We start from the raw sequence: 51,260 nt of genomic DNA, 5'->3' as shown, positions 1-51,260 counted from the left end.
TGAAATCACGGATACAAGCGAGATTTTTTCAGTTGATATTGAGACCATTGAAGACATAGGCCAAATAAGTTTCTTGCCCTTACAAACTGCTTTAAGCTACCCTGTATTCTACGAGGAACGCGAAGATTCTTACCATTTTAGAGGCGGTATCGTATTTAATCAGGAAGGACTTTTCTTTGTAAGNTTAAACACCCAGCCGCTCCTATACGAAAGCTACGAACATCCCGCTATGTATCAATGCGAGAATAAACGGAGAAGGTCGGTAAGGGTCTGTTACGCTAATGCCAGTACGAATGTAGAGAATTATGAAAATATTTTTCTACAGACCAATGTTGATTATTTGCTTGAACTAATGAATTATGAGCGGTATGCGAGTATTGGCTCTTTTGCCTTGCGTGTAGAGCCGTAATGCTACTCCTGATTAACAATTTATTCAAAGCAGGTATTATTTTAATGAACCTGGGCGTTACTACATTAGCTTTGATACAGCGCCGGAACACTATAGGTTTTACGAACACCCCAGTGTCTATTTATGTAAAGACACCAAGAGAAATGACATGGGTGTAGGTTATCGGAATACCAGTACCAAGCTAGAAGCGTATGAAGCAACTGCACTAATGGAGACGCACACGCATGTTCTAGCCCTCTCCTTCCGCAACCAACTCTGGCGTATGCAATAGCGGTAGCTCTACACTGAACCATCCGTCTTCCGTGCTTACTTCCACCTGAGCCGTGGTGTAAAAAGCGTAGCGGCGGCGAATATTATCCAGGCCCACTTTCGTGGAAACCTGAACCTGCTGTTTGGGCTGAAGCTGGTTGCGGATCAATAGTGTACCACTAGAAGTACCAACAACAACCTCTATAGTCAGTGGCTGTTGGGTGCTGACGATATTGTGTTTGATGGCGTTTTCTAGCAGCATTTGCATAGATAACGGAATCATATGCAGCTGCTTGACAGCAGGGTCTACTTGTAGCTGCAACTGTAGGTTTTCACCAAAACGTTCTTTGAGTAAAAACTGATAGGCATCCAGAAAATCGAGTTCCTCGGCTACTGTGATTAAAGACCGGTCACGAATTTCCAAAATGTAGCGATACACCTTGGAAAGCTGCTGTACAAAACGCACGGCCCGGTCCTCGTCTTCAGGGATCAGGTAAGTGAGGGTATTCAAACTATTGAATAAAAAATGCGGATTGACCTGGCTTTTTAGTGCATCTAACTGGGAGCTGATATTTTCCTGTCGTAAACGTTCTGTTTCGATGAGGCTCAGTCGCCAGCGATGATAGAAATAAATGCCTTCATAAAGAGAAATGATAAAAAAGACTACCATAAAGGTACTCTTGGCGTAATCAAACTTACTCATATCCCTGTGGTAGCCTTCAGGCAGAAGTACATCATGGATATCGTAGCAAAAGTTATTCAGCAACAAGACCATCGCTATAGTCGTGAGCACCATAAAGGATAACCGCTTTATGGTATCCTTATACTCCGGCCAACGAGAGCGAAAGAAAAGCACTGCCTGGCGCATTACCATCCAGTAAAAAATGGTAAAAAAGAGCGAAACCTTCCACTTTGGCCAAAAGGCCCAAAAGCCGTTTTCCAGCGTACCGTTAAAAAACAACAAGGGCATCACAAAAGCCACCAGCGGCACTCCCACCAAGGCAATGGGAAGGTCATTGAAGCCTAAGAGGGCCCGGTTTCGTGCTAGTCTTTGCATAGTTTTCGTCATCTCTCCAAAGCTATCTATTTTTCTCTTAACTCGCTACACTTAGTCATCAGATGGCCTAACAACGAACCTGAATAGCCATATTCAGGCATTGAATTACCTGGCTACAACATTTTAGTGCGGCCACCATCCACTGTAATATTCGTGCCTGTAATGTAAGCCGCAGCCGGGCTAGCGAGAAAAGCAATGACGCCACCAATCTCCCGTGGCTGGCCAAAGCGCCCCAGGGGAATGCTCTGCTTCATTTGGTCGGCCATAGCATCGGTGCTGATGTTTTTCTGGGTTGACCAGGTATCCAACAGGCCGTGCAGGCGCTCTGTTTCTGTTGCTCCGGGAAGGAGATTATTGACCGTTATACCGTCTGGGCCCACTTCATTAGCCAGTGTTTTGGCCCAATTAGCAACAGCAGCACGGGTCGTATTAGAGACCCCAAGGTTATTGATCGGTGACTTCACCGAGGTAGAGATCACGTTGATAATACGGCCGTAATCAGCTTTTTTCATCCCCGGTACTACCGCCTGTGCCAGTACATGGTTGCACAACAAATGATTGTTGAGCGCCTGCGTAAAGGCCGACAAATCAGCAGCTAAGATCGGGCCTCCTGGAGGGCCTCCGGTATTATTAACAAGAATATGGATCGTCTTTTTCTCCGTCAGTGCTGTTGCCTTGGCTTGTAAATCAGTAACGTCTGTATAATCAACAGTGATAAAATCGTGCTGTTGCCCCTTTGAAGTGTCAAGGTCTTTTATTACTTCTTGCAGCAATGCGGCCGATCGAGCCATCAGGGTAACGTTGGCTCCTAGTTCTGCCAGTTCCTGCGCCGTGGCTTTACCTATTCCTTTGCTGCTGCCGCCAACGAGGGCATTTTTATTACGTAAATCGAGGTTCATTATTTCTTGGTTAGGTCAGAACAAAGATAGGAAAATGGATCTGTATGATGGAAGAGAAGCTCATACGAGCTAAGTCAAATGCATCAAAGAGTTGTTAACGCTTAATTGTCTTTCGGGTGCTTTAGAATTGTTTTTCATGCTTGGGGTTTGTTCATTTTTGTCATTCGCAACAAAAACGAACCCAAAAATGCTCGTCCCGCTAAACTCCTTCCAGTCAAACAGTAGCGGGACATCCCTCCCAACCGTAGATCGCACTGGTACGATCAGCCCATTTTACCAATATCATACTTGTTTCGTAATTTCGCACTACTAATTGCGCAAAAACAAATTGAGCCTTCTTTTGGGTAAAACATATTTTGCTTCGGATTTTCACCTTGGTGTCGACGGTCGGCTGAGCAGCGCTGAACGTGAACGGCAGCTCGTTCGTTGGTTGGAGACCATCCGCCATGATGCTGAGACCATCTACTTGGTAGGAGATATTTTTGACTTCTGGTTTGAGTACAAAACGGCTGTCCCTCGTGGATATGTGCGCCTGCTCGGCAAACTCGCTGAACTACGGGATGCTGGTATCAAGCTTCACCTCTTCACTGGCAACCACGACATGTGGATGTTCGACTACCTGGAAAAAGAACTTGATACTCCTATTTACCGCGAACCTGTCATTCACGAAATTAACGGAAAGACGTTTTTCATTGGTCACGGTGATGGTCTCGGGCCAGGAGACCACGGATACAAATTGCTAAAAAAGGTATTTGCTAATCGCGTTTGCCAGTGGTTATTTGCTCGCCTGCACCCCAACTTTGGCATAGGGCTGGCCAACTTTTTTTCTGGTAAAAGTCGGGAAGCTAACCACAATGAAGATGTCTTTCTTGGGCCTGACAACGAGTGGCTGCTGCAGTACAGCACGCGTAAATCGGAACAGTTGCCCGAAGTTGACTACTTTGTTTTTGGACATCGTCACCTTCCTATTGACTACTTACTCGCCAATAATCACACCCGTTACATCAATCTTGGTGAGTGGGTTTATTTCAACTCTTACGCCGTTTTTGATGGCCAAGACCTAACACTGGCGTTTTTTGAACATCCGGAAGGGAAAGCGGTGAAGAGCCCAAATTAGAATTTGCCCACCTACACCATTCTCCATTTCCAAACGTTCACTTATTGTGAATAATCATCAGCTTCATAATAACCGCCCGCTCTTTCTTCTTGCACTCCTGTTACTGGGGTGCCTGCCTATCAAGGTGGGCGCTCAGGTAGCAACCGATAGCTTACGCCAAATCATCTTCCAAAAAGACAGCATTGTCAATTTTGCTATTGATCCTCTTCAGCAACTTCTAACGGTCGATTACAAAGGCGTACTGACCCAATATTCGCCGCAAGGCAAAGCCCTTTTTCAATATTACAATACGACACTTGGAGAAGACTTCACCATCGACGCTACCGACCCTTTCAATATTCTGCTTTTCTATCAAGAGCAGCAAACCATTGTTTTACTCGACCGCACGCTGAGCGAACGTGCCACCCTGGATTTGCGAGACACCCCCATTCAGTACGCTACTGCTGTTGCTCGCAGCCATGACAACAACCTCTGGGTTTATGATGAACTGGCCGGGCGACTATACCGCCTAAATGCTCGTGGCGAAGTGCTATTCACCTCTAATGACTTTCGGTTAAGTGAAAATTTGACAGAAGGGCCAACCCAAATTTTACGCTGGGGAGATCGGCTAGCCCTCAATTTTTCACAGAGAGGAATTGCTTTATTCTCCATCCTGGGCCAGTTAGAGGAGTGGTGGAAGATTACGGAAGTGGAAGATTGCTTCTTCCAAAAACAAGTCTTTTATTTTCGCATGAACGGCAATTATTACCGCTACTTCCCACAGCAGCAATTGCAACAAACACTGGAATGGCCTGACGCTGTCAACAAGCCCGTTTTGTTCCGAGCACAGATTGATCGTCGCTACCTACTTTTTGCGGAAGGAAAACTTGTTGTCGAAGGATATTAGTTAGACTTTGCCATAGGACGCTAAGTGCAGAACAGGGCTATGCTTTACCCACCTCCGTTCTTTGGACACCTCCGCCCAAGCGGAGGACAGGAGATTCCTTTGGTTGAGCGCGTAAGGCGTAGCCTGAAGCTCGGCGGACGGAGGAGCAGGACAAGAGACAGCAGTGGTACCAAAGGTAAGAACGGATGGCACGGTGCCGATCCCGTCCCGACTAGAAAAGTCGGGACGGGAGAAGGCATGGCCCATGAAACAAACACCTGGAAGCAATATAAAACGTGTGAGGAATACTGGTGATCAAATTCACCGCCCTTAATTCGTACACTTCCCTCAAGCAGTTTAACTTTGTGCGCAAACCAGCGCCGTAGATGTAACCTACGACGAACAATAGCACAAAAACAACTTGTGCAAGACAGGGACTCAACCTTCCGGTCAATTTCCTGTTAATCTTTTTGAAAAATTAATGCCTACGCATGAGTGATACTAAGTTTTACCCGCTAACAATAAGTAAGGTAAAAACCGAGACCCAAGATACTGTTAGTCTTTATTTTCAGGTTCCTGCTGAACTGGCGGATACTTTCGCCTACAAGCAGGGACAATACCTGACACTTCGCTTTACTGTTAACGGCAGTGAAGAAAGACGGGCTTACTCTATGAGTTCTTCTCCACTTGAGTCAGAACTGGCCGTCTCTGTAAAAAGAGTGGATGGTGGAAAGGTGTCCAACTATATTCATGACTCCGTAAAAGCGGGCGACACTGTTGATGTAATGCCTCCTCAAGGGCGTTTCTATACTGCCTTAGATCCCGATCAGCGGAAGAGCTACTACCTTTTTGGTGCGGGTTCAGGAATCACACCATTGATGTCGATTCTAAAAACTACGCTTGAAGAAGAGCCACAAAGTAGTGTCTACCTCCTATACGGTAGCCGCGAGGATGACCAAATTATTTTCTACGATGAGCTACAGGAGCTTAGCAAGCGCTATGCTGGGCAACTAAAGGTAGAATATATCGTCAGCCAACCTAAGAAGGAAAAGGGAGGCTGGTTTAAAAAATCGACGACCAACTGGGAAGGCCTTACGGGACGGATCAGTCCTTTGGTTATCGATACTTTCCTGAGAGAGTGTCCGGTGCAAGGTAAAGGTGCCGAGTATTTCATTTGTGGCCCTGGTGCTATGATTGATGCCGTAGAAACCTGCTTGATGGAACAAGGCATCGACAAGAAGAGTATCCATTCTGAACGCTTTGTCAATGCCGCAGAAGTAGCCGCCGGCAAGGTGATGACTGCCGGAGGAGCTGGCACGGTGAAAGTGCAGCTACGTGGCGAAAGCATTACCATTAAAGTCCCAGAAAAAAAGACCATCCTCGAAGCTTTGCTAGACGCCAAGCACGATGCGCCTTATTCTTGTATGGCCGGAGCTTGCTCTACCTGCATGGCTAAAGTCAAAAGTGGTTCTGTGAAGATGGATGTTTGCTATGCTCTCGATGATGATGAGGTAGCTGATGGCTACGTGCTGGCATGCCAGGCGCATCCTGATGGCAAGGATGTGGAGATCAGTTTTGATGTGTAGCAGGTCAGGCTTGATTGGGAAGGAATAGCTAGTGGATTAATTGAAAAACTTGTGCCTTCTGCGCTAGGTAAAAGGCAAGCAGCTTTGCGTAGACGCAGGTTTCGCGGGCTTCAGTCCGCACTGTATCCTCTCCTCTTTGTGCGGACTAAAGCCCGCGAAACCTAATCGGAAGTAACTTTTTCAACACCCCTTACCCCGCATCTATCTCCCATTTCAGGCAGGACTATAACAAGAAAAGCCCAATTCGCATCGCTGCGAATTGGGCTTTTTCTTTACCGGGAAGTTGTGAGATTTACTCAGAAACTACTTCGAATTTCACTTCCGGCTGTACCTCTTTGTGCAAGTTCAGTACCAAAGTGTAGGTACCCAAATCTTTCACATTATCAGGCAATTGTACTTTACGGCGTTCAATATCAAGATCGAATTGCTCTTTAAGAGCATTGATGATCTGAATATTGGTAACGCTACCAAAGATCTTACCACTCGTACCAGCTTTAGCACCAATACGTAGTACCTGGCCATCCAACTTCTTGGCAATATCCTGGTATTCGCCCAGGCGTTTGGCTTCAGTAGCATCTTCACGACGCTGTAATTCTTTTAGACGAGCCCGGTTAGCGCTGTTAGCGATCAACGCAAGTCCCTGAGGAATCAGGTAGTTGCGACCGTAACCATTCTTAACGGTCACCAGCTCGTGCTTATATCCGACGTGTTCAACGTCTTGCAACAGAATGATATCCATGTCAAATCGTTTTTAAAATTAGTAATTTAAAATACCAGACTCCGCTATTTCAGCAAGTCAGTTACGTAAGGCAGCAACGACAGGTGACGAGCACGCTTGATCGCAGCAGAAACTTTACGCTGGTACTTTAGAGAATTACCGGTAATACGGCGTGGTAAAATTTTACCCTGCTCGTTAACGAAAGACAGCAGGAAATCGGCATCCTTGTAGTCGATATACTTGATACCGTACTTGCGAAAACGACAGTACTTCTGACGCTTGCCACCAATCTTAGGATTGCTTAAAAACTTAATATCATCGCGATTAGCCATAGCTTATCAAGATTTAATAGTGGAAAATAGGGATTACTCTTCCTCCTGCTTAGCAGCTGGAGCGGGTGCTGGAGCAGCCTTAGCAGCTGGCTCAGCTTTAGGTGCTGGCTTAGCTTCAGCTTTAGCTGGCTTAGCAGCAGCCTCCGATTTAGGAGCTGGTTTCGAACCACGACGATCGCGGTCATTGCGATCACGGCCTTCCTTCTTCTCTTTAGACTTAGGACGCTTGGCTTTCCCGATCAAGCCATTACGCTTGTCTTCGTTATACTTGATGCCAAACTTGTCTAGTTTGTAAGTAAGGAAACGCATGATGCGCTCATCTCGGCGTAAAGCCAGTTCCAAATCGTCGATGAGATCGACCGTTTCCATTTGGAATTCAATACAGTAGTAAACCCCGCTATTGCGTTTGTTGATCGGGTAAGCCAAGGTGCGCAGTCCCATCTCGTCGATGTGCACAATATTGGCTTTAGCCGTTTTCAACATATCGCTATAGGTCTGAGCCGTCGTTTTAATTTCTTCCCCCGACAGCACTGGGTCTACGATGAATGTTACTTCGTAATTTCGCATAGATCAGACTCTAATTCGTGAATAAATTCTTTAAAAGCGGGTGCAAAGATAGGATTTTAGTTTTAAAAAAAGTAAAAACTTTAAAGTAATTCTCTGATTCATCCGTCTCCATAGAAAAACACTTATTTTGTTAACCGCTAATATGGCAGCATCCAGAGACAATAGCATTACAGTAACCATCCGCAACTACGGTGATCGCTTGTTCCGTTTTATTCGCGGACGGGTAACTTCGGATGCCGATGCAGAGGATGTTTTGCAAGATGTTTGGTACCAGCTCAGCCGAATTGTCGACCTGGGCAGCATCGAAAATATCAACGCTTGGTTGCATCGCGTAGCCCGTAATCGCCTGACTGATCGCTACCGCAAGAAGGAACCCTCAGCTCTGGAAGACCTTCGCAATGGTGAAGACAGTGATTTTTTTCTGGAAGATTGGCTTCCCGCCTCAGACGATGGTCCTGAAGAAGCTTATTTTCGCCAGCTGGTTTGGGAAACACTCTACGATGCGTTGGACGAATTGCCAGCCAATCAAAGAGATGTTTTTGTGTGGAACGAATTAGAAGATGAAACCTTTCAATCTATCGCCGACCGAACCGGCATCAACATAAAAACACTCATTTCCCGCAAGGGATACGCCGTCAAACACCTGCGCCAAAGACTGGCCGACCTTTACGACGAACTCCTTAATTACTAACATTGCAAGAATATGCACCGTCAACATAAATATCGCAAACGCTGGTCACCTTTTATATTCGTTCCTTTGATCCTGGCCGTGGTCGCCCTCCTCGCTGGTGTGGTGATGCTGCTTTGGAATGCTACGATCAGTCCCCTTTTCGACTTGCCGGAAATCAAATTTTGGCAAGCACTGGCCCTTTTCGCATTATGTCGTTTGCTCTTCGGTCGTTTGGGCCCACCGCCTGCCTATCGCCAAACCCCCAAAAGGCGAGCTGCCTGGAAAGAAAAATGGGGCAACATGAGTGAAGAGGAGCGGGCCTCTTTTAAAGCACGCTGGAAAGAACGGTGTAAAAAAAGGGAGGATTCTTGAGGTATCCGTAAATTTAAAAACACACCTCCTGCTTAGAGGACTACATCTATTCTGGGCAGCTGGCCGCGCCTGAGGGCTGGCCATCGCGCTATTCGCTCTTTCCGCACCCCGCTTGAGCGGGGAATGCGGAACCGCTGCTATCACTGCTGCTGCTCCTCCGTCCGCCGGGCTTCGCTATTCGCTACGCACCTTTGTGCACCAACTAAAACAAACCTTGATGAGCATCAAGGTCTACCATTTTAATGCCCTCTCCATTTTTTTTTAAAAAAACTTACATTTCCTTAAAGTAATTCTGCTACTCATCCGTCTACCTATATGAAAGCGCTACGGTAATACCCTGTGGCCTAACCTTCTTAACCCCAACGAACGACCACTTACAACTGGTCTTCTAAAATTAAATCATCATGCGTATCCTATTCGGAGCCTTGTCGTTCGCGGCAGGGGTGGTCTTGTTTTTTCTTTTTGCAAAGCTTTTGATCGCTGGTCTTCTTTTTGCCCTCGGTCTGGCAGCCTTTGCTTTTTTCGTACACAAGTTGCGACTAGCGCGCTACGGTTACGCTAAGTCAGACCATTTCGGTGGCTTTTCTGACCACCGCCAAGCCTACCGCTACCCCGCTGTGCACACTCAAGCCGGATGGCAGGATAACGGGTCATTCCGTTTCCAGACCATCACGGTTCAGTAATATTCGGTACGGGGTACTGGGTACTGGGATGGGGGTTTTAGCTAAAGCAAGCTCACTCACTTTACTCAAACTCACTCGTACAGGCGGCAGGGTTGATTTAATTGTCAATCGTTTGCCGTTACATTCAATCAAAATCAAACAACAATAATTATGTGTAAAGGAATGAAATATCACCATGGCCAACGTGGCCGTCATCATCACGGTCGCGGACGCGGCCCTATGCACCGCCAAGGTGCGCCGGTCAACATTCAGGAAATGGACGACCGCTACGAAATCTATTTAATTGCGGCTGGCCGCAAGCGGGAAGACTTCCGGACGGAGGTCGCCGACGACTTACTCACTGTCCATGTAACTGCTCCCGCTAATGAAACCGAAGGGCAATGGCAACGGCGTGAATTCCGCTTCCGCGCGTTTGAGCGCAGCTTCCAACTGAGTGATAAGATCAACCAGGAGGATATCCGCGCAGCTTATGAAGGCGGCGTGCTCACCATCACGCTCCCCAAGCATCCTGATCGGGTGACGCAGCGGCGTGAGGTGGAGGTAGAATAAGTAGGAAGGTTGTCTAGGGTGAATTCAAAAATTTAACCCGTGTAAAGGTTTTTAACCACCAAAGGCACCAAAGTTTTTTTTGAACCATATAAGGAATATGAGGTCATTTAAGTGTTTTTTTAAAGCGCTTATATGCTCTTATAATCACTTATATGGTTTATTTTTCATATAAGAGTCCTTCCTTTCTCGCATCAGAGATGCCAGAAAACAAAATCAGTCTTTTGTCAACTAGAGCAGCGCCACTGTTGTTGAAGCTCTATAAATTACAATATACCAAATGACCAATAAGCAACTTATTCTACGCGAACGCCCAGTGGGCATGCCTACCGAAGATACTTGGAGCCTGGACGAAACGGCCATCCCCGAACCTGCCGAAGGCCAACTGGTTGTGCGCCATCATTACATCTCATTGGACCCAGCGATGCGCGGCTGGATGAACGACACTCGCTCTTACATTCCACCAGTACAACTGGGCGAAGTAATGCGAGCGGGTTCTATTGGCGAAGTGGTAGCTAGCAAGCACGAAAAATTTGCAGTAGGAGACATCATCACAGGCTGGGGCGGCGTACAAGAATATTGCCTGACCAATGGTGACAACTGGTATAAGGTAGACACCCGCCTAGCGCCAATGCCCGTATACATTGGCACACTGGGAATGCCTGGTATGACGGCTTACTTTGGTATCCTGGAAGTGGGTAAGATCAAAGAAGGAGACATTGTTCTTGTTTCTGGCGCTGCTGGTGCCGTGGGCAGTATAGTGGGGCAGATCGCCAAAATTAAAGGCTGCACAGTGGTAGGTATTGCCGGTGGCCCCGAAAAATGTAAATACCTGACCGAGACCCTCGGTTTTGATGCAGCACTCGACTATAAGGCCGAAGGTTTTCCACGGGCACTGAAGGAAGCCTGCCCTAAAGGAATTGATGTTTATTTTGATAATGTGGGTGGAGAAATTCTAGATCTCGCGCTTGCTCGCTTGCGCCGTAATGCCCGGATTGTAATTTGTGGTGCTATTTCACAATACAATAACAAAGAAGCTGTAAAAGGACCTAGCAACTACCTTTCGTTACTCGTCAACCGAGCTACCATGCAGGGAATGGTGGTAATGGATTACGCCCAAGACTACGGCAAAGCCGCTCAGGAGATGGGGCAATGGATGGCTGCAGGAAAGCTTCGCTCTCGCGAAGATATTTACGAAGGAATTGAGAATTTCTTCCCTACTTTCCAACGCTTATTTACCGGAGAGAAAATGGGCAAGTTGGTACTAAAGGTGATTTAGGGGTCAAGTTCGCACGGAAACGTATTAAAGTCGATTGATTTTGCATGCGAACCTGACGGTACGAGGTACTTAGTACAAGGTAGAAACACCAAATAGTAGGTCGAGTTTCTATCTACAACTGTTTACGCGTTAGCTTGCGCTGCTACGTATTCAGCCAATACGTCACCTTTGCCACAATAGACCGGTTTTTTACAAGCCAATCCAGTGAGTTATAATTATCGGTATATACCAGGAAGAAATCGGATACGGGTGCAAAGCGCCACTGCAAGCGCGCATTAACGTTGAAGTTATCAATCTGACTATTATACTGAAAGAAAGTCGTCAGGAAAATACTCTTACTAAACGTAAGATCAATTCTTGGTCCGATAAGGAATAAGCTGGCACTGGCGTAAGGGTCGGGAAGATCAATGTAGCTATAATTCGTGGTAAGCGAAATCTGCCCCAAGGGCTGATAACGCCAGGTAATATTGGTTCGTAAACCATAGCGATAACCATTAAAAAACTGCCCAACTATTGGTTCCACTCGGTAGGAAAAAGTCTTGCGACGATCAGAGTTATACTCTATAGAAAAGCGGGTATAGGTATAACCGGTAGCACTAGGCAAAGGCGTAGCATCTGTTCGAGTGGGGTCAAACTCGTCTAGTAAATAAACATATTCATTCGATACATTGAATTGGAGTTGGCTGGTATTCAGGAAGCTGATATCCCATGCAAAAAACATTAACCGATCAGTACTTCCTTCTTCTGGCGTCCACAAAAAGCGCGAACGAAAACGCGGGCCATGCCTATTGATGCTTCCCTTTTTGGGATAGAAAAAAAGGTCCGCACGAGGATTGATCTGCCAATAATTTTTCCGTGGTACAAATCCTACTTCAGCATCATATTCTTCTCCGACGTAACGTTGTTCCATTCCGAAAGCAAAACGTCGTTCGCGATAATTGATACGGGCACCATGTGTAAAAGGGTTCTTTCCTTGAGTTGGTGAGAAAGAGTGATGAAGATAAAACTTACCGTTCCATTTGTTATCAGCCGATGCCAAATTGTAGTCTAGTCCAGCTACTCGGTTATAAGCATTATTGAGGGTATCACCAGCGAGGTCCGCAAAGGTTTGTTTATTCACAAATAAGAACCCGAGGTTAGACCTGGAAAACATTTTTCGTTGCAATGCCGTAACCGTATAATTGTAGCTAGGCAAACCATTTTCATCATCGCTCGCGGTTTGCATATTCATAAGCCCTACCCTCCAATTATTGTCCAGCTTCCCGCTCAGACGAGCACCATAATAAATCGGATTAGAAATAGCTGCCCCCGTACTCGTGTCTTGGGAAACACCAATTCGGCGAGAGAAGAAAGGATTCACTTGATCATCCCCGAAGGTGCCAAAAAGGTCAGAATTTTCCAGAAAGAACTGCCGCCGTTCCGGAAAGAAAACCTCAAACCTACTCAGGTTAATGACTTGTCGATCAACTTCTACCTGACTAAAATCTGGGTTTGCTGTTAAATCGAGGTTGAGGCCAGAAGTAACTGCAATTTTGGCGTCTCCTCCTACCCCAAAGGTATTCTCTGTTGGCAAGCCTTCTTCATAATCGGTTTGGACTGCTCCACTGAGGTAGGGGATCAGTGAAATGCTTTTCTTACCTGCTTTTGGTGCTTCCTCCCAGTGCATATTGCCCATATACGCCAAACTCATGATCATTTGGTTCTGTGGGATTGGTTGCCAAGTAGAGCGGGTATTACTCTGTGTATCAAAACGGTAACTATTGAAATACCAATCTGTCTGTCCTTCCGGGAATCGGATGGTACTAAAAGGGATCGCAATTTCGCACGACCAATAGTCATCAAAAACAGCCGATTCTCCGCGCCATTTATTATCCCATTCGCCCAGCCAGTCACCGCCATTGTTTCCTCCATTGGAGATGAGTGCCTCCCGCATTACACCGAAAGGGTTCATCCCGAAAACGAAAGCATTGGTACGATCGCGAAAGGGATCAAGTAGAAATGTAATATTATCACTACCTCCAGCCCGGTAATCCCTGCGCAAGCTGGGCACCACATAGTCTTTACCCGGCGCATAACACTTGGCGCCGATGTAAAGGTTGTCTTCATCAAAGGTCATGTAAATTTCCGTTTTCCAATTGCAGCGAGAGGAGTCGGAAGGGAAGTTCTCCCAAAAATCGGCCGCTGGGCGACCGGTAAACCAAGCAGTTTCATCGAGCTGGCCGTCGATCGTTATTTTGTCCTCCGATTTACGAAGATAAAGCCCTTCTTCTTCAGATAGTTTCTCTGAAAAGGCCATTTGAGAGAAACCAGGGGTGAGGATACCGACAAGCAGTAGTATTAACAATAGTTGCTTTAACATGATATAAGCGTTTTCATACTAGCGTACTGCCCTTCACAACGATCAGCGTAGCCAAGGGTTCATTCAAAGGTACATTAGTACGAAGTACTTAGTAAAGATCACGCCCAAAAGCAGTGAAAGGCCTATTTACTGCGGTCAAAATCAATTATCGCTCCTTTCCACTACCTTCATAATTGAGCGAAAAGCAACGTATTTTTCCTGATAACGTTCATGGTGCTTCCGTTGCATCTCTGCTGCATGCTCTTCCTGATATTCCTGATAAGCTGTAAAATCGTGAGCCAAGTACTGTATACTATAGGTAAATCCTTCTGTTTCATCAGTACCCAATAAGCGTGATATCGTGTATTCCGCAAATTTACCGGTTTGCATCATTTCTGGTAGATGAACGACTTTCATCCATGCCAACCACTCCTTGTGACTAGCATGGTCGATTTGTATAGTAACATTATATAAAATCATAACTACTTTTGTATTGCGCAAAATACAGTTGAGCTGCTTTTGTGCTATTCCTTATTCCTCTAATCGGGTAATTTTAGCTCCCAACGCCGCGAGGCGCTCATCAATACGTTCGTAACCACGGTCAATCTGATGGATATTTCGAATCGTACTTTTCCCTTTTGCTGACAAAGCTGCAATAAGCAGTGCAACACCAGCCCGAATATCAGGGGATGTCATCTCTATACCTTTTAACTGAAACCGGCGATTGAGGCCAATTACCGTGGCGCGATGAGGGTCGCAAAGGATGATTTGCGCGCCCATATCAATGAGTTTATCTACAAAAAACAGGCGGCTTTCAAACATTTTTTGATGTACTAAAACACTACCATTGGCTTGGGTTGCCATCACTAGAATGACGCTCATCAAGTCGGGTGTAAACCCAGGCCAAGGAGCATCATATACGGTAAGGATAGAGCCATCAATAAAACTCTGTATTTCATATTCCTCCTGAGCAGGAATATGCAAGTCGTCTCCAATAACATCAATTTGCACCCCTAATCGTCGAAAAACATGAGGAATAATCCCTAGTTGATCAACCCTACAATCTTTAATGGTAATCTCCGACTTCGTCATGGCCGCCAAACCAATAAAGCTACCTATTTCAATCATATCAGGCAACAAACGATGCTCGGTACCCTTCAACTGATCTACCCCTTCAATATGCAGGCGATTAGATCCAACACCTTGAATTTTAGCGCCCATTGCCTGCAGCATTCGGCACAATTGCTGAACATAAGGCTCACATGCTGCATTATAGATCGTTGTTTCTCCTTCAGCCAATACAGCGGCCATCACAACATTGGCTGTACCTGTCACAGAGATTTCCTCCATGTGCAAATAGCATCCTTTCAGACGACCTTCTGATTTGAAAGCATAGAGGCTTCGTTCATTATCAAAAGAAAAATGTCCACCTAACTGCTCCAACCCTAGCAAGTGGGTATCCAGACGGCGGCGGCCAATCTTGTCACCTCCTGGCTTGGGCAACGAAGCTTGTCCATAACGCGCCAAAAGTGGCCCTATCAACATTACCGAACCACGAATACGACTGGCATCCCGAATAAAATCCTGCGTCAAGACATAGTCAAGATTTACTTCGGAGGCAACAAAACGATAGGTATGATCATCAAGCTGAGTGACTTCTACCCCCAGGCCTTTGAGTAATTCGATCGACTTTCCAACATCTCTAATTGCTGGCAAATTGCTGATAACGACAGGCTCACTGGTGAGTAAAACGGCACAAAGCACTTGTAGTGCTTCATTTTTAGCTCCCTGTGGAATAATCTCCCCTTGTAAAACGTGACCACCTTCTACCACAAAGGTTCCGGATGCGTGCATAAATCGATAACTTATTGATGATCAAATAAAACCTCAAACATGAGTCATCCCGAATTTTGATTGCCATCAAAACCCGTGCTGACCAACCGAAAACCTATAACTAGAGACGAAACCCCATAATTTCTATTCGTGAAATCATGGGGTTTCGTACAAATAGTCAGATAAACCACTCTTTTCAAATGCTTAGTAAAGTAAAGTACCTTTTATTTCCGGTACCCGCGACGGCCTCCTCCACTGTTCTTACGGCGGCCTCCTCCACTGTTTCTGTTACTATAACCAGAAGAGCGCTTACCTCCTTTACCTCCACTATTATTTGAAGGTCGGCGGCGTTGAGTTGTTTTGTTAACCAGGTTATCTAGCGACTGCTCTTCAGGAATCTCTAATAAGCCTTTTGACAAGGATTTGAGATCAGCCTTGATAACTTCATCACTAACGTAGTGCTCGCGATTCCATGTTTTATAGGCCAGTTTCATATAGGCAGCAATGGCTGCTACATATCCATCTTTTTTAGGCCCTTCCTCCATACCTATGGCCTTCTTAATCATTGTCTGGACATTGTGCCCATAATGACGGTACTGTGCTTCTGACTCAGGGTAGGGTACCATATCAGGAGACAACCGACCACTAACATCTTCAGGCATTTCCACGCCTTCTGGCGGGCTCACGCGCAAGTCATTCTCTGCAATACGGAATAAATGGCGCCATAATTTGCCTTTATAATCTTCAATATTGCGGTTCTGAGGAACCATTTGCATCATCAACTTGATGATCCGCTCGGCGAATCGTTGACGTAATGCATCATCTTCGAGCGTCCGAGCATGGTCTACCAATAGCTGTACGTGTCTTCCGTATTCCGGAATCGTCAGGTTATCTTTGGCAGAATTATAAGTCATATTCCAATCTATCATACTTCTTTTTTTACTCTACAGTTACTGATTTCGCCAGATTACGTGGCTGATCTACATTACAGCCGCGCATGAGGGCTATATGGTAAGACAATAATTGTAGTGGGATAACCGACAATAAAGGGGTAAATGGTTCCTCTGTATTGGGGATTTCAATAACGTGATCGGCCATTTTGCTAATGACCGTATCTCCTTCGTTTACAATTGCAATAACGAGGCCTTTGCGTGCTTTGACTTCCTGAATATTGCTCACAATTTTATCATAAGCACTTCGGTTTGTTGTAGTAACAATCACCGGCATATTCTCGTCTATCAAAGCAATCGGCCCGTGTTTCATCTCAGCTGCCGGATACCCTTCAGCGTGGATGTAGGAAATTTCTTTTAATTTCAATGCACCTTCCAGTGCAACGGGAAAATTATAACCCCGCCCTAGATAAAGAGCGTTAGAGTGGTCTTTGATTTCACCCGCAATATAGCGTATTTGCTCGTCCTTTTCCAGCACCTGCCGAATCTTATCCGGAATATTTGCCAATTCACTTACCAGTTGGCGAAAATAGGAGTTAGAGATCGTTCCACGTTTGTGCGCCAAACTCAAAGCCATCATCGTCAATAAGCTTACCTGCCCCGTAAAGGCTTTCGTAGAAGCAACGCCAATTTCCGGGCCAGCGTGAATATAAGACCCTGCATCCGTAATCCGAGCAATAGAAGAACCTACAGCATTCACAATACCAAAAAGCATTGCGCCTTTTTGTTTCGCCATTTCCAGCGCCGCCAAGGTATCCGCCGTTTCCCCTGACTGAGAGATCGCAATAACCAAGTCCTTCTCCCGGATGATAGGGTTACGATACCGTAATTCTGAGGCATATTCTACTTCTACAGGAATCCGGGCCAAGTCTTCAAACAGGTATTCAGCAATTAATCCAGCATGCCAGGAAGTACCACAGGCAGCAATAATAAACCGATCAGCTTGTAACACCCTGTTTGCAAACTCTTCGAGCCCACCTAGGCGAATCCACCCTTCTTCGGCATTCAAGCGCCCACGCATACAGTCTGCTACTGTTTGTGGCTGTTCGTGTATTTCTTTAAGCATGAAATGATCATAGCCTCCTTTTTCAAGTGCTTCGATTTTCATGTCAAGCTCATGTACAAAAGGGGTTTGTTCTTCATTCCCAATCGAACGCAGTTGTAGGCCATCCTCTAGGCTAACTACTGCAATTTGTTCGTCATCGAGGTACACCACTCGATTTGTATACTCAATGATAGGGGTTGCATCAGAAGCCAGAAAGAATTCGTTCTTCCCCAGACCAACGACCAAAGGGCTTGCTTTACGTGCTGCAACAATTTTGCCTGGATCGTCTTTATCAAGAACCACAATCGCATACGCACCAATTACTCTGGTAAGTGCTACCCGTACAGCCTCTTCTAAAGGCAGGTTGTCCCGCTCCTGAATGGCTTCAATCAAATGGGTAAGTACTTCTGTATCGGTTTCGCTTTTAAAAACATGGCCATCTTTTTCTAAAGCCGTCTTTAGCAGTGCATAGTTTTCGATAATCCCATTATGGACCAAAGCTATACGCCCATTCCCTGATTGATGTGGATGCGCATTGATATGATCTGGCACCCCGTGAGTTGCCCAGCGCGTATGGCCAATACCTATTGAGCCAGAAAGGTCTTTATCAACAGCAAAATCTAGTAAATCCTGAACTTTACCTTTTCTTTTATAAATGTGGAGATCTCCATTCAGTAATGCAACTCCCGAACTATCGTATCCTCGATATTCCAGCCGTTGAAGGCCTTTAATGAGTACAGGGTACGCTTGGCGAGGGCCTAAGTAGGCTACAATTCCACACATGTCGTTTGTTTTTGGTCCAGGATAAAAGCACTGTCAATAGCTGCGCTGGCACAAGAGGTAAGCCCCAAATGTATCAACGCGAAAAGAATGTCCTGATTAGATCAGGACATTCTCTAAGCTAATGTCGCAATGCTGTTATTTGTTCTATAAATCCGTAAAAGACACCTTAAGAACAGGAGGGTTAACTACTGCTCCCGGGCCTTTAAATATCACTTGACTAGCATTTCCTGCTTTAGGAAATACTGCTAAATATATTGTTTGTGGCTCAGAACCATCAATAACATACTGGGTATGTATTGACATATTCAATTTGTATAACACCTCTCCACCAGATTGTTCCTCTGGCTGCCCGCCAAAGTAAACACCTAGATCGTTGGGGAGCACGGAAACGTCGCTGATCACAATAAGTTCGCCTTCGTCCGTCTTCTTCAATGCAACAATCTGCTCTGATACTGGATTAAAAATAAGGTCATAATCGGCGGGCATCGCTACCGTCAATTCCAACTCCGCTTTATTGATTACTTTTTGATCGAAGTTTTCAAGCCCCGGAATCTCAAAAGCAACTTCCAGCCCCTGCATACCTTGCAGAAACATCAAGCTATCCTGCGTATCAGGATTTTCGATAAAATCTCCTGCTACATAGCCCTCATAATCATGCGTATAAGTACTGATCCGACGCCCAATGCTTCCGGCTTCCAAGCTATATGTAAGCGTATCAGTGCCAGCACGGTAGTAAAAATAAACACCAGACCAACTCCGATTGACATTAAAGTTGAGTAAGCCAGGAGAAACACCGGTAGGCTTCACGTACAAACCCTTGAAAAATTCAAGCAAGGTACTATCGTTAGCAAATACAGTGGTATCTTGCTGAAAGAAGGTCTGTCCGAAAGCCTCATCCAGGCGAACCCGTACATGTGGCGCTTTCAAATCAACCGTATCCAGGGTAGAAAAACTAATGTCTTTTTTCACGAATATACTGTCGTCATAATTAGGACGAAACATCGCCGATGCCAACGGCATAGGGTCTACATCGTAAAAGATATTGCTAAAGAAAGAGACATTGCCGTCATCATCAAACGCTACCGGATCAAGTGCTTCGTTTACTCTATATACCTCCAAGCCGAACTGCCCGTTCACATCACCATAAATGCCTGAGGAATCCAGGGGAAGTACCAGTACAACTGAATCCAAGATCACCGTATTCGGATTAAACGTAGAGAGGAAATCAATAGGATTACCACCTAGATCACGGGAAAGTAATGGTTCAATGTAGAAGCCTGCTTCGGTAATTCCAAAGTAGGGGTTTTCGGTTCGCCCGAAAAGAAAAGTAGAAATCGCACCAACACCCGGGGAGAAAGCGCTCACCGAGTCAGCAATTTCCGTTCTTACTTTTAGTTTAAGGGTATCTGTAAACCCAACCTTGGCACGGTCCTCATCAAGTAAATTTGCTCCTACTTCAAGGGGGTCAGTACAGTTGGTAAGTACAAGGGAAAGTGCGCAACAAACGACCAGAAGTTTGGTCCAGAAACTATTCTTCATAAAAGTATTGATACTTTTCGTCCATCACTCCCTTCAACGTTAAATAACGAGACAGAAAGAGTGATGGACGATACAAAGAGGTACAACGAGAGGTTTTCAACAGTAGAATTTTACAAGGTCAAAAACCTGCTACTGGAAAACCTAACTTTCAACCTCCTCTGTCAAAAGTGATTGATAAAATTCAATAAGATTGGCTCGGTAATTCTCTTCATCATAAGCCAGTACAGGTTTATCCGTATTAGCTAATGCTTCTGTAGCTTCTTCAGTAAGCTCCTCTGAACCGCGAACGATAGCGTCAGCGTAGTGAATAGCTCCTGATTCTAACTGCACCTGATCACCATTTTGGTAATTGTGCAAGTCTTCTTCTGACAGATTATTGATCGACGCTTTAGTAGCGAAGTTTTCATTAAAATGTGCAGAAAAATTATCAGATGCATAAGAAGAGTAAACAATTTTAGCCGGCTCGAAAAGTGGCTCATTCTTATAAGCTGTTTTTAGATACAGCGGGATAAGACTGGTCATCCAACCATGACAGTGGATGATATCAGGAGCCCAACCAAACTTCTTTACCGTTTCCAAAACCCCTTTACAGAAAAAGACCGTACGGTCTGCATTATCTTCAAAAGGCTGGTCTTTCTCATCCTTGAAGATTTGCTTACGCTTGAAGAAATCTTCATTGTCGAGGAAGTAAACCTGCATACGGGCTTCTGGTAAAGAAGCCACTTTGATAATCAAAGGATAATCATCGTCATCGACGATGATGTTCATGCCCGAAAGCCGTACTACCTCATGTAGACGGTGCCGACGTTCGTTAATGGTGCCAAACCTAGGCATCAGTACCCGGATCTCCATGTTGTTCTCTTGCACATATGGAGCCAGTTGACGAACCATCTCGGAAACTTGCGAGAGGGAAGTATAAGGCTCCATTTCCTGGGTAACTATCAATACCTTCTTTTTGCTCATACGCCTGCTATCTCAATTTTCTAAAAAGAATCAAAGATCGTTTATATATGAATTGTATGGTCTAAGAGGACAAATATCCTTTCCTGCCTTCAATTCAAGCTGCAAAGATAGTAAAAATCAAGCATTTGTCTCTGAAACAGGTTGCTTAAAAAGGTCTCTTTCTGAAAAACGGCTATATTTGCTCCCCGCTTTCGGGAAGAAAATTCATTATTCCATGCAATTGTTTAAACGCGTTGATCAGCTACAGTCTTTTCTGAATGCTGAACGGGTCAATAATCGCTCCGTTGGTTTCATCCCAACGATGGGTGCTTTGCATGCCGGGCACCTGTCACTGGTAAAACGGTCGTTGTCCGAAAATCAAATTACCGTTGCCAGTATTTTTGTCAACCCTACCCAGTTCAATGAAACCAGTGATCTGGATCGGTATCCCCGAACACCTGGTAAAGACCTACAAAAGTTAGCAAAGGTTGGCTGCAATGTCGCTTTTTTACCTGAGGTAGAAGATATGTACCCTCCGGGCCACAATACGGAGTTGAAAATCGACTTATCAGGATTGGATGCCCGCATGGAGGGCGCACAACGCCCTGGGCATTTTGATGGCGTTGCACAAGTCGTTAAGCGCTTTCTGGATATCGTCCAGCCAGAAAACCTCTATATGGGGCAAAAAGATTACCAGCAGCAATTGATTGTTAAACAAATGATTCGTGTACTCGACCTGCCCTATCGAGTTGTCACTGTCCAAACAGCGCGAGAAGAGGACGGCCTCGCTATGAGCTCCAGAAACGTCTTATTAGATACAGAGGCTCGTCAGAAAGCTGCTATTCTTTACCAAACACTTCAAGAAGCAAAAAAACGCCTCATCAAAGGTGAACTTCCTAAAGACATTGAAACCTGGGCAATGAAAGCAATGACCCAGCCAGGGTTTCGTCCCGAATATTTTTCTATTGTGGATGGCTACAGCTTACAGCCTCTTCCTGACCAAGAAGAACTGGCAGAACTTGTTGTTGCTTGTACCGCTGTCTGGGCGGGAGAGGTTCGCTTGATCGACAATCTCCCCCTGAGAGGAAATATGTAACTTTCTTCTTGCTTCTACGTCAAAAAAACAAAGAATAAAATAAACCTAACCTAATTTTGTTTTGTTTACGACTAACAAACGAACTTTTCTTAAAAGGAAGGAGAGTTGTATCCAATGTTTAGCAAATTTTATACTTTTGCGATCCTTAGTCATTTAGTAGCCTGACAGAAATAGAATTGAGCGTTTTTTCTTAATAACTTTTCTGTCTCTTAGCGAAAACAAGCTTATGCTAATTCAACGCTTTAAATCTAAAATTCACCGTGCCGTAGTCACCGAGGCCAACCTCAACTACGTCGGTAGTATCACCATTGACGAAGATTTACTGGATGCCGCTAATCTCCAGGAAGGAGAACGCGTGCAAATAGTAAACAACAACAATGGGGAACGCTTTGAGACCTACACCATCAAAGGTGAACGAGGCTCAGGAATGATCTGTCTGAACGGTGCCGCAGCGCGTCGGGTACAAGTCGGAGATATTGTAATCATCATCGCTTACGGATGGATGACGCCCGAAGAAGCGAAAACCTATCAACCGGATGTGGTATTTCCTGGAGAAGGAAACAAGCTGATCTAAGAAGCCTACAAATTGGCCTTCTTGATCCGGTCCAAATCCCGTTTCAGGTCTTTCTGCTTGATGGAATCACGTTTGTCGTAGGTCTTTTTACCTTGGGCCAGCGCAATCTCTACTTTGGCAAATCCCCGCTCATTGATATAGAGTTTGTGGGGAACTATTGTAAAACCTTTTTCTTTTACCTTTTTCTCCAGCTTTTTGAGCTCTGCTCGCTTGAGTAGTAATTTGCGAACGCGGCGTTCTTCGTGATTGAACTGATTACCGTGAGAATAAGGTGCTATAAACATGCTATAGATCAGCAGTTCTCCGTTTTTGAACAAGCAGTAAGCGTCACGGAGGTTGACATTTCCGGCCCTCACTGACTTAATTTCCGTTCCTAGTAGTAAGATCCCCGCTTCGACAACGTCGATAAACTGGAATTCAAAGGTCGCACGCCGATTGACGATCTCGACGGATGGTTTTTTCTTTTTCGTAGCCATTTTTGCTTGTTCTGTTCTGGGGGTGCTGCACAAAGTNACAATACCAAAAGTCAAAAGTTCCCTTGTCTTTAGCTGGACTTTCCGCATTTTGCCGAAAGTCCAGCTAAGATTTCACCTTCTCTAACATTTTTTTGTGGTCAAGCTAAAGCAAAAATATTAAGCGACTGACAAGAAGCGTAATTTTTGTTTTCGATTGACTTCAAACACAAGAAATGTCAGAGAATCAGATTTCATTGAATTCAAACTAGTTTCGGCTATTCTTTTGTACCGGCTCAGCACGCAATAACCCCGTAGGACGATCAGCTCCTGCGCGTGGGCGTACTTTCAATTTTTCATTTAAGAACTTGGTCATCTTGGTATAAAGGTGCAAGCGAGTGGGGCCACCATAAATACCATGATTCCTATTGGGGTAGAAATAGGTATCAAACTGCTTATTGGCCATAATCAGCGCGTTTGCCATCTCTGCGGTATGCTGGAAATGAACATTATCATCTCCCATACCGTGCACCAACAGGTATTCACCTTTGAGTTGATCAGCAAAATAAACGGGTGAGTTTTGCTGATAGCCTTCTTCGTTTTCTTCTACTGTCCTCATGTAGCGTTCTGTATAGATGCTGTCGTACCATTTCCAGTTGGTAACTGGTGCAACGGCAATAGCGGCTCTAAAGACATCATTACTTTTCAAGATACACGAGCTCGCCATATAACCGCCGTAGCTCCAACCAAAGATACCTATCCGTTTTGCGTCAATGTAAGGGAGCCCCCCAAGATAGCGAGCGGCTTCCGTCTGGTCGATGGTTTCGTAGTAACCTAAACGCTGGTAGGTCATTTTCTTAAACTGTTCGCCACGTGCGCCAGTACCGCGATTGTCGACACTTACCACAATGTAGCCTTGTGATGCCAGCATCTGAAACCACCAGTAGTTTTGTCCACCCCAGCTATCGGTTGCCGTTTGGCTACCAGGGCCACCGTAAACGTACATCAAGACAGGGTACAATCGCTTTTCACTGAAATTAGGCGGCTTGATCATATAGCCGTTGAGGCTCACATCATCCGCCGTATTAAACTGAAAAAACTCAACATCCGTAACACCGTAAGTCTGCTGTAAGCCCTGGAGACGTGCATTATCTTCGATAACCCTTACCTGCTTACCCGCACGATTCATCACCGTATAAGAAGCGGGCATATTTTGGGAAGAGTAAGTAAGTACAAAGTAATCAAACGTACTACTGAATTGTGCGCTATTAGTGCCAGCTACCCCAGCTAACAAAGTTGTATTTCCCTTGCCTTTGATGAGTTGTCCATACACCTCACGCTGCATTGGGTTGCGCTTCGCTGCTTGATAGTAAATCATTCCATTGGCCTCATCAAGGCCGTAGAACCGGGTAACCTCCCAGCTTCCCATCGTAAGTTGCTGTGCAAGGGTTCCGTCCATATTATACAGATAGACATGATTCCAACCATCTTTCTCACTCGTCCAGACAAACTGGTCGCTATCCTTAAGAAAAGCAAGGTTATCGTGGATATCAATGTAATAATCGCTTCTCTCTTTCAATAAAGTCTTACTGTTTCCAGCGAAATCCAACAGGCGTAGTTCCAGGTTGCTCTGGTGACGATTCATAAAGAACACACACAACTCACCGGCTTTGCGCGTCCATTTGATTCGAGGAAAGTATTCCCATTCGGCACCTGTTTTCGCAACTTCTTTGGTATTTCCTGATTTCAGGTCGTAGATATGGATACTTACATCACTGTTTTTTGCCCCTACTTTAGGATATTTAAACGTGACATACTCTGGATAGAGTCCGTCTTCGTAGTTGGTAAGGGTAAATTCTTGTACAGCTGATTCATCAAAACGATAGAAGCCAATTTGCTGACCATCAGGTGACCAGAAGAAACCGTTATCATCTCCAAATTCTTCCTCATAAACCCAATCGGTAGCACCATTGATGATTTTGTTAATCGCTCCATCGGTAGTGACTTGGGTTACGTTTTTACTGACCACGTCTTGTACATAAAGGTTGTTTTCGTATACAAAGGCAACCTTATCTCCCTGTGGATTCAGTGCTGCTAAACGCACTTGTTTGCCTTCTTCAAAAACCCGCTCTATACTTTTCGCAGACCGATTGTAGATATAGAAATCAGCCGCATAAGAATGACGATAAATCGACTTATGATTATTACTGAGAATAATCCGAGCCTCATCTTCCGTAAACTGATAGCTGCTAATATTATCAACCTGAGCAAGGTCTCCTACATTCAGTAAGGTTGCTACCTGTTTGCCAGTACGCAAATCATACTGCTCAATCTTATTGTTTTCCAGGCGCGTGTAATGCTGCCCGTCGTTCATAAAAGTAAAGCCAGGTACACGCTTAGGTGTAAAAAGATAATCGTCCCAAATTCTTTCTAGGGAGATTTTTTGCTGGCTGAATCCTACGACCTGTAGGCCTAGGCTCAAGGCTAAAAGGAGAATAAGTCTATTCATAATGTCATATTGCGCAGAAAAACAAGTGCGATTTATTTTCGTGCTGTTCCTTAATTTCATTTACAGTCGACAAAAATACAGAAAAGCGCCTAAATGTTATTTTTGATAATATAATGCAACTCTTCCCTGAGCACGGAACTAAAAATAGCGCCTCGGTGCCCTTTTCCATCTAAGCTTATCAATTGTGCTGTTTGCGGTAGCAATTTTTGTAAAAAGAGCGAGTGTTCGAAAGGAATCAACTCATCCTGCGTTCCGTGAAAAAGGGTGACAGGAACTTTTACATTGCCCAAGCGTAAATCATTACGCAGTGGGTATTTAACCAAGAAGGAGGGAACAACTGGGAGAATAAGGTTTTTCATCTCTACCATAGAACGGTAAGGCGCTACCAGACACAAATGCTGAGGATGATTGGTTGTTCCTAAATACGTAGCGACACCGCTGCCCAACGAGTAACCCAATACTACGATTTGATCCTCACGGTAATGTTGCTTAAGCCAATCGTATACCGTTTGGGCATCTGCAAACAGCTGTTTTTCTGAGGAAATATGCCCATCGCTCTTTCCGTAGCCTCGGTAATCAGGCATAAATACATCATATCCTAAACCAGCGAGATTTTCTGCTTGGCGCAAACAACGGCGATTAGAACCTCGGTTGCCGTGCCAGTAGAGTACTACACCGCGCGTACTTGGCTGTTTTAGCCACAAAGCATGCAGGTCAATATCCTCCTCTACTGGCACGTAAACCTCTTCTCCTTCCCAAAACTGGAAGGAGTCCTCCAGGACTGTTGGATTAAAGATTATTCTCTCTTGTTGAAAATAAAGCACTACGCACACCAGTGCGTAAAGAATGCCAAAAAAATAAGCTAATCGTTTAATCCACTTCATAAGTCAATACTATTCCAGCCAAAGAATTTTGCCAGTATAAGCTTTGGCTTGGGATGTTTGTAGCTGATACCAGTACATTCCTGCCGGCCATACCCCGCGTTCCACAAGGAAACGGGTACCACTAACGGATTGTTGCCAAACTTGTCTCCCCGTAGCGTCAAAAAGCACGAAGGTACCATCCTGTATATAATCCGGGCTTTGTACTTGCACCCAATCACTGGCAGGAGAAGGGCTAACCTTGAGAACATCATGCGCTGTTATAATCTCTTCTGTAGGAACTACCTGCACGCCCGTTGAATCTTCGGTATACATCGCAACCATCACCATCATTTCGTCGTCGCTGGTGGGGCCAAAATTCACGGAAGTAGGGCCGTCATTTACCCACTTTGCTTCATGTATCAAGCCATTGGCAAAATTCATAGTTACAGGCTCCAATGGTTCAAAATAACGGAAAGGAATATGACGATAATCGAAATAAGGCGACACACACCCCGGCTCACCCCGTGGGCAGGCCGCATCGTAGAGCATCTCGGTAGCTTGCAAGCCTTCCCGGCGCCAAGCTTTGTAACTGGTTCCATACTTGTGAGTATGCCCCATAAGCCCCCACAGGTAGACTTCTCCCCAGTTGGGGTTTACCACCTGGGTGTGGGTGGTTGTACTTTCGTTATTAGGAATTGGAATATTACCTTTTACGAGCAGCTCTGTAAACATTTCTTGAGCAGCTGTGCCCGTCGTTTGGGTATATACATTGACGTATACTTCGGCTTGATACACCAATGTCGCCGAGTAATTGATATAATGAGAATTGAGGTCTGCGATCAACCCCTCATCCCAACGGAAAGCGGTATTTTCGGGTAGGTTAAGATCAGTCGGTTCCTGGATCGCTGCAACTAATTTAACGTTATTATGAAAAGGGTTGGTCCGAAAGCCTTCAGCAATACCGGCATCGCCACCGGGGCCAAAATTATACATGATAAAATGGTGAGAATAGGTGCCAATTTTCATATCCAGTCGATTGACTTCTATTTCTTCGGGTAGCTCCAGTTCGTATTTCTGAAAATACTCCAGTTCATCCCCTGGTGCGAGGTAGAATGGGCCCATTTTTATCTGAAAACCCTCTTCTGGTGCTGGAGCAGGAGGTGGTCCATCAGGAAAAGAAGCTTGCGCCATGCCACTGTAATAACTTTCTAAAATAGCTCGATCTACTACCGTTCCGGCAGCTGGTGCTCCGTAAAGAATCCATTGCCGAATCAGTTCTTTCTCTACATTGGTGAGTACTGGTTCCCCGTAAGGAGGCATACTTTGCCCTTCATCACCGCTAGCTTCCAGGTGAACGGTAGGTTCAAGACCGCTATTCATTTTCCGAAAGAGAAAACTACGATCTGCACGGCCTGGATAAATATAAGCATCCCCTTTGGCCGCAGCAGTAGCATTGGCAGGAGTTTGATTATAAAGGGTGGTATAAACATCTTGCATACGAGCGTTCAGTGTCGCTCCCGAGCCTTGCAGGTCCAGTCCTGCCGGTGCGTCAACACCACTATGGCAAGTTGCACATTTTGCTTGGAGAATATTATAAACCTCAAGGCTTGTCGCTTCTTGGGCATAAAGGCCCGTCAGTAGTAGACAAAAAGAGAACAATAGGGTAAAATGGCGCATAGATTGTTTTTTTTGATAACAGATACTATAGTGATGCGAGGTGTAAACAGTACCCCCTAACAGGGTGCCCTCGTAAGTCTACGAAATGAACGCAACCACTAATAATCAAGTGATTAAAGATCGTTAAAGATAGGCGAAAGTTGCCTACATCACACACCTTTACATCTTTAGGTAAAACTATTTATCTATTTGAATACCCTCTACCACTGAGTTGTCTACTACTTTTTCCCATTGCAGTGCAGGGTCCAATAAAAACTGAGGAAACTGAAATTCTAAAAATTGGCGATACAATTCGGCTGCTGGAGAATTACCATCTTTTGCCGAATGAAAAAACGCGAGATTTTCCTCCAAGGTAGACAGGTGGACTTTTTCGAGGGAAGATTGAAAATAAGTCCGCAAGCTATCAATCAAATCTGCCTTAATCTTACTGGGGATAATTGTAGGCAAAGGCTCGATAATGGCTTCGATAAGCACACCCAATGCGCCGATTTTATACAGCTCATCCTGGTTAAACTTATCAATTTCGGAAAACCAGCCCTTGAAAAGCATGATGAGTTCGTCTTTATTTAGATTGACAAACTCTTCGGTAGCAACGACTACATCGGTGATAAGATTGGGGTAATCTCCGGTATGTGCGATAACCTGTGTACCGGGCACTTCTACCAGACAGGACTCCACATAGGGACTCCAAAGCACAACGGCATCAATGGTTTCATCGTGAGTAAAATTAGTACTGATCACATCCAAGTCAACATCCTTTTGAGGTTGATGGACGATATCGAAAGTATCCATTCCTGCCTCCTGCAAAACGTACTTCAAAAAAGTAAACGCCGGAGAATCGTAGGGGTAAATTACTTTTTTCCCTTTTAAGTCTTCCAATGTTTTGATACCATTACGGGCGATGATAGCGTCTGCACCGTTTGACCAACTCACCTGTGCTATCACTCTAGGATTTTTATCCTTCAGTTTAAACAACACGGAAGGCAGGCGATCCAAGGTTGCCCAGATCAGGTCTGCTTCTCCTGCCTTCATCAGACGGCAGGTTTCTTCTACATTATCACTCAGTTCGTACCGAACACTTCGTTTAAACGACTTGTACAAAGGCGTTTGCCGCGAACGCACAAAACCATTGTTGTACATGATCCCTCCCATAAAACCTACCCAAGTAGGAATTACAAAATTGATACTACGGACATTAATTTCTTTGATGTACTGATTGAGCGTTTCGGTGATTTCCCGATAGATAGCTTCTCTGTTTTCAGGGTTCTCGATAATTCGGTCGAAAAACTTCAGCTTTTCGATATCAAAAGCATCATCGTATTGATCACGCCACATGAAATCTTGCACAATAACAGGCATGACATAACGCCCTTTCCCGGCATGTGCTGCATAGTTCGACAACAGAATACGTGTTTCTTCATCGAAGATATTCTCAATGGCAAAATCTGCGCTCAATAACAACAGTGTAATATCAGCCTGGCTAAGCTCCCGGCGAATCTCTTGCTTAACCTCGGACCCTAAATCAATGTCCTTTACTGTCCAAATTCTAACATTGCTGTGCATCTTGGCTAGCAAGCCCAGGTGGCGCTCCATCTCATCCCAATACTTTAAGTCAGCATCAGCATACAAGGCCGCGATCGTAATATTTTTTGCCCCTTTTGTCTTGTTGGATTTCATCTTGGGTCGTTGGGTTTATCCTGCAATATAATTGAAGTTAGCGACCTGGAACCATACGTGTTGCGCAAAAAATAAGTTGGGCCGTTCCTAACTATATTGAACTGTTTCTGTCTTTTATACGGAGATCATTAGAATTGTTACGCTGAGTTAACGAGAAAAGAAATAATTTTAGTGCAGCTTTTAAACCACGAGCTTTTATGAACTTCAGCAACAGTAAACTCCCTATAGGCACCCTCATCAACATGGGAACCGTGACTATCGGTAGTTTGATCGGTCTTTATCTACAGGGGATTTTCCCCGAAAACATCCAGTCGATTATCTTCCAGGCGATTGGGCTAGGTACACTGGTACTAGGCGTCATGATGAGCCTCAAGGTTCCTGAAGGTTATCTGCTCAACTTTATTTTCAGCTTGATTTTAGGAGGTGTCGTAGGCGAACTCCTGGGCGTACAGGCTGGGCTACAAGGGTTGGGAGACACAATAAAAGAAGTATTAGGCATTACCGAAGGTGCATTTACAGAAGGGCTCATTACTGCCTTCCTTTTGTTTTGTATCGGCAGTATGACCTTCGTTGGTGCCATTGAAGAAGGCCTCGAAGGCAAGCGTGACCTGCTAATGGTCAAGTCTACCCTCGATGGTATCTCCTCTATCGCTTTTGCTTCTACTTATGGTATTGGCGTATTGTTTTCTATCGTTCCTATGCTGATTTTTCAAGGTGGTATTACATTGATGGCACGCCAGCTACAGCAATTTTTCACGCCTACGATGATCGCCCAACTCAGTGCCGTAGGTGGCGCATTGATCATCGGAATTGGCATTAACATCCTTGATTTAGGAGCTATCAATGTAGAAAACCTACTGCCCGCTCTTTTGGTCACGCTTCCTTTGACGTGGCTTCAGCAGCGGGTGCAAGCCACCAAGTAGGCAAGTACAAAATATCCTCTTCCATCACATCGGGGTTTCGCTTGAGGATACTGCAACCGATGGCGCAATCCAGGCAACGCTTTTCATTACAGTAGCTATTTTTCAACTGTAGTAAGGCCTGACTTTGGCTCGCTTGCTTAATATTTACACCTAATGCTTTCCACTCTGCCAGGATATGATTGCGTTCTGCGGGTACAGCTTCCATCAATCGGAGGGCACGTTCCTGGTAAATATCGGCTCCCCGTTTTTTTCCATACAGAAAGATAAAAGGCGCAATGATGTTGATGACTAACAGGTGAATCCGGGCTTTCCCCAGCGTTTTCGTGCTTTTTTTACTGGCTTTATCAAAGCGAAAATGTGTTTGCCAATAATTAGACAATTCTACAACGAAAGCATTCTCCATTTCACGTAGGTTTTGTGCTACCAGCATTTTGCTAAACAGCTGGCCGGTACGAAAAAGCAACGTCGCCCACTGGGCGATGCGCACCGAAGGGAAATTTGCCGGGCGCATGCGCATAAACTTCCAGTGATTGGCGGACATGGGCTGTAGCTGGTATTTTTGTTTTAAGAATCGGTACTCCTGCTGTAGCTGACGTGGGTAATTATCCGTAAAGTCTTCTTCCAGGAGGCCTGCTTGGCCAAAAAGTAGCGCCTCGATCTGGGGCAAGCTATTCTTGTGTCGCAGTAATGTCTTTATCGACAACGATTCGGCCAACATCAGGAAAGGGTCAGCATTGACTTTAAGGCCAAAACCCCAGGCGAGACTTTGGTAGAAAGTCTCCTCCCAGTCGCCACCGTTACGATCTAGGCGTTCTGCAAGTGCTTCGGTTCTTTCTTCCAGTCGCTCGACCAGCAGGCGATCCAACCAGAGATTGAACGTTATTTCGGGCACGGTATACAACTGTTGCTGACAAGGAATCCACTGCTCACTATTCAGCAGGCGGAGGTACTGCTTGGCCAAGCCTACGGGCAGGTAGTTGCGCAAATCCAGGCAGGGAATACGCTCTCCGTCAGCATGGCGAATGATGACGTCTTCTTCCAACACAACGTGCAAAATGACATTATTATAATTTGGATCATCCTGGTGTTTATGGGCATGCCATTCCGAGCTACGCAGGTGCATCTCTATATTTCCGGCCCAGAGTGTACCATCGATACGGATACGCGCATCTAAAAAGTCAGGCCCTGCATGATGGTTGTGCTGACCAGGGTGAACAATCTCGATTACTTGCCCCGTAGTCGTTTTTAATTCCGTTAACCGAAAGCGACGGAGGCGCCAGACAAAGTGTAGAAAATCTTCTCGCATGATAAAGGTCTTTATATATAGGAGTCGAAAGCGAGAAAAATTCCACGATGGGGAGGGGATTGTTTTTAAATAACGCACCTAAACACCTGGTAATCAACAAGAAAAAAACGTGCGCGTTTACAGTATACAACGACGTAAATACAATCTACAACGAACTAGGATAACCGGCCTAGCGATGTGCAGTAGCTGCCCCGGCAGGGGCAGGCCCGTGAGGGCCGAGCGAATAGCGAGCTACGCAACGTAGCGCCCGAAGGGAGGCCCCGCAAGAAAAGACAGTGCATGATTAATTGTACTATCTTTTGATCGCCTAGTTGTTTATAACCCTGCCGACAAGGAGAATAAACACCCCTATCGGTAACGGGTGATATATCCACCAAGCTGTTTGATGAATAGCCATTTACATTGCTTCTTTATCGCTATTCCAGGTTGTTGTTTCGAGTGTGGCTCTTAATCCCTATTTTTAAGATTAATTACTGAATCTAAGTTAGTTAAAATGTTCACACCCTTAATGGCAAGCCAGAGGGGGAGAGCATTATGGAAATATTACTTGCAAAAACAGTGACCGATCAGCTAGAATTTGGTCTTAATGCACAAGAGGCCCATGATTAAGGCACGAGAAAATTTGTATTTCAAACCCATAAAACAGTTATTACATGAGTGAATTTCAACAAGTTGTCAAGGAAGGAGCAGAAACAGTAGGGCGCAAAATAAAGCGCTTTTTTCTGATCTTGATAGGAGTAGCTTTAATCGTAGGATTGCTATTTGTGTGGGTAGCAGGCTGGACTTTTAGCGACGGCACCCGGGCCGGAGAACTTATTAAAGTTTCAAAAAAAGGCGTGGTTTTCAAAACCTATGAAGGTCAAATCAATCTTGGTGGTTTTCAGGGAGATAGCGGTTCTGGAATAACAGGAAATATCTGGGAGTTTAGTACTACAGATAAAGAAGTGTATCAGAAACTCCAAGAGATGGAAGGCAAAAAAGTAAAATTACACTACCAACAGCGCTATAAGACGATGCCTTGGCAAGGGAAAACGGAATATTTTGTAGACGAGGTGAATGTTATTGAGTAATTATACCAACTGCAGAGCTTCTAGTGTTCCTTCAGCTGCTCTTCGACCACTACGCATAGCTGCATCAAGTGAGCCAAAGAGTAGTTGATCGCCTGCTAAGAAAATATTTTCCGTCAACCGGGATTCGGTAGCAGTAAAGTCATAACTCAGGTGGTCCAAACTGGGGAGCGCCTGAGGGATATCATACTGCTTTAGCGGTTTCAGATTCCAATTGGGTTGGGCACAGATTTTGCGAATTTCATCGGCAACAGCTTCTTCAGCATTAGCCATGGTCGGAATGTCTTTAAGCGTTACGGATAGCAGTTGCTGTCCTTGTGGTGCATAGTTCGCTGTTACCTGATTTACCAAGCAAAAATTATTAATTATTGATGCTTTATCAGCAACCAAGCCAATCAGACGGCTGGGTAACTGTACTCCTGTACTGGCGTAATAAAGTGTACTAGTAGCATGATAAGGAGCAGGTGGGCCGGCAAGGCGCGGTAGCAGTTGTTTAGGGTCGGTAGCGATGATTAACCTGTCGTAGGGGATTTCTTCATTGGTAGTGGTAGTGATTTTATTTTCCTTGATCTCTAACACGGTGCTATTGAACCGAAAAGTAGTATTAGTGAGTTGCGCTTTTAGTTGCCTGGGAATCGCTTCCATCCCTGTTGCCGGTAAAGCGGCATGACCACTGGCAAACATTTTAAACACAAAGCGGAGCATGGGCGCCGGCGTTTTTAAGTCGTTTTCAAGAAAAATACCTCCAAAGAAAGGAATGAAGAAAGCTTCAATAAAAGCCCCAGAGAAGCCGTAGTTCTGTAAAAACACAAGACTACTTAGCTGATTTTTAGCTTGGAAGAGTACCTCGGGAGAAGTCGTTCTGAGTTCGCGTTGCAGCTTCCAAACGAGTAGTTTGTCCTTGATACTTCCTACGGAAGAAAACGCTGCCCGAAAAATTTCTGAAGGTTCGCGAAAGGGATCAACGACAGGTGCCGCCGTATTGTTGCGGTAGACAACAGCGCCAGGTCTGAAATTGGCGAGTTGTAATGCCTTATAATCCAAATAGTGTTTAGCTTCGCGGTATTCCGTCAATAAAACCTGAAAACCATGATCAAGTAGGAAGCCATTGACTTCGTCTGTTTTTACGCGTCCACCTACCCGATCTGTAGATTCAATAACGAATGGGCGGATACCCGCTTTTTCCAAATGGCAGGCTGCTACCAAACCAGCTACGCCTGCTCCAATAATCACTACACGTGGTGCTTCCATTTTGAGAGTTGTCATTTAGCATTGGCAACAAAGGAGGCTGATGAATGTTCAAGGACAAAATACTTGGTTAGGAAGGCGCTGCTGCTTAACTTTGCGCAAAATTACCGCCATGAGTACAACAAGTAGCGACAACGAAAGCAACCGGATGGATTGGATCCTGTTCCTAGTATCTACCGCAATCATGATCTTTATGTTGATTTTTGTCAACGAATGGTTTTGGTTAGCACTTCCCTTCTCCCTCACTTATTTGGTGAAGGCTTTACGGGTAATGTAATCTTAAAGTACGAGGTACAAAGATTTGATTCCCACAACGGGGACGAGAATTATATTAGCGAAAGCACTTTGGCTACGGCATCCTTAATGGGCGTAATCAAAGTGCTTTCGTAGGTATACCTATCAACTAATACATCGCCGCTTCATCAAGAAACCAGTGTAATTCTCCTGTAATAGGCTGGACGTGCGCGGCAGGATAGACATGATAGCCTTCCTGCTGCTGAAGAATAGCGCTTACTTTTTCCTCCTTATTCGCTCCGGTAACCAAAAACGCGACGCGTTGCGCGTGGTTGATAACGGGTCCGGTGATACTTACTCTTTTTTGCCCACTGGTCGGATGCGTAGCTACTGCGCAAAAACGTTCTTCTTTCAACAACTCCATTTCGTGAGGGAAGATAGAGGCCGTATGACCATCATCCCCCATTCCCAGGATCACTAGGTCAAAAGACGGAAAGCCATTGAATTGCTCGGTATTGTCTGCAATTTCAGCAGCATAACGGCGAGCTTCTTCCTCTGGTTCGTCTTCACCACGCACCCGATGAATGTTTTCAGCAGGTAAGTTTATTTTGTCAAACAAAAGGGCTTTCGTCATCCCGAAATTGCTTTCGTCATCATCGGGTTGTACGCAGCGCTCGTCACCCCAAAAAAAATGGATAGCAGACCAGTCAATCGCGTCCTGATACTCGGTAGCCCACAAGCGAAATAGGAGTTTTGGTGTACTACCACCGGAAAGCGCAATCGTAAAATGTTTTTTACCCTGTAACTGCTCTAGCAGATAGCGAGTAAAATCCCTGGCAACGCCATTCGGATCAGCACTAAGGTGGATTTGAGTAGGCATAGAAGCTCTTTATCTATTCTTCGGTAGCCGGTGCAGCAGCATCAGCCTCTGTAGGTACTTCGCTATCCATCTGACCATCCATAGGGATAGTGTTCAGGCGTTTAGCAACTTCAGGCGTTATATCATTCTTGTCACTAACCATCAAAACACCGGTACCATTGCCATAGCTGAGGATGTAATCATAGTTAAATTCGCCTTGAATCTCTTCAAGCACTTTCATTAAGTTTTCTTCAAATTCGGCGCTGAGTTTCATCTGCTCCATCTGTAGTTCCTGGCGGAGCCGTTCGGCTTCCTGCATCAATGCTTGCTCGCGTCCTGCCAAGCGCTCTTGCTCATTACCCATGTCTTTAGGAGACATCTGGCCACTGTTGGCGCGGCGCTGGTAGTTTTGAACATCGCGCTGAAAAGCAGTTACGCGTTCATTCTGGCCTTTATCAGCTTCGATAGCACGCGCTTCCAGTGCTTTCGTTTTCTCGCTAAGAGAAGCATACTGATTAGTCAGGCTGTCCAAACGAATGAATACGATGTTGCCGACACTGCTGCTAGCGGTAGTAGTTCCTTCTTCGGTAGTAGCCGCTTGAGGCTGACAGCTTAAAAGCGTTCCTAGTGCAACGATACACGTAAGGTATCCAAAAAGACGAATATTCATGATTGTTAAATTTTGCCCGCAAAGTTAGAGAAATTTCGCCAACTTAAAGCTTCCGGGTAGCGTTCGTTTCAGAGGCTTCTTCTACCTTTGCACACTCAAAGTTTTATGCTTCGTCTAATTACGAATAAATGTCTGAACGCTGGTTGATTATTGCAGCTTTTGCCGCAGTATATATTATCTGGGGATCTACCTATTTGTTCAACTATTGGGCAATAGCAACCATCCCTCCTTTCTTAATGTCGGGCACGCGATTCCTCGCGGCAGGCGCTATCCTGTATTTATGGGGTAGTTGGCGCCGCGAGCCACTTCCTACAGCACGACAATGGAGGAATACTTCTATTATTGGGGTACTTTTTCTAACCATCGGCACTGGCGCTGTAGTATGGGCACTGCAATGGATTGATACAGGTATGGCTGCTTTGATTGTGGCCATTGACCCCTTGTTGATTATGCTACTATTATGGTGGATTTTTGGCCAACGGTTGCGCTGGCAAGCAATCGTGGGAGCATTTATTGGTATTGCCGGAATGATCATTCTGATAGGTCAGCCACAGTTTGCAAATACACCAGAAAGCAGATGGGGACTTGCAGCAATAGGGTTGGCCCTGGTTTCTTGGGCGTTTGCAAGTATCTATGTGTCACGTATAGACATGCCAGACTCTCGCTTGCGGCGTTCTGCGATGCAGATGCTCGCTGGTGGGGCAGGATTAATGCTGTTTAGCCTTGTGGTCGGTGAAGCAACGTCTTTTCGCTGGGAAATGATCAGTTTAAGCTCTGGCTTGTCGTGGCTCTATCTTGTAGTCCTGGGGTCGATTGTCGCCTTTTCCAGCTTCAATTATTTGCTGGCAAAAGTGTCTCCCGAAAAGGTGGCTACCTCTACTTATGTCAATCCTGTAGTAGCCTTGCTTTTGGGCTGGGCACTAAATGGGGAATCGCTGACAGGACAGTCAATACTGGCCGGACTGGTGATGCTTACCGGCGTCTTTTTTATTAATAGTGATAAAGGACAGAAAAAAGCAGTGCCCGAAAAAAGACAAAGGAGATAGTGAATGATTCACTACCTCCTTTGCATCTGGAAAATCGACATTGATTTTCTACGCAATTAAAGGTCTTTCAGCTTCCGCTTCGTCGCTTCAATCAATTCTTGTTGTGCTTTGATTTCGGCTTCTTTGTCACTTTGGCTTTGGTCATTCGTTTTTATTTCTTCTTCTGCGCGTGCAATAGCTTCTTGTGCTTTTACTATATCACGCTCAAGACGCTCCTTATCGTTCCCTAGCTTCTTCAGGTCATCTTCCAAGTCATCAAGGGCTTTTTCTTGAGCTTTGATTTGCATGCGTACATTTTCCTTCGCGACTTCGAGGCCAAAGCGAATCAGCATCTTTTCTGCTTCCAGGTAGCGATCTGCGTGGGTGTTGGCCGCAAGGTAGGCACCGCCCAAGTCAATCCACATGGAAAGTTCCGATCCCTGGTCTTTGCCTTTATCCTCAATACTGGTATAGATATCAATGGTGTTACCTTTTCCAATGGCAGCAATTTCGGCATCATCGCTAAAGTATTCCTTGTTTCTACGATCATACTTGGCACGTGTCCCGTAAAAATCTTTGGAGAAATCCTCCCACAAATCACCAACTGTTTTTGCGTCAAGGTCAGGGATTTCCAGAACAATAGATTCGTAAACGCCTTGGCTCATGGTTTTACGTTCGTTCCGGGTTTGGGCCTGTAAGCTGATGGAAAGAAGAAGTAATAAGGTAGAAAAGTAAATGGATATGGTTTTCATGCTTTTGCGTTTTTGTAATTATAATTGTTTAACACCTCAAAAGGTTGAGCCGCTAAAACATTTATTAGACGTAAGCTAAGTCATAAGTCACGACTAATGATTGCAACTGCTGTTAATTTACTAAAAAGACAGGAAAAGAGAGACAGACAACCTTGTAACTACTTCTACTGTTCTTGTGGGAGCTTGTTTCAATATCATAGAAAAAACCATTAGATGGATGTAAGGAGGTTGGTTTTCCCGGGTATAGTTTTATTGTATTTGATAACGCTCTGGTTCTTGAATCAGCAAAATCTTTATGAAGCATTCCCCAAAGGGATATCAAGGGATATTGCTTATGTTTTTTACCAAATAAGCTTGTATTACATTCCGGGGGTAATCGTTTATCTCTTGTTTTTTCGTCGTAAGGTCACGCCTTTCTCTAATCTAATCGTAGGCATGATGGTGGTGGTGTTTGCCACGCAATTATTGCTAGGGTTGTATTTTTTACTGGTTCATCTGGGGTGGAATATCCAGCAAGCGTTTTTCTTCCTTCAAAATCAACAGCCACCACGCTGGTCGGCAGAGCGATTGATATTAATAAAACAGATCGGTCTCGCACTTACCACTATTCCCTTTTGCTATTTTATTTATGGCATAACCAAGGGAAAATACAATTACCAAGTCAATCATATCCCGCTGGTTTTTCCTGATCTGCCTGAAATATTTCACGGTTTTCGGCTACTACAAATTTCGGATATCCACTCGGGGAGCTTTGATAGTATGAAAGGTGTGAAGAAGGGAATTCGCAAAATTGCTGAGCAAGAGGCCGATCTGGTCGTTTTTACCGGCGATCTTGTAAATGGCCGAGCAGATGAAATTTTACCTTTTGCCCCCCATTTTGCATCCCTGAGTGCGCCTTTTGGCAAATATGCGGTCACAGGAAACCACGACTATAGTTATGGAGGAGCCTTCGGCGATAAGGAAGCATGGCAGGCGAACATCCGGGCCGTACAAGATAACTATGGAAAATGCGGCTTTGAGTTGCTTAACAACCGTACAGTCGCACTCACCAAAGGAGACGAAACCATCTACCTCACTGGGGTGGAGAACTGGGGCAAGCCGCCGTTTCCACAATATGGTGATTTGAATTTAGCACTCCGTGATGTGCCTGATGATGGATTTAAGGTACTCCTTTCTCATGACCCCTCTCACTGGGATGAGAAAGTACTGCCGCACCAAAGCAAGGTTCACCTAACGCTTTCTGGGCATACCCACGGTATGCAGTTCGGCCTCAATTTCAAGTACCTCAAATGGAGCCCTATTCAATTTGTCTATCCCCGCTGGGCAGGTTTGTACGAAGAGGCTCGGCAATTTCTTTATGTCAATCGGGGCTTTGGCTGGTTGGCTTTCCCTGGCCGCATTGGCATGTACCCGGAAATCAGCGTTTTTGAATTGCGCACAGGAGGAAAATAGCAGTCTTAATCCTTGATCCCGTTCCAAATGTCGAGATAGATTTTCCAGTCGCCGTCAACTCTTTTCCAAATGATAACGTACTTACCTCGCCAGGAAATTTCTTTCCCATCTGCGAGTAGGGTCTTACCTTCATAGTAGCCGTAGTCGTAGGCTTCTTTGCCAATGATTTTTATTTCACTGGGAATGATTTTATGGTAGCTAACACTAGCTTCACCTGACGGTTTCCAGTAATTGGTAATCTTCGCTCGCCCGGCAATAATGTCTGTATTGTTGGGGAATATTTTTGCATCATCGGTATAAGCTGCACCAATATTTTCGCTGTCTCCCGCCATGACGTATTCGGAAAATTGGGCGATGTTCTCCAGGATACGGTCAATATGTTTTTGCTTGCCCTCGTAGGTTTGGCTAAAGCCAGTATTGAGTAAGAGAAAAGCAAAACAGGTGGCTAATAGGTATTTCATAAGCGCAATTTACTTTAGTGAAAGTTAATGTGTGTCAGAAGAATTTTTGCAGTCTTCTCATTGACAAGGTCGTGATTCCCAGGGGTATCAACGATTTTGATATTATTGTTTTTTGAAAAATACGCTGTAATGGCTTTGTTAGGTACAAAGCGGTCTTGTTCCGCCAGAACCAAAAGCGTAGGAATGGTAGTTCCCTCCCAAAATAATCTCCGGTCAGAACGAGAGGTGCGCAAATACCGAAGAGAGTTATAGGTGCGAAACAGGAGATTCCGCTTATCAGAAGGATACAATTGGACCTCTGCGTAGCGCCGATGAAAATTACTTACAAGGTTCAGTCTAGCCCCTAGGTTAACAAAAAAGCGTAACCAAGCAGGCCAATTCAGCGCCTTTTCGGCAATTTGTTGCATCCAAAGTGGTGGCACCCGATCAAAGCTTCCGATTCCCGCAGGAGCGAGCAAAATGAATTGTTCAACTTTTTCGGTCCAGGTATTCCCGGTGCAAACAATAAGGCGTGCGCCCAGGCTGTGGCCGGCTAAATGAAAGGTGGCGTGCCCTTCGTGTTGGGCAATGGCAGCAATCGCTTCTTCAATGTCCTTTGGGTGAAATTCTGAACCCTTCCAGCTAGTTTGTCCATGAAAAGGGAGGTCCGGCGCGCAAATGGTGTATTGATCTCCCAAGACCGTTGCCCACGAAGCAAAAACACTCGCATCGTAGTCATAACCATGCAACGCAATCATTAATTGAGGACCACTTCCGTAGGAACATACATGAACCTGGCGATCTGATAGATCGAGGAAATAATCACGCTCGCTGGGCTGGTCCGGTTGCGGACACATAAATTGTATTTTGCTTGAAAAGTAAACGTGAAGACCTTGAATGTCGTTCAAAGATAAATCAAACACCGTATGAATTTCAACAAATCGATTTTCCCGCTTGTATTGCTAATGATCCTCAGTGCACTGCTTTGGCAAAGCTGCGCTGCACCCAGCATCAAATCTACTGCTCAGCCGGTGAGCCACACAATCTGGGACAGCCTCCTTCGCAAGCACGTAGACGATAACGGCTTGGTGGATTATAAAGGCATGGCCGCTGACAGCAACCAGTTGAACGAATACTTGGAGCTATTAAGCCTCAATGCTCCCAATAAAAAGAACTGGTCTGATAACGAAGAAATGGCCTATTGGATCAATGCTTACAATGCCTTTACCGTAGACTTGATACTTGATTACTACCCGGTTAAAAGTATCAAGGATATCAAAAATGGTATCCCTTTCGTGAGTACGGTCTGGGATATTAAATTCTTCAAAATCGCTGGCGAAGCGTTTGACCTCAATAATATAGAGCACGGAATTTTACGAAAAGACTTCGATGATCCAAGGGTACATTTTGCGCTAGTTTGCGCCAGTATGTCTTGTCCAAAACTTCAAAATTCGGCCTTCGTAGCAGATAAGTTGGAGGACCAATTGAATCAGGCTGCCCGTGAATTTATCAATGAACCTTTCCGCAATGAGATTTCTGAAAGCCCTGTGAAACTATCCAAGCTTCTTGATTGGTATTGGGGAGATTTTAAAGACAAGTACGATAGCCGCTTCGAGTTGGTGAAAGCCTATAGTGATCAAAAAATTGATACGAGTAAGGAGGTTCAGTTTCTGGAATACAATTGGGAGCTTAATGAGCAAACACCAGAGAAGACGAAACTTTTGAACTAGTGGTTTGCTTAAAAGATTTAAGTGCTTTAGCTTTTGTTTCTAAGCTTTGGGGGGCGGCGAATACCCCCCATTTCAGGCTAGCGATTTTGGTGCAGCGCACCGTGCTATATTTCCCAACCTTTAATAAAACCATTGAAGGGAGATCATCCTGCTGAATATAGTACGGTGCGCTGCACCTCGCCATGAGAACCAAAAAGTTGCTATAGAGACTAGCGGTACGCTGTACCTTTCATCGGGACAAGCGTAGCGAGCACTCCCGCGAGGAACGAGCACTAAAAAATCCCTAACTTTGCGCAATACTTAGACCATAACTTCTCCCCTTGGACAAATCCAATGACAACTCCGTTAGCCTCAACAAGTACATCAGTAGTACTGGTATCTGTTCACGCCGTGAGGCTGATCGTTTTATCGAAGAAGGCTTGGTGAAAATCAATGGCACTGTCGCTCAGAAAGGAAACCGGGTGTTCCCGGGAGATCAGGTGCTGCTCAAAGGCCGCCCCCTGAAAGCTAAGCCGCCGGCCCTGTATCTGGCATTCAATAAGCCGGTAGGGATTGTTTGTACGACGGATTCTCGGGAGCCTAAAAATATCATTAGTTTTATCAACCACCCGCAAAGGCTCTTTCCTATTGGCAGATTGGACAAACCCTCTCAAGGACTTATCTTTTTAACCAATGACGGGGATATTGTCAATAAAATCCTTCGCGCCGGAAATCAGCACGAAAAAGAGTATATCGTAACGGTAGACAAGCCAATTAATGGCCGGTTTTTACAACGCATGAGCCAAGGCATTCCCATATTAGGTACCGTCACCCAGCCTTGTGTTGTTGATCAAATAGACAAGGCTACTTTTCGAATAATCTTGACCCAGGGGCTGAATCGGCAGATTCGGCGCATGTGTGAATACTTGGGGTACGAGGTCATCAAACTGAGGCGGATACGAATCATGAATGTTGACATGTCTGGACTCAAAGTAGGCCAGTGGCGGGAATTAACGGCTCAGGAAATCAAAGGCATCAATGCAATGGTGCGTACTTCATCTAAGACAGAAGAGGCTTCGGTGACAAGAGGAAAAAGAAAAGACAAAAGGAAAGGAAAAAGAAGGTGATTTTTTTTGCAAAAAAAGCTTACTACGTCCTAGGCTATTTTAAGATCCTATTTATTGCTATTTTCACCAAAGGCCCCATCACCTCATAGCCAGCCTTATTGGGATGCACGCCATCATAAGTCAAGGCCGCTTGTAGGCCGTTTTCAGTATCAACCATCGCAGAAAAATAATCAACGTAGATTAAATCATTAGCAGTACAGTAGTTCTTGATCATTTGGTTGAGTGCCAAGACTTCAGGGACCGGATCAACCTTTGGCTGCCAAGGAAAGGCCGCTGCTGGCAAGACAGAACAGAGTACCACCTCAATGTCATTGGCTTGCGCAAGTTCCGCCATTGAAATGATATTATCAATGATCATCTCTACGGTAGCGGGGCCTGTATTACCAGCAATATCGTTGATGCCAGCCAGGATAACGACAGCCGCAGGCTGCAGATCAATCACATCCTGCCGAAAACGCACCAGCATTTGAGGAGTCGTTTGTCCGCTGATCCCCCGATTGATATAGGCTGGGTTTTGGAAAAAAACAGGTTCGTGCCCTGGCCATCCTTCGGTGATAGAGTTTCCCATAAAGACCACTTTGGGGGTATCAATTTGAGATTTAAGCAAGGCTTTATTGTCCATTTGATAGCGACTAAGGTTGGCCCAATCTTGCCCGGAACAAGCCACCGAAAAGACGGATAAGATAATACTCAATAAAGTGATTTGCAGGTGCTTTTTCATAATAGATAAGATGTGCCAATTGGGTATGAATACGCTCTTATGATTCATTGACAAATAATGTGGTTAAGCGAAAGCAAAAAAACTGAACCACCGCTTTCCACTAATCCTCCTTATCAAAGGAAGGCGGTGCTTGCTTGATCCACAAGTCACGCTGAGGAAACGGAATGCTTACATCAGCTTCCCGGAATGCTTTATCGATAGCAAAACGCAAGTCACTTTTAACATCCTCGATCCTAAGTAAATCGCGTGTCCAGAAAAGAATTTCAAAATCAAGGGAAGAGTCTCCGAAGTTAACAAACCTCACAAAAGGTTTCGGATGGCGAACGATCCGATTATGCTTTTCTGCTGCTTCCTGCAAAATATTTTTCACGAGGGTCGTATCTGAACCATAAGCTACTCCTACGCCTACCTTAAATCGGGCTTTTGAGTCGAAGTGGCTCCAATTAATGACATTGTCTGCTACGAGCTTGGAGTTGGGCACAATAACAGAGACATTGTCCCTCGTTTCGACCAATGAAGTACGGATGCCAATCTTTTTTACCGTCCCCACAAGGTCGTTCATATCCACAATGTCCCCTACTTCTACGGTACGCTCAAACAAGAGGATAATACCGCAAATCAGGTCATTGAAAGTTTGTTGTAAACCTAGTCCAATACCTACCAGTAAAGCAGCAGCGCCACCCATCAAGACGGTAAGGTTGATACCAACGTATTGGAGTGTTCCGACAACGGCAATGAGTAAGACGAAGTAGGTCAGCAGCCGGTTGATAGCGTACTGACTCCCGACGTTAATTTCCTTTTGCTTGTAGTAAGGGTAAAGTACAATCTCTGTGAGTACCCATAAAATGAGGCGGGTCACCAGCAGGATTAAAATAGCACTAAGAATACGATTTATGGTAATTAATCCCGCGTTTTCAGGGCTTGTCCACGGCAAGAAATCGGAAATGGAGGTATCCAAACCTAATTGTTGAATAATAAACGTGAGGGCCAGCAAATAGACGATTGGTTGTACAATGTGGCTCACGCGCACCTGAGAACTCCCTCCTTGTAATTGATATAGACCTCCCTCCTTAAGCTGTTGCTCTCTTCGTTGCTGGTAGCGATGGGTGAGCACATTGGAGAGTAGTTCGTCTACCAGTCGAGCAATGAAATAAATAAGGAAAGCCTGAATAAAGGTAGATAACTTAATCCTAGCGAGAGGGCTTCCATCAAGAGAGCTGAATGCGAAATCGGCTTGTAGCCCCAATAACACAACCAATGCTGCTATGAGTATTAGACAAATCGTGGTCAGTCGCCTAACCCGTTTTTTTTGTTTATCAGTAGTGTCCTCGTAGAGAAAAAAGCGATCGAGCCAGGAACGCAGCAACATAAACCCCAGAATGTAAAGAAAAACCACCCCTACAGTGACGAATATCAACCGTCCTAGTTTTATGGTTATTTCACCAATGGTAAACACTTCCTGGTTGAAAAAAGCAGTAAAATCCATAGATAGGGTTACTTCATTTTGGTCTTGTAGAGGGAGGTATACCTTCTCTTTATTTAATGTGGTAAATTAAGCATATTCCATTGAAGATAGATGAAGGGGGCCGTTTTTTTAGGCTTACATTATTAATGCCTTATCTTTGCCGGCCAAGAATCACAGAATAAATATGTTGAGAAGTCTGGCCATGGGCCTATCGGTCGTTTTCCATCCTTTGCTGATCCCGACCTACATGCTATTGTTACTGCTTTTGATCAATCCTTACCTCTTTGGGGTGAGTAGCCCACAGGATGAGGCTGCAAAGATGCTATTGCTATTGGTCTTTCTTTATACGTTTTTCATTCCGGCAGTTTCTTTTGTCGTAATGTATTTTCTGGGAATGATCCAGGATATTCACGTAAAAGACAAGCAGGAACGAATAGGGCCTTATCTCATCACTGGGATGCTTTACCTTTGGGTATACTATAATTTTTCTCAAACGGGACAGTTGCCTCCAGCTTATGTTTCCTTCATGCTAGGTGCTGTGATTGCACTTTTCCTGGCTTTTATTATCAACATTTTTTCCAAAATCAGTGCCCACGCTGTAGGTATGGGCGGACTGGTAGGCATGGTTGTGATCAGTATGCTGTGGTTCAGTTATGGTTCCTTTACCTTAGATCTCAGTAGTGGCCCCATTGAAATCAGTATGCTTCATTTGTTAATTGTAGCTATTCTGGCAGCTGGTGGGGTAGGTACTGCTCGGTTGTTCCTCAAAGCTCATGAGCCATCCGATGTTTTTGGAGGCTACTTTATTGGCTTTGTCACTCAGTTTTTTGCGTTTGCTTTTGTTTTTTAATTCGTTCCAAAATATCCTCGGCAAACCGTCGATGATTGGCTAGTTTAGGAACTTTAGCTTGCCCACCGACCTTGCCACGGTCGCGTAGCCAGTGCTGGAAAAAACCTGAGGGCAGCGGGATAATTTCAAGGATAGTAATGGCAAAATCATTGGTCCGCTTTTGGGCGTAATTCGAGTTGCAGTTTTGCATAGCCTCATCCAATGCTTTTGCAAAAGCATCAAGTGGCGGCACTTCTCCTTCAAACTCTATGAACCATTGATGCCTCCCTTTCTGATCTACTTTGATATAAAAAGGAGCAATGCTGTAATCCTTGATTTTTATATCAAAGTCTGAACAGGTGGTCAATAGTGCCTGCTGTACATTTTGCAATAACAAATCTTCCCCAAAAGCATTGATAAACTCCTGGGTACGGCCTTCAATTTTTATCCGATAAGGATGAACACTGGTGAACCGAACAACATCTCCGAGCAGATAGCGGTACAGGCCGCTAATATTGGTAATGACCATCGCATACAAAGTGTTGGTCTGCACTTGTTCGAGAGGAATCGCACTGCGGTCGCCACTATTTAGTTGTTCGAAAGGAATGAATTCATAGTAAATACCATTGTTGAGAATCAGGATGATATCGTCTTTGTCCAGCTGATCCTGAACAGCAAAATACCCCTCAGAGGCATTGTATATCTCGTGGTAAAGAAAGTCACTACTGGGGATCAGCGCTTCGTAGTGTTTTCTGTAAGGAGCAAAACTTACTCCGCCGTGAACATACGCTTGAAGGTTAGGCCACACTTCCAGCAGGTTTTGGGCATTCTTTTCAGCCAACACTTGCCGATAGAGTGCCAGGTTCCAGGTGGGTACGCCGCCAAGCATAGTGAGGCTAGGTTCGTTGGCGGCTATCTTAGCGATTTTGCGTATTTTTTCTTCGTAATTGGGCAAGGTAGCGGTGTAAATATCCGGCAAATAGAAGGTGCGCAACATCAGCGGAATACTCTGAATCATCAGGGCCGAAATATCTGCTACCTGCATATTACTGCCAGGGTAATTGCCGTAGGATCCACCACCAATTAACATGTTTTTACGTGCAAAAATTTGCATATCTTCTCTATGCAAATGAAGGCTGGTTAAGGTAAACCAACTTCCTTTTTGACAACTGAGGATGTGTTCCCTGGTAACGGGGAGATATTTGCTCGTTTTTTGGGTAGTCGCCGCAGTCTTGGCAAGTGCTCTGACCCTTTGCCGGGTCAATACTTGGCTTTCGCCAGCGAGGATGCGTTCGATATAAGGAAGGGTCTCCTCATAGGTGCGTACGGGCATACGTTCGGCGTAAGCCGCCGCAGAAATTCCAGGACGAAGATTGTGTTCTCGAAATATAGCTGTACCGGCATTCTCCCGCAGGATTTGTTGCAGGGTGTCGGCCTGCAATTTCTCTGGATGAGAATAGTGCTCAGCGAGTTCGGCTTCGTATTTTTTTATGTGGATCTTGAACAAGTTGTTGATCCAGTTGATTACACCCATAGATAGCAAAAGATTAGTGCCTCAATATTATAAACTTTTTTCAGCTACTTCAAGTTTGAAGACCGCTCAAAAAACGAAACCCTAACAAAAATACGTGACAGAGATATTTGCTTTCCTTGCTACAGCACTGCATATAGATCAATTACTTCAATGGGTGCTGGCAACAATCATGCTGAGTGTAGGTCTATCCCTACAGTTGGAGGATTTTACTTACGTTTTGCGAAATCGGCGGTTGTTGGGCCTGGGCCTGATGCTGAAAATATTGGTGATCCCATTTATTTCATTGGGTTTTCTGGCAATTAGTGGCTTGCCCCCTCTTTGGCAATTTGGCATTATGCTCCTGCTCTTTTGTCCAGGCGGCACAACGTCTAATGTGATTACCTACTGGGCGGGAGGGACCAGCGCACTTACCATTTTCCTGACGGTACTTTCTGGTTTCATTACCTTACTGACGCTCCCTTTGTTTGTCAAGGCGATCACGCCGTTTTATTTTGCCGCGGGGACTTCGTTCAGTTTACCTTTTCTGGATGTCGTTTCAAAGATCTTTTTGATTATTATTTTTCCGGCTTTTCTTGGTTTATGGCTACGCAGAGGCTATCCTACGTTTGCCCAATGGCTCGAAAAAAACCTAAAGACGGTAGCGACAATCTTACTTGGTGCTGTTTTCCTGGTCAAATTTTTCGCGCCCCCCATTGACGGAGGCAACGCCATTTCCTTTGCTGACATCAGCGTTTTAATCATTCCTTTGTTGGTGATCAATATTGGAGGAATGTTACTTGCTTATTTTTATGCTCTCCGGCAAAAGGTAACAGCCAAAGACGCGATGACTATAGGTATTGAAATGGGCCTACAAAATGCAGGCCTGGCTATTCTGATCGGTGATGTACTATTAGGCAATCATGAAATTAGTAAACCCGCCCTACTCTACGCGATGTTTTCTTTTTGGACGACCGCGGCTTTTGCCTGGTGGGCGAATCATAAAAGGAGTGTTTAACATAATAGACAACTAGTCACGCATACTTATCAGTCGTAATCAGAATAGTTTTACTTTTAACACAAACTTGGTGGTTACTCACCAAATACCATTTCGAATGGAAATATTTTCTCTTGTTGATGTCAATTTATTGCTAAAAATCGTCTTGGCGATCATCATGTACAGTGTAGGCTTGTCCTTGCGGGTGCAGGATTTCAGGTATGTTGTGGATAATAAACAGCTGCTGTTGCTCGGTTTAGCACTTAAGGTGATCCTTATGCCTTTTCTTGGCTTTGTGCTTTTATCTTTGACGACATTGGATAGTGTCTATAAATTTGGCATTATGATTTTGCTCTTTTCTGCTGGGGGCACCACCTCCAATGTAATCACCTATTGGTATAAAGGAACTAGTGCGCTTACGGTTTTTCTTACTACTATATCTAGTTTGTTAGCAGTGTTTTTAATTCCATTGTTAGTAAATTTTATGAGTATCGTTTATTTCGGGTCGGGCACTGATTTTAGCCTGCCGGTATTCGAGACGGTAATAAGTGTCGTCTTGATTATCATATTACCTGCGTTGTTGGGATTATGGGTCAATGAGCAATTTCCTGTTTTTGCTAAGCGTATTGAAAAAATCATTAAACCTTTATCGGTAAGCTTATTGGCAGTCGTTTTTTTGATCAAATTTTTGGCACCCGCCGCTGCTGGAGGCACGGAATTGAGCTGGCCAGATTTGCTGCTACTCACACCAGTTTTAGTCTTGATCAATGTACTGCTCATGTCTGCGGCCTATGGTATTTGCCGTTGGCGCCGACTCAGTTACCAAGACAGTATGACCATTGGTATTGAAATGGGCTTGCAAAATGCTGGGCTAGCGATTTTGGTAGGAGGCGTTTTTATAGGAAACGAAGAATTGGTAAAACCTTCGCTTATTTATGCGATGTTCTCTTTTTGGACGGCAATGCTTTTTGCCTACTTAATTAAAAACCGATACTATGAAAAAAGCTGGACTTAGTATTTTAGTCTTATTGTCGGCAGTGATTTTAGTATCCTTACTTGTTACTCGACGCAGTGAGCAGCAAGTTGAAAAAATACGGACGCATATTGATTATAGCCAGTATCAGTGCCCTCCGATAGATTTTGTAGCGGGTGAAAATCAGGATCTAATTGAGCAAGGAAAAGCGTTGTTTCCTAATATAGAGGGCTTACCGAAACAGTTTGAGGATGTGTTTTACCTCGCGCTCTACCATTACCCTGAATTATCGGGCAGTTCTATTGAAGTCGTTTTTAAGCCGATAGGTACGACTTTGCAGGTTCAACCAGCGGCAGGTTTTATCTTCAAGAGGAAATCTACTCGAAGCTATCGCATTTTTATCAACTCTAATCTCGACTTCGAAGGTATCCTTTTTAAGGATGTGCCCTACAATGCACAAGTGGGTTTGGTTGCTCATGAACTTGCGCATATCTTGGATTATAAATACAAAAACTCCTTCCAGATCATAGGAACTGGCCTAAAGTTTTTGAATAAGAACAGTAGGAGCAGGTACGAAAAAAGCATTGATCTACTTACGGTATACAAAGGCTTAGGATGGCAACTCCTCGACTGGGCACAATATGCCATGTTTGATTCTAAAGCAACGGACGATTATAAAGCTTTTAAAAAAAGTAATTATTTGAACCCGGAAGAGATCACAATAAGCATAAGCAGTCATCCAGAAATATGTAGACCTTTTCGTTAAATTTAATCGACCTCTTCGGTCGCTACTTTGGCCTTTCGGAAGTAATTGTTGTAATGAATAATGAGATATAAAGCATATCCGAAGATGATCAAACAAATCAGCGTCAACAGTAGTACTACCCATTCATTTTGCGAATAACACCTTGCCCAAATCACTGAAAGGAACCAAATAATCACGACCCAGTGAGAAAATCGCTCTAACCAAATCCCTAGTTTTCGCAGGGTGCCCACCGGAGTCGTTTCTTCATTTGCTGTTGCGTTAACTTGTTCAGTTAATGCTAGTTCCTCCTCCGTTTCTAAATCTTTTTGCCCAATTCTAGACAAAACTTTCAGGATGTGGCCGGGTGATTTCTGAGGGTAGGTGAATAGGTGGAAATTAGCTTTGAATATTTGAGTATGAAACCGCTCGTAGATACGGCGATGCATATAGCGATGTTGACTCCTGTAAATTAGGTTGGCGATCATCAAAAAATAAGTGTAAGCGAAAACGAGAGGAACAACACACAGGACCAAGTCATTAAGGGAGGATAACTGAAGCAACAGGAACGAATCTTCTGTGATTTCTCCACCTAAACCAGGTACATTGTTGATTTTAAATAAATTACGAGACACCAGATAGAAGATAACAATAAGGCCTAAAAGGCGCATGCGTAATTTCATGAGCCGCTCCTGAGCCGCTGCATGGTTGCCATAAGTTTGTCCTAGAAAGCCTTTTGCTTCTTCCAGGTTCATCGAGGCTAGAAGTTTATTGAACTTTTCTTTGAAGTCTTTTTTCATGTTGGTGTTTAGTTTCTTTTCAAATATAGCAATCTCTAATGAGTTAAGCTCCCCTACTACTGCACAATCAGTTTTTGACTCATATACCCATCCGGTAAAAACACCCGCAAATAATAAAAGCCCGGGGGCAAATCCCTCACATCAATGCGCTCAGTTGGCCCGGAAAAGTTTTTCAGTAATCGCCCTCTGGAATCCCAAAGCTGAACTTGCTTTATGGGCTGGTCCGAACTCGTGATGTAGATATAATCACTCGCCGGGTTGGGGTATACCTGAATGGTAGCAGCCTCCTCAGCGAGATCATTGACCTCCACCGGAGGAGGCCCGTTGACGCCCAGGGTATCACAGGGGCTTCCCTCTACATCCCAGGTTTGAAAGTAGGGGTAATTGGGAGGTGCAAAAGCATGCAGGGTGGCCAGGTCCAAACCGTGTTGCTCCACATTGCAGGCCAGTCCTGGCTGGTTGGGGTTATGGATCACATGAAGTACATTAGAAGAGCCCCGTGCCGTGCCGTATATTTTTCCGTCTGCCGCCAGGCGCATATTGTGAAATGCAGCAGGCAAAGACGGGTAGCCCAAGACCAGATAACCATCGTATTCGGCAATCCGTATGCGGCTGGCAGCCACGTCTTCTGCCGCTAAATCATACTGGTACATGTACCTGCCTACCGAGGTATACAAGTATTGATTATTCGGAGAAATGGCCGCGCCGCCGTAGGAGACGGTGTCTCCCATNAAATCCAGCATACGATAATTAGAAAAGGTGCCCGCACAACGGTCAAAGTCGA

The 51,260-nt window shown here is 44.8% G+C and carries 50 protein-coding genes; 21 read left to right on the top strand and 29 right to left on the bottom strand.

Annotated elements, in window-relative coordinates:
- Window positions 1-638: 638 nt before the first annotated feature.
- Both A3EU_RS0120745 and A3EU_RS0120740 read right to left on the bottom strand, forming a co-directional pair.
- Window positions 639-1,715, bottom strand: coding sequence for a sensor histidine kinase (locus A3EU_RS0120745; RefSeq protein ID WP_026211502.1), 1,077 nt, complete (start codon window positions 1,713-1,715; stop codon window positions 639-641).
- A gap of 113 nt (window positions 1,716-1,828) precedes the next feature.
- Window positions 1,829-2,614, bottom strand: a complete 786-nt coding sequence (locus A3EU_RS0120740; RefSeq protein WP_020538121.1) for an SDR family oxidoreductase — start codon at window positions 2,612-2,614, stop codon at window positions 1,829-1,831.
- 340 nt (window positions 2,615-2,954) lie between these two features.
- Here A3EU_RS0120740 and A3EU_RS0120735 point away from each other — a divergent pair, with 340 nt between their 5' ends.
- The 3 genes from A3EU_RS0120735 (at window position 2,955) to A3EU_RS0120725 (ending at window position 6,182) form a co-directional block, all read left to right on the top strand.
- Window positions 2,955-3,731, top strand: coding sequence for a UDP-2,3-diacylglucosamine diphosphatase (locus A3EU_RS0120735; protein ID WP_245569383.1), 777 nt, complete (start codon window positions 2,955-2,957; stop codon window positions 3,729-3,731).
- Between the two features lie 46 nt (window positions 3,732-3,777).
- Window positions 3,778-4,617, top strand: a complete 840-nt coding sequence (locus A3EU_RS0120730; RefSeq protein ID WP_020538119.1) for a hypothetical protein — start codon at window positions 3,778-3,780, stop codon at window positions 4,615-4,617.
- A gap of 470 nt (window positions 4,618-5,087) precedes the next feature.
- Window positions 5,088-6,182, top strand: coding sequence for a ferredoxin--NADP reductase (locus A3EU_RS0120725; protein ID WP_020538118.1), 1,095 nt, complete (start codon window positions 5,088-5,090; stop codon window positions 6,180-6,182).
- A gap of 292 nt (window positions 6,183-6,474) precedes the next feature.
- Here A3EU_RS0120725 and rplI read toward each other — a convergent pair whose 3' ends face one another.
- From rplI to rpsF, 3 genes are read right to left on the bottom strand one after another with little or no spacing between them, the layout of a single operon-like run.
- Entirely contained in the window at window positions 6,475-6,921 is a 447-nt protein-coding gene (rplI, locus tag A3EU_RS0120720) for a 50S ribosomal protein L9 (RefSeq protein ID WP_020538117.1), read from the bottom strand.
- 44 nt (window positions 6,922-6,965) lie between these two features.
- On the bottom strand, window positions 6,966-7,232 hold the full coding sequence (rpsR, locus tag A3EU_RS0120715; protein WP_020538116.1) for a 30S ribosomal protein S18: 267 nt from the start codon (window positions 7,230-7,232) through the stop codon (window positions 6,966-6,968).
- 33 nt (window positions 7,233-7,265) lie between these two features.
- A complete protein-coding gene (rpsF, locus tag A3EU_RS31255; RefSeq protein WP_020538115.1) occupies window positions 7,266-7,799 on the bottom strand; it encodes a 30S ribosomal protein S6 in 534 nt (177 codons plus the stop codon).
- A 142-nt stretch (window positions 7,800-7,941) separates the two neighbouring features.
- Between rpsF and A3EU_RS0120705 the strand changes: the two genes are divergently transcribed.
- The 5 genes from A3EU_RS0120705 (at window position 7,942) to A3EU_RS0120685 (ending at window position 11,349) form a co-directional block, all read left to right on the top strand.
- Window positions 7,942-8,490: an RNA polymerase sigma factor gene (locus A3EU_RS0120705; RefSeq protein WP_020538114.1), complete on the top strand. Its 549-nt coding sequence runs from the start codon at window positions 7,942-7,944 to the stop codon at window positions 8,488-8,490.
- 12 nt (window positions 8,491-8,502) lie between these two features.
- Entirely contained in the window at window positions 8,503-8,841 is a 339-nt protein-coding gene (locus A3EU_RS0120700; protein WP_020538113.1) for a hypothetical protein, read from the top strand.
- A gap of 404 nt (window positions 8,842-9,245) precedes the next feature.
- Window positions 9,246-9,524 carry a hypothetical protein gene (locus tag A3EU_RS0120695; RefSeq protein WP_020538112.1) on the top strand — a complete coding sequence of 93 codons (279 nt, stop codon included), beginning with the start codon at window positions 9,246-9,248 and terminating at the stop codon, window positions 9,522-9,524.
- 162 nt (window positions 9,525-9,686) lie between these two features.
- Window positions 9,687-10,073, top strand: coding sequence for an Hsp20/alpha crystallin family protein (locus A3EU_RS31250; RefSeq protein ID WP_211213958.1), 387 nt, complete (start codon window positions 9,687-9,689; stop codon window positions 10,071-10,073).
- 277 nt (window positions 10,074-10,350) lie between these two features.
- Window positions 10,351-11,349, top strand: coding sequence for an NADP-dependent oxidoreductase (locus A3EU_RS0120685; RefSeq protein WP_020538110.1), 999 nt, complete (start codon window positions 10,351-10,353; stop codon window positions 11,347-11,349).
- Window positions 11,350-11,491: 142 nt separating this feature from the next.
- Here A3EU_RS0120685 and A3EU_RS0120680 read toward each other — a convergent pair whose 3' ends face one another.
- The 7 genes from A3EU_RS0120680 to A3EU_RS0120650 form a co-directional block, all read right to left on the bottom strand.
- Window positions 11,492-13,708, bottom strand: coding sequence for a DUF5916 domain-containing protein (locus A3EU_RS0120680; RefSeq protein ID WP_020538109.1), 2,217 nt, complete (start codon window positions 13,706-13,708; stop codon window positions 11,492-11,494).
- Between the two features lie 141 nt (window positions 13,709-13,849).
- Entirely contained in the window at window positions 13,850-14,167 is a 318-nt protein-coding gene (locus tag A3EU_RS0120675) for a DUF4286 family protein (RefSeq protein ID WP_020538108.1), read from the bottom strand.
- Between the two features lie 51 nt (window positions 14,168-14,218).
- A complete protein-coding gene (gene murA, locus A3EU_RS0120670; protein WP_020538107.1) occupies window positions 14,219-15,541 on the bottom strand; it encodes a UDP-N-acetylglucosamine 1-carboxyvinyltransferase in 1,323 nt (440 codons plus the stop codon).
- Window positions 15,542-15,744: 203 nt separating this feature from the next.
- Window positions 15,745-16,449 carry a DUF4290 domain-containing protein gene (locus A3EU_RS0120665; protein WP_020538106.1) on the bottom strand — a complete coding sequence of 235 codons (705 nt, stop codon included), beginning with the start codon at window positions 16,447-16,449 and terminating at the stop codon, window positions 15,745-15,747.
- 10 nt (window positions 16,450-16,459) lie between these two features.
- Window positions 16,460-18,298 carry a glutamine--fructose-6-phosphate transaminase (isomerizing) gene (gene glmS, locus A3EU_RS0120660; protein ID WP_020538105.1) on the bottom strand — a complete coding sequence of 613 codons (1,839 nt, stop codon included), beginning with the start codon at window positions 18,296-18,298 and terminating at the stop codon, window positions 16,460-16,462.
- A gap of 144 nt (window positions 18,299-18,442) precedes the next feature.
- Window positions 18,443-19,837 carry a DUF4270 family protein gene (locus A3EU_RS0120655; RefSeq protein ID WP_020538104.1) on the bottom strand — a complete coding sequence of 465 codons (1,395 nt, stop codon included), beginning with the start codon at window positions 19,835-19,837 and terminating at the stop codon, window positions 18,443-18,445.
- 141 nt (window positions 19,838-19,978) lie between these two features.
- Window positions 19,979-20,800: a glycogen/starch synthase gene (locus tag A3EU_RS0120650; RefSeq protein ID WP_020538103.1), complete on the bottom strand. Its 822-nt coding sequence runs from the start codon at window positions 20,798-20,800 to the stop codon at window positions 19,979-19,981.
- A 214-nt stretch (window positions 20,801-21,014) separates the two neighbouring features.
- Between A3EU_RS0120650 and panC the strand changes: the two genes are divergently transcribed.
- Together panC and panD are read left to right on the top strand one after the other, a co-directional pair.
- Window positions 21,015-21,875, top strand: a complete 861-nt coding sequence (gene panC, locus A3EU_RS0120645) for a pantoate--beta-alanine ligase (protein WP_020538102.1) — start codon at window positions 21,015-21,017, stop codon at window positions 21,873-21,875.
- A 226-nt stretch (window positions 21,876-22,101) separates the two neighbouring features.
- A complete protein-coding gene (gene panD / locus A3EU_RS0120640) occupies window positions 22,102-22,449 on the top strand; it encodes an aspartate 1-decarboxylase (RefSeq protein ID WP_020538101.1) in 348 nt (115 codons plus the stop codon).
- A gap of 5 nt (window positions 22,450-22,454) precedes the next feature.
- On the opposite strand, the gene smpB is transcribed toward panD, so the two are convergent.
- The 5 genes from smpB to A3EU_RS0120615 all read right to left on the bottom strand — a co-directional run bounded on the left by smpB (window position 22,455) and on the right by A3EU_RS0120615 (window position 29,627).
- Entirely contained in the window at window positions 22,455-22,925 is a 471-nt protein-coding gene (gene smpB / locus A3EU_RS0120635; RefSeq protein ID WP_020538100.1) for an SsrA-binding protein SmpB, read from the bottom strand.
- Window positions 22,926-23,169: 244 nt separating this feature from the next.
- Window positions 23,170-25,410 carry a S9 family peptidase gene (locus tag A3EU_RS31245; protein ID WP_020538099.1) on the bottom strand — a complete coding sequence of 747 codons (2,241 nt, stop codon included), beginning with the start codon at window positions 25,408-25,410 and terminating at the stop codon, window positions 23,170-23,172.
- 89 nt (window positions 25,411-25,499) lie between these two features.
- Entirely contained in the window at window positions 25,500-26,294 is a 795-nt protein-coding gene (locus tag A3EU_RS0120625; protein WP_020538098.1) for an alpha/beta hydrolase, read from the bottom strand.
- Window positions 26,295-26,303: 9 nt separating this feature from the next.
- Window positions 26,304-27,950 (bottom strand): hypothetical protein, encoded by a 1,647-nt coding sequence (locus A3EU_RS0120620; protein WP_020538097.1) that lies wholly within the window; start codon window positions 27,948-27,950, stop codon window positions 26,304-26,306.
- Window positions 27,951-28,127: 177 nt separating this feature from the next.
- Window positions 28,128-29,627 (bottom strand): PhnD/SsuA/transferrin family substrate-binding protein, encoded by a 1,500-nt coding sequence (locus tag A3EU_RS0120615; protein ID WP_020538096.1) that lies wholly within the window; start codon window positions 29,625-29,627, stop codon window positions 28,128-28,130.
- 197 nt (window positions 29,628-29,824) lie between these two features.
- On the opposite strand from A3EU_RS0120615, the gene A3EU_RS0120610 reads away from it, so the two are divergent.
- The gene (locus tag A3EU_RS0120610) at window positions 29,825-30,550 is read left to right on the top strand and encodes a DUF554 domain-containing protein (RefSeq protein ID WP_020538095.1); all 726 of its coding nucleotides are present in this window, start codon (window positions 29,825-29,827) and stop codon (window positions 30,548-30,550) included.
- On the opposite strand, the gene A3EU_RS0120605 is transcribed toward A3EU_RS0120610, so the two are convergent.
- Entirely contained in the window at window positions 30,501-31,856 is a 1,356-nt protein-coding gene (locus tag A3EU_RS0120605; RefSeq protein WP_020538094.1) for a DUF2851 family protein, read from the bottom strand. The two genes, A3EU_RS0120610 and A3EU_RS0120605, sit on opposite strands and share 50 nt — an antisense overlap.
- A 653-nt stretch (window positions 31,857-32,509) precedes the next feature.
- Between A3EU_RS0120605 and A3EU_RS0120600 the strand changes: the two genes are divergently transcribed.
- On the top strand, window positions 32,510-32,926 hold the full coding sequence (locus A3EU_RS0120600) for a hypothetical protein (protein WP_020538093.1): 417 nt from the start codon (window positions 32,510-32,512) through the stop codon (window positions 32,924-32,926).
- Here A3EU_RS0120600 and A3EU_RS0120595 read toward each other — a convergent pair whose 3' ends face one another.
- Complete coding sequence (locus A3EU_RS0120595; protein WP_020538092.1) at window positions 32,927-34,174, bottom strand: NAD(P)/FAD-dependent oxidoreductase; 1,248 nt, start codon at window positions 34,172-34,174, stop codon at window positions 32,927-32,929.
- Window positions 34,175-34,283: 109 nt separating this feature from the next.
- Between A3EU_RS0120595 and A3EU_RS34605 the strand changes: the two genes are divergently transcribed.
- The gene (locus tag A3EU_RS34605) at window positions 34,284-34,448 is read left to right on the top strand and encodes a hypothetical protein (RefSeq protein WP_169433383.1); all 165 of its coding nucleotides are present in this window, start codon (window positions 34,284-34,286) and stop codon (window positions 34,446-34,448) included.
- Between the two features lie 126 nt (window positions 34,449-34,574).
- Here A3EU_RS34605 and pgl read toward each other — a convergent pair whose 3' ends face one another.
- The gene (pgl, locus tag A3EU_RS0120585; protein ID WP_020538090.1) at window positions 34,575-35,285 is read right to left on the bottom strand and encodes a 6-phosphogluconolactonase; all 711 of its coding nucleotides are present in this window, start codon (window positions 35,283-35,285) and stop codon (window positions 34,575-34,577) included.
- A 13-nt stretch (window positions 35,286-35,298) separates the two neighbouring features.
- On the bottom strand, window positions 35,299-35,934 hold the full coding sequence (locus A3EU_RS0120580) for an OmpH/Skp family outer membrane protein (protein WP_020538089.1): 636 nt from the start codon (window positions 35,932-35,934) through the stop codon (window positions 35,299-35,301).
- A gap of 128 nt (window positions 35,935-36,062) precedes the next feature.
- Between A3EU_RS0120580 and A3EU_RS0120575 the strand changes: the two genes are divergently transcribed.
- Window positions 36,063-36,980, top strand: coding sequence for an EamA family transporter (locus A3EU_RS0120575; protein ID WP_020538088.1), 918 nt, complete (start codon window positions 36,063-36,065; stop codon window positions 36,978-36,980).
- Window positions 36,981-37,036: 56 nt separating this feature from the next.
- On the opposite strand, the gene A3EU_RS0120570 is transcribed toward A3EU_RS0120575, so the two are convergent.
- On the bottom strand, window positions 37,037-37,711 hold the full coding sequence (locus A3EU_RS0120570) for a coiled-coil domain-containing protein (protein WP_020538087.1): 675 nt from the start codon (window positions 37,709-37,711) through the stop codon (window positions 37,037-37,039).
- Between the two features lie 276 nt (window positions 37,712-37,987).
- Here A3EU_RS0120570 and A3EU_RS0120565 point away from each other — a divergent pair, with 276 nt between their 5' ends.
- Window positions 37,988-39,163: a metallophosphoesterase gene (locus tag A3EU_RS0120565; RefSeq protein WP_044086272.1), complete on the top strand. Its 1,176-nt coding sequence runs from the start codon at window positions 37,988-37,990 to the stop codon at window positions 39,161-39,163.
- Window positions 39,164-39,168: 5 nt separating this feature from the next.
- On the opposite strand, the gene A3EU_RS0120560 is transcribed toward A3EU_RS0120565, so the two are convergent.
- Window positions 39,169-39,624, bottom strand: coding sequence for a YybH family protein (locus tag A3EU_RS0120560; protein WP_020538085.1), 456 nt, complete (start codon window positions 39,622-39,624; stop codon window positions 39,169-39,171).
- A 14-nt stretch (window positions 39,625-39,638) separates the two neighbouring features.
- Window positions 39,639-40,460, bottom strand: coding sequence for an alpha/beta fold hydrolase (locus A3EU_RS0120555; protein WP_020538084.1), 822 nt, complete (start codon window positions 40,458-40,460; stop codon window positions 39,639-39,641).
- A 69-nt stretch (window positions 40,461-40,529) separates the two neighbouring features.
- On the opposite strand from A3EU_RS0120555, the gene A3EU_RS0120550 reads away from it, so the two are divergent.
- Together A3EU_RS0120550 and rluF are read left to right on the top strand one after the other, a co-directional pair.
- The gene (locus tag A3EU_RS0120550) at window positions 40,530-41,333 is read left to right on the top strand and encodes a DUF547 domain-containing protein (RefSeq protein ID WP_020538083.1); all 804 of its coding nucleotides are present in this window, start codon (window positions 40,530-40,532) and stop codon (window positions 41,331-41,333) included.
- A gap of 320 nt (window positions 41,334-41,653) precedes the next feature.
- Entirely contained in the window at window positions 41,654-42,439 is a 786-nt protein-coding gene (gene rluF / locus A3EU_RS31235) for a 23S rRNA pseudouridine(2604) synthase RluF (RefSeq protein ID WP_020538082.1), read from the top strand.
- A gap of 34 nt (window positions 42,440-42,473) precedes the next feature.
- Here rluF and A3EU_RS0120540 read toward each other — a convergent pair whose 3' ends face one another.
- Complete coding sequence (locus A3EU_RS0120540) at window positions 42,474-43,160, bottom strand: SGNH/GDSL hydrolase family protein (protein WP_156825849.1); 687 nt, start codon at window positions 43,158-43,160, stop codon at window positions 42,474-42,476.
- Window positions 43,161-43,260: 100 nt separating this feature from the next.
- Window positions 43,261-44,646: a mechanosensitive ion channel family protein gene (locus A3EU_RS0120535; protein ID WP_020538080.1), complete on the bottom strand. Its 1,386-nt coding sequence runs from the start codon at window positions 44,644-44,646 to the stop codon at window positions 43,261-43,263.
- Between the two features lie 163 nt (window positions 44,647-44,809).
- Between A3EU_RS0120535 and A3EU_RS0120530 the strand changes: the two genes are divergently transcribed.
- Window positions 44,810-45,475, top strand: a complete 666-nt coding sequence (locus A3EU_RS0120530; RefSeq protein WP_245569382.1) for a hypothetical protein — start codon at window positions 44,810-44,812, stop codon at window positions 45,473-45,475.
- On the opposite strand, the gene A3EU_RS0120525 is transcribed toward A3EU_RS0120530, so the two are convergent.
- Entirely contained in the window at window positions 45,441-46,988 is a 1,548-nt protein-coding gene (locus A3EU_RS0120525; RefSeq protein WP_020538078.1) for a GH3 auxin-responsive promoter family protein, read from the bottom strand. The genes A3EU_RS0120530 and A3EU_RS0120525 overlap by 35 nt on opposite strands.
- Window positions 46,989-47,082: 94 nt before the next feature.
- Between A3EU_RS0120525 and A3EU_RS0120520 the strand changes: the two genes are divergently transcribed.
- The 3 genes from A3EU_RS0120520 (at window position 47,083) to A3EU_RS0120510 (ending at window position 49,700) form a co-directional block, all read left to right on the top strand.
- Complete coding sequence (locus tag A3EU_RS0120520; RefSeq protein WP_020538077.1) at window positions 47,083-47,982, top strand: bile acid:sodium symporter family protein; 900 nt, start codon at window positions 47,083-47,085, stop codon at window positions 47,980-47,982.
- A 70-nt stretch (window positions 47,983-48,052) separates the two neighbouring features.
- Window positions 48,053-48,976: a bile acid:sodium symporter family protein gene (locus A3EU_RS0120515; protein ID WP_281169161.1), complete on the top strand. Its 924-nt coding sequence runs from the start codon at window positions 48,053-48,055 to the stop codon at window positions 48,974-48,976.
- Window positions 48,957-49,700, top strand: coding sequence for a hypothetical protein (locus tag A3EU_RS0120510; RefSeq protein ID WP_020538075.1), 744 nt, complete (start codon window positions 48,957-48,959; stop codon window positions 49,698-49,700). Before A3EU_RS0120515 ends, A3EU_RS0120510 begins: the two co-directional genes overlap by 20 nt.
- Before the next feature lie 2 nt (window positions 49,701-49,702).
- On the opposite strand, the gene A3EU_RS0120505 is transcribed toward A3EU_RS0120510, so the two are convergent.
- Entirely contained in the window at window positions 49,703-50,476 is a 774-nt protein-coding gene (locus tag A3EU_RS0120505) for a hypothetical protein (RefSeq protein WP_020538074.1), read from the bottom strand.
- Between the two features lie 56 nt (window positions 50,477-50,532).
- Window positions 50,533-51,015, bottom strand: coding sequence for a T9SS type A sorting domain-containing protein (locus A3EU_RS31230; protein WP_425412720.1), 483 nt, complete (start codon window positions 51,013-51,015; stop codon window positions 50,533-50,535).
- Window positions 51,016-51,260 lie beyond the last annotated feature (245 nt).

The sequence above is a fragment of the Lewinella cohaerens DSM 23179 genome, from assembly GCF_000379805.1.
GTDB classification, from domain to species: domain Bacteria; phylum Bacteroidota; class Bacteroidia; order Chitinophagales; family Saprospiraceae; genus Lewinella; species Lewinella cohaerens.
This window is presented reverse-complemented; position numbering and strand designations above follow the sequence as displayed.

What these genes read in the sequence shown, in the direction of transcription:
- A3EU_RS0120745 (WP_026211502.1), bottom strand. Translation starts at nt 1,715, where the DNA reads ATGCAAAGACTAGCACGAAACCGGGCCCTCTTAGGCTTCAATGACCTT.
- A3EU_RS0120740 (WP_020538121.1), bottom strand. Translation starts at nt 2,614, where the DNA reads ATGAACCTCGATTTACGTAATAAAAATGCCCTCGTTGGCGGCAGCAGC.
- A3EU_RS0120725 (WP_020538118.1), top strand. Translation starts at nt 5,088, where the DNA reads ATGAGTGATACTAAGTTTTACCCGCTAACAATAAGTAAGGTAAAAACC.
- rplI (WP_020538117.1), bottom strand. Translation starts at nt 6,921, where the DNA reads ATGGATATCATTCTGTTGCAAGACGTTGAACACGTCGGATATAAGCAC.
- rpsR (WP_020538116.1), bottom strand. Translation starts at nt 7,232, where the DNA reads ATGGCTAATCGCGATGATATTAAGTTTTTAAGCAATCCTAAGATTGGT.
- rpsF (WP_020538115.1), bottom strand. Translation starts at nt 7,799, where the DNA reads ATGCGAAATTACGAAGTAACATTCATCGTAGACCCAGTGCTGTCGGGG.
- A3EU_RS0120705 (WP_020538114.1), top strand. Translation starts at nt 7,942, where the DNA reads ATGGCAGCATCCAGAGACAATAGCATTACAGTAACCATCCGCAACTAC.
- A3EU_RS0120700 (WP_020538113.1), top strand. Translation starts at nt 8,503, where the DNA reads ATGCACCGTCAACATAAATATCGCAAACGCTGGTCACCTTTTATATTC.
- A3EU_RS0120695 (WP_020538112.1), top strand. Translation starts at nt 9,246, where the DNA reads ATGCGTATCCTATTCGGAGCCTTGTCGTTCGCGGCAGGGGTGGTCTTG.
- A3EU_RS31250 (WP_211213958.1), top strand. Translation starts at nt 9,687, where the DNA reads ATGAAATATCACCATGGCCAACGTGGCCGTCATCATCACGGTCGCGGA.
- A3EU_RS0120685 (WP_020538110.1), top strand. Translation starts at nt 10,351, where the DNA reads ATGACCAATAAGCAACTTATTCTACGCGAACGCCCAGTGGGCATGCCT.
- A3EU_RS0120680 (WP_020538109.1), bottom strand. Translation starts at nt 13,708, where the DNA reads ATGTTAAAGCAACTATTGTTAATACTACTGCTTGTCGGTATCCTCACC.
- A3EU_RS0120675 (WP_020538108.1), bottom strand. Translation starts at nt 14,167, where the DNA reads ATGATTTTATATAATGTTACTATACAAATCGACCATGCTAGTCACAAG.
- murA (WP_020538107.1), bottom strand. Translation starts at nt 15,541, where the DNA reads ATGCACGCATCCGGAACCTTTGTGGTAGAAGGTGGTCACGTTTTACAA.
- A3EU_RS0120665 (WP_020538106.1), bottom strand. Translation starts at nt 16,449, where the DNA reads ATGATAGATTGGAATATGACTTATAATTCTGCCAAAGATAACCTGACG.
- glmS (WP_020538105.1), bottom strand. Translation starts at nt 18,298, where the DNA reads ATGTGTGGAATTGTAGCCTACTTAGGCCCTCGCCAAGCGTACCCTGTA.
- A3EU_RS0120655 (WP_020538104.1), bottom strand. Translation starts at nt 19,837, where the DNA reads ATGAAGAATAGTTTCTGGACCAAACTTCTGGTCGTTTGTTGCGCACTT.
- A3EU_RS0120650 (WP_020538103.1), bottom strand. Translation starts at nt 20,800, where the DNA reads ATGAGCAAAAAGAAGGTATTGATAGTTACCCAGGAAATGGAGCCTTAT.
- panC (WP_020538102.1), top strand. Translation starts at nt 21,015, where the DNA reads ATGCAATTGTTTAAACGCGTTGATCAGCTACAGTCTTTTCTGAATGCT.
- panD (WP_020538101.1), top strand. Translation starts at nt 22,102, where the DNA reads ATGCTAATTCAACGCTTTAAATCTAAAATTCACCGTGCCGTAGTCACC.
- smpB (WP_020538100.1), bottom strand. Translation starts at nt 22,925, where the DNA reads ATGGCTACGAAAAAGAAAAAACCATCCGTCGAGATCGTCAATCGGCGT.
- A3EU_RS31245 (WP_020538099.1), bottom strand. Translation starts at nt 25,410, where the DNA reads ATGAATAGACTTATTCTCCTTTTAGCCTTGAGCCTAGGCCTACAGGTC.
- A3EU_RS0120625 (WP_020538098.1), bottom strand. Translation starts at nt 26,294, where the DNA reads ATGAAGTGGATTAAACGATTAGCTTATTTTTTTGGCATTCTTTACGCA.
- A3EU_RS0120620 (WP_020538097.1), bottom strand. Translation starts at nt 27,950, where the DNA reads ATGCGCCATTTTACCCTATTGTTCTCTTTTTGTCTACTACTGACGGGC.
- A3EU_RS0120615 (WP_020538096.1), bottom strand. Translation starts at nt 29,627, where the DNA reads ATGAAATCCAACAAGACAAAAGGGGCAAAAAATATTACGATCGCGGCC.
- A3EU_RS0120610 (WP_020538095.1), top strand. Translation starts at nt 29,825, where the DNA reads ATGAACTTCAGCAACAGTAAACTCCCTATAGGCACCCTCATCAACATG.
- A3EU_RS0120605 (WP_020538094.1), bottom strand. Translation starts at nt 31,856, where the DNA reads ATGCGAGAAGATTTTCTACACTTTGTCTGGCGCCTCCGTCGCTTTCGG.
- A3EU_RS0120600 (WP_020538093.1), top strand. Translation starts at nt 32,510, where the DNA reads ATGAGTGAATTTCAACAAGTTGTCAAGGAAGGAGCAGAAACAGTAGGG.
- A3EU_RS0120595 (WP_020538092.1), bottom strand. Translation starts at nt 34,174, where the DNA reads ATGGAAGCACCACGTGTAGTGATTATTGGAGCAGGCGTAGCTGGTTTG.
- A3EU_RS34605 (WP_169433383.1), top strand. Translation starts at nt 34,284, where the DNA reads ATGAGTACAACAAGTAGCGACAACGAAAGCAACCGGATGGATTGGATC.
- pgl (WP_020538090.1), bottom strand. Translation starts at nt 35,285, where the DNA reads ATGCCTACTCAAATCCACCTTAGTGCTGATCCGAATGGCGTTGCCAGG.
- A3EU_RS0120580 (WP_020538089.1), bottom strand. Translation starts at nt 35,934, where the DNA reads ATGAATATTCGTCTTTTTGGATACCTTACGTGTATCGTTGCACTAGGA.
- A3EU_RS0120575 (WP_020538088.1), top strand. Translation starts at nt 36,063, where the DNA reads ATGTCTGAACGCTGGTTGATTATTGCAGCTTTTGCCGCAGTATATATT.
- A3EU_RS0120570 (WP_020538087.1), bottom strand. Translation starts at nt 37,711, where the DNA reads ATGAAAACCATATCCATTTACTTTTCTACCTTATTACTTCTTCTTTCC.
- A3EU_RS0120560 (WP_020538085.1), bottom strand. Translation starts at nt 39,624, where the DNA reads ATGAAATACCTATTAGCCACCTGTTTTGCTTTTCTCTTACTCAATACT.
- A3EU_RS0120555 (WP_020538084.1), bottom strand. Translation starts at nt 40,460, where the DNA reads ATGTGTCCGCAACCGGACCAGCCCAGCGAGCGTGATTATTTCCTCGAT.
- A3EU_RS0120550 (WP_020538083.1), top strand. Translation starts at nt 40,530, where the DNA reads ATGAATTTCAACAAATCGATTTTCCCGCTTGTATTGCTAATGATCCTC.
- A3EU_RS0120540 (WP_156825849.1), bottom strand. Translation starts at nt 43,160, where the DNA reads ATGAAAAAGCACCTGCAAATCACTTTATTGAGTATTATCTTATCCGTC.
- A3EU_RS0120535 (WP_020538080.1), bottom strand. Translation starts at nt 44,646, where the DNA reads ATGGATTTTACTGCTTTTTTCAACCAGGAAGTGTTTACCATTGGTGAA.
- A3EU_RS0120530 (WP_245569382.1), top strand. Translation starts at nt 44,810, where the DNA reads ATGTTGAGAAGTCTGGCCATGGGCCTATCGGTCGTTTTCCATCCTTTG.
- A3EU_RS0120525 (WP_020538078.1), bottom strand. Translation starts at nt 46,988, where the DNA reads ATGGGTGTAATCAACTGGATCAACAACTTGTTCAAGATCCACATAAAA.
- A3EU_RS0120510 (WP_020538075.1), top strand. Translation starts at nt 48,957, where the DNA reads ATGAAAAAAGCTGGACTTAGTATTTTAGTCTTATTGTCGGCAGTGATT.
- A3EU_RS0120505 (WP_020538074.1), bottom strand. Translation starts at nt 50,476, where the DNA reads ATGAAAAAAGACTTCAAAGAAAAGTTCAATAAACTTCTAGCCTCGATG.
- A3EU_RS31230 (WP_425412720.1), bottom strand. Translation starts at nt 51,015, where the DNA reads ATGCGCCTGGCGGCAGACGGAAAAATATACGGCACGGCACGGGGCTCT.